The 41,269-nt window shown below is 71.4% G+C and carries 34 protein-coding genes; 21 read left to right on the forward strand and 13 right to left on the reverse strand.

Annotation, left to right across the window (positions count from 1 at the left end):
- On the reverse strand, nucleotides 1-628 hold a 628-nt coding region (locus Csp2054_RS15235; RefSeq protein ID WP_141399289.1), incomplete at its 3' end, for an MBL fold metallo-hydrolase.
- A 63-nt stretch (nucleotides 629-691) separates the two neighbouring features.
- Between Csp2054_RS15235 and Csp2054_RS15240 the strand changes: the two genes are divergently transcribed.
- The 4 genes from Csp2054_RS15240 to Csp2054_RS15255 all read left to right on the forward strand — a co-directional run bounded on the left by Csp2054_RS15240 (nucleotide 692) and on the right by Csp2054_RS15255 (nucleotide 3,579).
- Nucleotides 692-1,228 carry a hypothetical protein gene (locus Csp2054_RS15240; protein WP_096900311.1) on the forward strand — a complete coding sequence of 179 codons (537 nt, stop codon included), beginning with the start codon at nucleotides 692-694 and terminating at the stop codon, nucleotides 1,226-1,228.
- A gap of 2 nt (nucleotides 1,229-1,230) precedes the next feature.
- Complete coding sequence (locus Csp2054_RS15245) at nucleotides 1,231-2,262, forward strand: YihY/virulence factor BrkB family protein (protein ID WP_096900312.1); 1,032 nt, start codon at nucleotides 1,231-1,233, stop codon at nucleotides 2,260-2,262.
- 75 nt (nucleotides 2,263-2,337) lie between these two features.
- Nucleotides 2,338-2,823 carry a DedA family protein gene (locus Csp2054_RS15250; RefSeq protein ID WP_096900313.1) on the forward strand — a complete coding sequence of 162 codons (486 nt, stop codon included), beginning with the start codon at nucleotides 2,338-2,340 and terminating at the stop codon, nucleotides 2,821-2,823.
- A 57-nt stretch (nucleotides 2,824-2,880) separates the two neighbouring features.
- Nucleotides 2,881-3,579 carry an SDR family oxidoreductase gene (locus Csp2054_RS15255; protein ID WP_096900314.1) on the forward strand — a complete coding sequence of 233 codons (699 nt, stop codon included), beginning with the start codon at nucleotides 2,881-2,883 and terminating at the stop codon, nucleotides 3,577-3,579.
- Nucleotides 3,580-3,594: 15 nt separating this feature from the next.
- Here Csp2054_RS15255 and Csp2054_RS15260 read toward each other — a convergent pair whose 3' ends face one another.
- Nucleotides 3,595-5,172 carry an ABC-F family ATP-binding cassette domain-containing protein gene (locus Csp2054_RS15260; protein ID WP_096900315.1) on the reverse strand — a complete coding sequence of 526 codons (1,578 nt, stop codon included), beginning with the start codon at nucleotides 5,170-5,172 and terminating at the stop codon, nucleotides 3,595-3,597.
- A 306-nt stretch (nucleotides 5,173-5,478) separates the two neighbouring features.
- Here Csp2054_RS15260 and Csp2054_RS15265 point away from each other — a divergent pair, with 306 nt between their 5' ends.
- Entirely contained in the window at nucleotides 5,479-5,895 is a 417-nt protein-coding gene (locus Csp2054_RS15265) for a DUF3151 domain-containing protein (protein ID WP_096900316.1), read from the forward strand.
- A gap of 92 nt (nucleotides 5,896-5,987) precedes the next feature.
- Here Csp2054_RS15265 and Csp2054_RS15270 read toward each other — a convergent pair whose 3' ends face one another.
- From Csp2054_RS15270 to Csp2054_RS15285, 4 genes are read right to left on the reverse strand one after another with little or no spacing between them, the layout of a single operon-like run.
- The gene (locus tag Csp2054_RS15270) at nucleotides 5,988-9,032 is read right to left on the reverse strand and encodes a glycoside hydrolase family 2 TIM barrel-domain containing protein (RefSeq protein WP_255252772.1); all 3,045 of its coding nucleotides are present in this window, start codon (nucleotides 9,030-9,032) and stop codon (nucleotides 5,988-5,990) included.
- On the reverse strand, nucleotides 9,029-10,009 hold the full coding sequence (locus Csp2054_RS15275; protein ID WP_255252773.1) for a carbohydrate ABC transporter permease: 981 nt from the start codon (nucleotides 10,007-10,009) through the stop codon (nucleotides 9,029-9,031). The genes Csp2054_RS15270 and Csp2054_RS15275 overlap by 4 nt, the downstream gene beginning before the upstream one ends.
- Nucleotides 10,006-11,073, reverse strand: a complete 1,068-nt coding sequence (locus Csp2054_RS15280; protein ID WP_096900317.1) for a carbohydrate ABC transporter permease — start codon at nucleotides 11,071-11,073, stop codon at nucleotides 10,006-10,008. The genes Csp2054_RS15275 and Csp2054_RS15280 overlap by 4 nt, the downstream gene beginning before the upstream one ends.
- Entirely contained in the window at nucleotides 11,070-12,434 is a 1,365-nt protein-coding gene (locus Csp2054_RS15285) for an extracellular solute-binding protein (protein WP_096900339.1), read from the reverse strand. The genes Csp2054_RS15280 and Csp2054_RS15285 overlap by 4 nt, the downstream gene beginning before the upstream one ends.
- Before the next feature lie 231 nt (nucleotides 12,435-12,665).
- Here Csp2054_RS15285 and Csp2054_RS15290 point away from each other — a divergent pair, with 231 nt between their 5' ends.
- Nucleotides 12,666-13,823 (forward strand): hypothetical protein, encoded by a 1,158-nt coding sequence (locus Csp2054_RS15290; protein ID WP_096900318.1) that lies wholly within the window; start codon nucleotides 12,666-12,668, stop codon nucleotides 13,821-13,823.
- Between the two features lie 263 nt (nucleotides 13,824-14,086).
- Here Csp2054_RS15290 and Csp2054_RS15295 read toward each other — a convergent pair whose 3' ends face one another.
- Complete coding sequence (locus tag Csp2054_RS15295; protein ID WP_176491749.1) at nucleotides 14,087-15,232, reverse strand: MFS transporter; 1,146 nt, start codon at nucleotides 15,230-15,232, stop codon at nucleotides 14,087-14,089.
- A gap of 116 nt (nucleotides 15,233-15,348) precedes the next feature.
- Here Csp2054_RS15295 and Csp2054_RS15300 point away from each other — a divergent pair, with 116 nt between their 5' ends.
- Nucleotides 15,349-16,065: a GntR family transcriptional regulator gene (locus Csp2054_RS15300; RefSeq protein WP_255252774.1), complete on the forward strand. Its 717-nt coding sequence runs from the start codon at nucleotides 15,349-15,351 to the stop codon at nucleotides 16,063-16,065.
- Between the two features lie 59 nt (nucleotides 16,066-16,124).
- On the opposite strand, the gene Csp2054_RS18285 is transcribed toward Csp2054_RS15300, so the two are convergent.
- The gene (locus tag Csp2054_RS18285) at nucleotides 16,125-16,277 is read right to left on the reverse strand and encodes a hypothetical protein (RefSeq protein WP_176491746.1); all 153 of its coding nucleotides are present in this window, start codon (nucleotides 16,275-16,277) and stop codon (nucleotides 16,125-16,127) included.
- Between the two features lie 211 nt (nucleotides 16,278-16,488).
- On the opposite strand from Csp2054_RS18285, the gene Csp2054_RS15305 reads away from it, so the two are divergent.
- From Csp2054_RS15305 to Csp2054_RS15335, 7 genes are all read left to right on the forward strand, one after another.
- The gene (locus tag Csp2054_RS15305) at nucleotides 16,489-17,598 is read left to right on the forward strand and encodes a LacI family DNA-binding transcriptional regulator (protein WP_096900320.1); all 1,110 of its coding nucleotides are present in this window, start codon (nucleotides 16,489-16,491) and stop codon (nucleotides 17,596-17,598) included.
- Nucleotides 17,599-17,950: 352 nt separating this feature from the next.
- Nucleotides 17,951-19,666, forward strand: coding sequence for an ABC transporter substrate-binding protein (locus Csp2054_RS15310; RefSeq protein ID WP_255252775.1), 1,716 nt, complete (start codon nucleotides 17,951-17,953; stop codon nucleotides 19,664-19,666).
- Nucleotides 19,663-20,643: an ABC transporter permease gene (locus tag Csp2054_RS15315; RefSeq protein ID WP_096900321.1), complete on the forward strand. Its 981-nt coding sequence runs from the start codon at nucleotides 19,663-19,665 to the stop codon at nucleotides 20,641-20,643. Before Csp2054_RS15310 ends, Csp2054_RS15315 begins: the two co-directional genes overlap by 4 nt.
- A 58-nt stretch (nucleotides 20,644-20,701) precedes the next feature.
- A complete protein-coding gene (locus Csp2054_RS15320) occupies nucleotides 20,702-21,652 on the forward strand; it encodes an ABC transporter permease (protein WP_096900322.1) in 951 nt (316 codons plus the stop codon).
- Nucleotides 21,649-23,427, forward strand: a complete 1,779-nt coding sequence (locus Csp2054_RS15325) for an ABC transporter ATP-binding protein (protein ID WP_096900323.1) — start codon at nucleotides 21,649-21,651, stop codon at nucleotides 23,425-23,427. The genes Csp2054_RS15320 and Csp2054_RS15325 overlap by 4 nt, the downstream gene beginning before the upstream one ends.
- Complete coding sequence (locus tag Csp2054_RS15330) at nucleotides 23,424-24,296, forward strand: alpha/beta fold hydrolase (RefSeq protein WP_096900324.1); 873 nt, start codon at nucleotides 23,424-23,426, stop codon at nucleotides 24,294-24,296. Before Csp2054_RS15325 ends, Csp2054_RS15330 begins: the two co-directional genes overlap by 4 nt.
- An 8-nt stretch (nucleotides 24,297-24,304) precedes the next feature.
- On the forward strand, nucleotides 24,305-25,492 hold the full coding sequence (locus Csp2054_RS15335; RefSeq protein WP_096900342.1) for a glycoside hydrolase family 1 protein: 1,188 nt from the start codon (nucleotides 24,305-24,307) through the stop codon (nucleotides 25,490-25,492).
- Here the strand turns inward: Csp2054_RS15335 and Csp2054_RS15340 are convergent.
- The gene (locus Csp2054_RS15340) at nucleotides 25,482-26,462 is read right to left on the reverse strand and encodes an ankyrin repeat domain-containing protein (protein ID WP_096900325.1); all 981 of its coding nucleotides are present in this window, start codon (nucleotides 26,460-26,462) and stop codon (nucleotides 25,482-25,484) included. The genes Csp2054_RS15335 and Csp2054_RS15340 overlap by 11 nt on opposite strands.
- A gap of 101 nt (nucleotides 26,463-26,563) precedes the next feature.
- Here Csp2054_RS15340 and Csp2054_RS15345 point away from each other — a divergent pair, with 101 nt between their 5' ends.
- The 7 genes from Csp2054_RS15345 (at nucleotide 26,564) to Csp2054_RS15375 (ending at nucleotide 34,704) form a co-directional block, all read left to right on the forward strand.
- Nucleotides 26,564-27,175, forward strand: a complete 612-nt coding sequence (locus tag Csp2054_RS15345) for an acyltransferase (protein ID WP_096900326.1) — start codon at nucleotides 26,564-26,566, stop codon at nucleotides 27,173-27,175.
- The gene (locus tag Csp2054_RS15350; protein WP_096900327.1) at nucleotides 27,172-28,320 is read left to right on the forward strand and encodes a DegT/DnrJ/EryC1/StrS family aminotransferase; all 1,149 of its coding nucleotides are present in this window, start codon (nucleotides 27,172-27,174) and stop codon (nucleotides 28,318-28,320) included. Before Csp2054_RS15345 ends, Csp2054_RS15350 begins: the two co-directional genes overlap by 4 nt.
- Nucleotides 28,317-29,315, forward strand: coding sequence for a Gfo/Idh/MocA family protein (locus tag Csp2054_RS15355; RefSeq protein WP_096900328.1), 999 nt, complete (start codon nucleotides 28,317-28,319; stop codon nucleotides 29,313-29,315). The genes Csp2054_RS15350 and Csp2054_RS15355 overlap by 4 nt, the downstream gene beginning before the upstream one ends.
- A gap of 80 nt (nucleotides 29,316-29,395) precedes the next feature.
- Nucleotides 29,396-30,691: a nucleotide sugar dehydrogenase gene (locus tag Csp2054_RS15360; RefSeq protein WP_096900329.1), complete on the forward strand. Its 1,296-nt coding sequence runs from the start codon at nucleotides 29,396-29,398 to the stop codon at nucleotides 30,689-30,691.
- Nucleotides 30,692-30,746: 55 nt separating this feature from the next.
- Nucleotides 30,747-31,916, forward strand: coding sequence for a glycosyltransferase (locus Csp2054_RS15365; RefSeq protein WP_096900330.1), 1,170 nt, complete (start codon nucleotides 30,747-30,749; stop codon nucleotides 31,914-31,916).
- Nucleotides 31,917-31,931: 15 nt separating this feature from the next.
- Complete coding sequence (locus tag Csp2054_RS15370) at nucleotides 31,932-33,332, forward strand: lipopolysaccharide biosynthesis protein (protein ID WP_096900331.1); 1,401 nt, start codon at nucleotides 31,932-31,934, stop codon at nucleotides 33,330-33,332.
- A 37-nt stretch (nucleotides 33,333-33,369) separates the two neighbouring features.
- Nucleotides 33,370-34,704, forward strand: a complete 1,335-nt coding sequence (locus tag Csp2054_RS15375; RefSeq protein WP_176491747.1) for a right-handed parallel beta-helix repeat-containing protein — start codon at nucleotides 33,370-33,372, stop codon at nucleotides 34,702-34,704.
- Between the two features lie 95 nt (nucleotides 34,705-34,799).
- Here the strand turns inward: Csp2054_RS15375 and Csp2054_RS15380 are convergent, their stop codons facing one another.
- The 4 genes from Csp2054_RS15380 to Csp2054_RS15395 form a co-directional block, all read right to left on the reverse strand.
- Nucleotides 34,800-36,452, reverse strand: a complete 1,653-nt coding sequence (locus tag Csp2054_RS15380; RefSeq protein WP_096900333.1) for an O-antigen polymerase — start codon at nucleotides 36,450-36,452, stop codon at nucleotides 34,800-34,802.
- 4 nt (nucleotides 36,453-36,456) lie between these two features.
- Complete coding sequence (locus Csp2054_RS15385) at nucleotides 36,457-37,575, reverse strand: glycosyltransferase (protein ID WP_096900334.1); 1,119 nt, start codon at nucleotides 37,573-37,575, stop codon at nucleotides 36,457-36,459.
- 50 nt (nucleotides 37,576-37,625) lie between these two features.
- Complete coding sequence (locus tag Csp2054_RS15390) at nucleotides 37,626-38,885, reverse strand: glycosyltransferase family 4 protein (protein WP_176491748.1); 1,260 nt, start codon at nucleotides 38,883-38,885, stop codon at nucleotides 37,626-37,628.
- A 125-nt stretch (nucleotides 38,886-39,010) separates the two neighbouring features.
- A complete protein-coding gene (locus Csp2054_RS15395; protein ID WP_141399291.1) occupies nucleotides 39,011-40,945 on the reverse strand; it encodes a hypothetical protein in 1,935 nt (644 codons plus the stop codon).
- Nucleotides 40,946-41,269 lie beyond the last annotated feature (324 nt).

Genomic DNA, 41,269 nt, shown 5'->3' on the forward strand with positions numbered 1-41,269 from the left:
CGCCCGCCGTCGCCGCCGGAGCCACGACGCGTGGACCGATCCCGCCCGTGTACGGGTCGAACGTCACGAGCGCGTCCCCGACGACCACCGCGTCCCGGTCGGCGAAGTGCAGCGCCACGTGCCCGTCGGTGTGGCCCGGCGCCTCGATGATCCATGGCGACCCGGGGACCTCGGCGCGGGACTCGAGCGGCTTCGTGTCCCCGACGCCCGACACAGCGGCCGCGCCGGCGAGGAGCATCCGGCCGAGGGGGAGCAGCCCGCCCGGGTGCACGGCGACGAAGCCGAGCCGGTTCGTCTGCGGCCGGTACGAGTACGGGTGCGCGGCCAGCCGCCGGTCGCCCGGGTGCACGTACACGGGCGTGCCCCACTCGCGGTGCATCCGGGCCGCGGTGCCGACGTGGTCGAAGTGGCCGTGGGTGAGCAGCAGGGCCTCCACCGTCGCGGGCGTGTACCCGAGGTCCCGCACGGCGACCAGCAGGTGCGGCCACGCCGCCGGGAGGCCTGCGTCGACCACGAGCAGACGGTCGCCGGTCTCGACGAGGTAGGTGTTGGTGTGCGCGACCTCCAGACGGTGGATGCCGTCGGCGACGTCGCGGAACAGCTTCGCGGAAGCGGTGGGGAGGATCATGCCGGGCACCGTAGACGCCCCGAACTGTGGGCCGTCGCGGATCGGGCCTGGTAGGCACGGAGTATGCCCAACGACAGCCTCCCCGAGCTCGAACTCGCGACGACCCGCGCGCGCGAGGGCATCACGGACACGGTCGCCGAGATCAAGCGCCGCGCCGACGTGCCCGCGCGGACCCGCCTCGCGATCGCGAAGACGAAGCAGCGCTGGCACCGCGACCCCACCCCGCTCGTGGCGATGGGCATCACCGCGGCGGCGGGCGTCGCGGCGATCGTCCTCGGGACGCGGATCGGCCGCACCGACGCCGGGCACCTCGCGCAGCCGCCGGCCCGGACAGCGTTCACCGCCCTCCTCCCGTTCGGCGCGCGCGGCGGCGACGGCCCGGGCGCGGTCGAGCAGTCGCAGCCCGGACGCAAGGGCCGCAAGGCGCGGAAGAAGGCGGCCGAGGAGGCGCTCGAACACGACCCGATGCACCGCAACCGCGTCAAGCAGCGCGCCGGCATCGCGGCCGTGCAGCGACGCGCGACGAAGAACCGCAAGCAGGCCGCCGCCCGGGCGAAGGCAGCGGGGAAGGCGGCTGCCAAGGCCGCGGCGAAGGGCTGACGATGGCACGCGAACGGAACAAGCCGGCGGCGGACGACCCGCGGAAGCCGGACAGCCCGACCGACCTCACGAAGCCGTCGGTCGTCTACACGCTGAAGAAGACCCTCCGCGAGTTCTCCAGCGACCAGTGCACCGACCTGGCAGCGAGCCTGACCTACTACACCGTGCTGGCGCTCTTCCCCGGCATCTTGGCCGTGGTCTCGATCCTCGGCCTCGTGTCCGACCCGAAGCGGACCATCGAGACGGTGCTCGACGTCGTGACGAACATCGGCGGCGGCGACGTCGCGAAGCTCCTCCAGGGCCCGATCGAGGGTCTCGTGCGGTCACCCGCGGCACCGATCACGTTCGTCGTCGGTCTGCTCGGCGCCCTCTGGTCGGCCTCCGGCTACGTCGGCGCGTTCGGCCGTGCGATGAACCGCATCTACAACGTCCGGGAGGGCCGCCCGATCTGGAAGCTGCGCCCGACGATGCTCGGCGTGACGCTCTTCACCGTCGTCCTGCTCGTCCTCGGGCTCGTCGTCCTCGTGAGCGGCCCCCTCGCGAAGAGCATCGGCGACCTCATCGGCCTCGGCGACGCCGCCGCGACCGTCCTGCTCGTCGTGCAGTGGCCGATCCTGCTCGCCATCGCGATCATCGTCGTCGCGGTGCTGTACTACTGGGCGCCGAACGTCGAGCAGCCGAAGTTCCGCTGGGTGAGCGGCGGCTCGGTCGTCGCGATCCTCATCTGGGTCATCGCGAGCCTCGGCTTCGGGTTCTACGTCGGCAACTTCTCGAACTACAACGCCACGTACGGTTCGCTCGGCGGCGTGATCGTCTTCCTCCTCTGGATCTGGATCACGAACAACGCGCTGCTGTTCGGTGCGGAGTTCGACGCCGAGCTCGAACGCGGCCGCGAGCTGCAGGCCGGTATCCGCGCCGAGGAGGACATCCAGCTCCCGGAGCGTGACACCCGCCAGATCGAGAAGCAGGACGAGCAGCGCGCGAAGGACGTCCTCGAGGGCATCAAGATCCGGCAGGACGCGGAACGCCGCTGACCGGGCACCGTCCGTCCCGCCGCACCGCCCCGCGACGCCGAGGACATTCCCGGCGAGCACCGTTACCGTCACCGCGTGCCGACCTTCCTCGACGAGCTGCCGTTCTGGCCGCTCGTCACCGCGCTCCTCGTGATCGTGTTCTGCCGCGCGCAGGCCACGTACTGGGTCGCGCGCCTGGCGGTCACCGGCGCGTCGCGCTCGCCCCTCGGCCGGTGGGTCGACAGCGCCGCCGTCCGCCGCGGCTCCGCGCTCCTCGACCGCTGGGGACTGCCGGTCGTCGCCGTCAGCTTCCTCATGGTCGGACTCCAGACGGTGATGAACGCGGCCGCCGGCCTCGCACGCGTGCCGTGGTGGCGGTACACGGCCGCGATGCTCGTCGGCTGCGTGGCCTGGGCGTTCGTGTACGCCACCGTCGGGCTCGCCGTGTTCTGGGCGGTGCTCGCCGCGGTCGCCGGATCGCCGTGGGGACTCGTGGCGGTCCTCGTGCTCGTCGCCGGTGCCGCTGCGGCACTGTGGACGGTGCGTCGGCGACGGCGCGGAGCGCCGGTCTCCTCCCGCTGACGGACGGTCTGGAGGCACGGGGCACGTCCGTCGGTACGCATCCGTAGGCTGGTGCGCATGACCGACACCGCGCCTCCCGTCAGCCTGCCCACCGCGCTCGTGACGGGCGCGACCCGCGGGATCGGCCGGGCGATCGCGATCGACCTCGGCCGCACGCACCACGTGTTCGTCGGTGGCAGGAGCGCCGAGGCGGTCGAGGCCCTCGTCGCCGAGCTGCCGCACGCGTCGCCCTTCGTGGGCGACCTGGGCGCCGGCGACGCGCCCGCGCTGCCGGACCGGCTCGACGTCCTCGTGCACAACGCCGGGGTCGAGGAGGGCACCACCGTCGCCGACACCGAGCGCGCGGTGTGGGAGCGGGTCTTCGCCACCAACCTCTTCGCGGTCGCCGAGCTCACCCGACGGGCCCTCCCGGCGCTCCGCGCTGCCCGGGGCATCGTCGTGCCGATCAACAGCGGCTCCGGCTTCCACTCCGGCCCCGGCGGTGGGGTCTACGCGGCGTCGAAGTTCGCCCTCCGCGCCTTCGCCGACGCCCTGCGCGAGGAGGAGCGCGCGAACGGCGTCCGGGTGTCGAGCGTGCACCCGGGCCGGACGGACTCGGACATGCAGCGTGCCCTCACGGAGAAGCTCGGCGAGGAGTACGACACCGCGTACTACCTCGCCCCGGAGGACGTCGCCGCCGCGGTCCGCACCGTGGTCGACCTGCCGGAGCGCGGCACCGTGGAGTCGCTCGCGATCCGCCCGACGAAGCGGCGCTGAGCGGCACCGGGCTGCTCACGACAGCTCGATCCGGGTCGTGAGGTCGAGTCGGTCCAGGAACGTCTCGTCGTGGCTGACCACCACGAGCGCACCCCGGTAGGCCCGCAACGCATCCACGAGCTGGTCGACGCTCGTCAGGTCGAGGTCGTTCGTCGGTTCGTCGAGCACCAGCAGCTGCGGCGGTGGGTCGGCGAGCACGAGGGCCGCCAGCGCGACCCGGAACCGCTCTCCGCCCGACAGGTCCCCGGCGAGCCGGTCGACGGCGTCGCCGCGCACGAGGAACCGGGCCAGGCGGTTCTTGACCTCGGCGTCCGAGGCCGTCGGGGCGTGCCGGCGCACGTTGTCGAACACGGTCGCGGCGTCGTCGAGCGAGTCCTTCCGCTGCGGCAGGTAGCCGACCCGGTCCACGTGCCGTACGGCGCGGGTGTCCGGCAGCGGGTGCTCGCGGGAGCCCGGCACACCGACGAGCTGTTCGAGCAGGGTCGTCTTGCCGACCCCGTTGTCCCCGCTCACCGCGACCCGTTCCGGCCCCTGCACGATCGTGTCCCGGCCGCGGACGGTCACGGTGGCGATCATCCGCGACGCCGGCACCTCCGGATCGGGCAGGACCACCGTGATGGACTCGTCCACCCGGAGCCGGGCCTCGGCGTCGTGCTTCGCGGTCAGCGCGGCGGCTTCGTCCTCGGCGGAGGCGGTGCGGAGACGACCGGCGGTCTGCTCGCCGCGTTTCCGCATCTCGTTCGCGAAGATCTTCGGCATGCCCTCGGCGGCCTTCCTGCCCGATCGCGCTCGCCGGGCGATCTTGGTCTCGGCCTCGATGCGCTGCCGCTTCTCGGTGCGGTGCCGTTGCTCGGCGACCCGGACCTCGCGCAGAGCCGCGGCCTGCTGCGCGGCGAGGTGCTCCTCGAACGCGCTGAACGGGCCGCCGAACACCGTCACCGTGCCGTCGCGCAGTTCGACCGTCTCGTCCACGTGCTCGAGCAGCTCCCGGTCGTGACTGACCACGACGAGCGTCCCCGACCACCCGTCGATCATGTCGAGCAGGACGCCGCGCGCTCGCCGGTCGAGGTTGTTCGTCGGCTCGTCGAGGAACACGATCGGCGCGCGGCGCATCCGGATCCCGGCGACCGCGACGAGCACGGCCTGTCCGCCGGACAGCGTCGACACCGGTCGGTCGAGGTCGCTGCCATCGAGACCGAGCCCGATGCCGGACAGCGCGGCAGCGGCCCGCTCCTCGACGTCCCAGTCGTCGCCGATGACGTCGAAGTGCTCCGGCGAGGCGTCACCGCCGAGGACCGCACGGAGTGCCGCGACCGTCGGGCGGATGCCGAGCAGGTCGGAGACGGTGTCGTCGGGGTGCCCCGTCAGACGCTGCGGCAGCAGGTCGACGGGACCGGACGTCGTGATCCGACCCGAGGTGGGGTGGAGCTGCCCCGTGACCAGCCGGACGAGCGTGGACTTGCCGGCCCCGTTCCTCCCGACCAGACCGGTGCGGCCGCGGCCGAAGGCAGCGGTGAGGTGACTGAGCGCGACGCTGCCGTCGGGCCAGGTGTAGCTGAGGTCGTCCAGGACGACGGACGGACTGATGGGCATGCGGGTGCCTCCCCGGTTGTCGGTGCTGGGCGCACGACACCGGAGCCGCCACCGTGCGTCAGCACGAGGGGGCGGAGCGCCCGACGGCGGGCGCGATCACGGTGTCAGCGCGTGGGCTGAGCGGAACCGGTGATCGACAGCAATCCGTCTGCTTCCGTCGGGGGACCCCCGTGACCGTCACCCGTGTCGGCGGCCGGTCGTCCCGCACCGCGACCCCGTGGTGACGACGGGGTGAGCGCCCACGGTACGCCCGAGCGTGCGCGACACGCAAGGGCTCCGACGGCTCGGCGTGACAGGGTGGGGGGCATGCCGGAGAACCTGCTGCCGAACCCCACCACCCCCGAGACCCTGCTGCCCGAGGAGCCGGAGGTGACGTCGGCGCTCGCCGCGGACACCCCCGTCGCGAGCGTCGTCGTGTCGCACCCGGCGTCGAGCCTGGCGTGGGCGCTCCTCGCGGACGAGGCCTGGGACCGTGGCGCCACGCTCGAGTCGTACGCCTACGCCCGGGTCGGGTACCACCGCGGCCTCGACGCACTGCGGAAGGCGGGCTGGCGGGGCGCCGGGCCGGTCCCGTGGTCGCACGAGCCGAACCGGGGCGTGCTGCGGGCGCTGTTCGCCCTGCGTCGCGCGGCGGAGGCGATCGGCGAGGAGGGCGAGCCCGAGCGGCTGACGGCGTTCCTCGAGCAGAGCGACCCGGAGGCGCTGCGCGCCCTCGGGGCGTAGCGCGTTCCGGACAAGACGGAACCAGGTTCCGGACACAACACCACGGAAAAGCGCGGTGTCGTGTCCGGAACCTGGTTCCGACGCGCGCCGCGCTACCCCAGCACCACGCTCCACGACGCCGCGTGCGGCCACAGCTGGTGCTCCGGCAGCACGTCCAACCCGCACGCGCGGCTCCCCAGCCCGTGCTGCGCCGCGTCGAGGTACAGGTACGCGTGGTCCGGCTTGGGCAGCTCGTACGGGTGCCCGGCGCGCGTGACCTGCTGCGCGGTCCACGGCGTGAGGGTGAAGCCGGCGCGGTGTGCGCCGACGGTCGTCGCCGTGAGGTCACCCACGGCGAGCGACCGCAGCCCCGGCCGGTGCCCGGACTCCTGCGGCCGCGAGTACTCGACCGTCAGCGAACGCACCGGCGCGGTGAACCGCCCGACCCGAGCAGCGTGCGAGGAGTCCGGGTACGACTCCTCCGGGCCCGTGCCGAACCAGGTCGCCTGCTCGTCGAGGAACGACACCGGCAGGTCGAAGCGCACGCCGAGGCGCGGCCACGTGACGTCCCACGCGCCGAACGGCACGGCGTCCGTCTGCAGCTGCAGTCCGGCGTCCGTCAGGGTCCAGCGGTGCGTGACGTCGACGCCCCACCCGCTGTTCGCCGCCGCCACCCGGACCCGCTGCACGAGCCCGTGCTCCGTCCGGTCGACGGACACGAGCCGGTGCGTCAGACGATCGAGCCCGCGCTCGGTCCACCGCACTGCGGACGCCGGGGCATCCGGGTCCCCGACGCCGCCCGTGAGCACCGGGTCGACCGTCTCGTAGCCGCCTTGCGACGCCAACCGGTCGTTGTCGGTCGGGGCACGCCACAGCTCGAGGCGGGGGCCGGCGACCTCGTGTCCCTTGAAGCCGACCAGGTCGCCGCGCGCCGTGAAGGTCCCGTCACCGAGCCGGTCGCCGTCCCACCCCCGCCGGGAGGCCCGTGGTGCGTCCGCCGGTCGGCTCGCGACGAGCCGCTGGGTGCGTGCCACGACGTGGCCGGTGTCCGCCCACGCGGTCGGTCCGGCGAGCTCCGCGGTCACGTCGAACCACAGCTCGTCACCGGGTGCGGGGGTGCCGGCCGCAGCCTCGAGGACCTCGTCCGGCACCGGCACGGTCGCCGACGCGCGGGCCGCGATCACCCCCGGCGTCAGGCGTCCGGATGCCTCGACCACGCCGTTCCGCGAGAGCGTCCAGCAGAACCGCAAGCCCGCGGTCGAGGCCGAGTGGTACCGGTTCTCGACCAGGACCGTGGTGTCCGACGACGACATCCGAACCGGCGCCACGACGGCCGCGAACTCCGCCAGCCCCGGGGTCGGGATGTCGTCGGGCAGGACGAGCCCGTCCATAACGAAGTTGCCGTCGTGCACCACCTCGCCGAAGTCACCGCCGTACCCGTAGTAGGCCTGGCCGTCGGCCGTGTGGGTCAGCAGGCCGTGGTCGCGCCACTCCCACACGAACCCGCCGTGCAGCCGCGGGTACTTGTCGACGAGGGCCTCGTACTCGGCGATCTGCCCCGGACCGTTGCCCATCGCGTGCACGTACTCGCAGTGGATGAACGGCTTCGACCGCTGCCGCGCAGCTTCGGCAGGACCGCACTCGAGCAGGGGCGTGGGTGTGCCGCCGCCGATCGACTCGGTCTCCTGCAGCGTCGGGTACATGCGCGAGTACACGTCGGTGTACTCGCCCGTGTAGTCGCCCTCGTAGTGCACCGGACGCTCGTCGTCGCGGTCGTGCACCCACTGCGACATCGCCGCGAGGTTCCGGCCGGTGCCGGACTCGTTGCCGAGCGACCACATGATGATCGACGGGTGGTTCTTGTCCCGTTCGACGGTCCGCGCGATCCGGTCGAGGTAGGCGTCGCGCCAGGCCGGGTCGTCCGAGGGGTTGCCGACCCATCCGGTGAAGATGAACCCGTGCGTCTCGAGGTCGCACTCCAGGATCACCCAGAAGCCGAGCTCGTCCGCCAGGTCGAGCACGCGGGGGTGCGGCGGGTAGTGCGAGGTGCGGATCGCGTTGACGTTGTTCCGCTTCATGAGCGCCATGTCGGCGCGGGCGTGTTCCTCGTCGAAGACCCGTCCACGGACGGGGTGCGTCTCGTGCCGGTTCACGCCGTGGAACACCACGCGCTCGCCGTTGACCAGGAACCGGTCGCCCTCGATCCGCACCGAACGGAAGCCGATCCGGAGCGACACGGTCTCGCCGCCCGCACGGCCGCCGGCGGTGGTGCCGGTCGACAGCGTCGCGTCGTACAGGCGGGGCAGCTCGGCGCTCCACGGCTCGACGCCCTCGACGGTGATCGGCGCGACGTCGGACGCCGAGCCCCACGTCACGTCGACGCCGAGCGACGGCACCGAGAACCGCACCGGGAACGCTGCGTCGAGCGTCGGCATGGTGATCGTCCCCGTGCCGGTCGACGGGCGCCCGGACGCGGCGGTGCCTGCCGTCGCCGCGGACCCGAGTACGGGCTCCCATCCCGCGCGGACGAACACGTCGTCGATCGGAGCCGTCGGACGCGCGAGCAGCGTCACGTCGCGGAAGATGCCCGGCAGCCACCACTGGTCCTGGTCCTCCAGGTACGAGGCCGCCGACCACTGGTGCACGCGGACCAGCAGCTCGTTCGGCCCCGGACGCAGCAGCGAGGTCACGTCGAACTCCGTGACGAGCCGCGAGCCGGTGCTCCACCCCACGAGCGAACCGTTCAGCCACACCCGGAAGTGCGACTCCACGCCGTCGAAGCGCAGCACCACCCGGGCGGCCGCGTCGAAGGACGACGGCAGGGAGAAGACGCGCCGGTGGTCACCCGTGGGGTTCTCCTCCGGCGGGTGCGGCGGGTCGATCGGGAACGGGTACTGCAGGTTCGTGTAGCTCGGCGCCCCGTGGCCGTGCAGGACCCAGTGCGACAGCACCGGGAGCGTGCCCCACGTGTCGTCGGCCCCCGGGACGGGAACGTCGGCGACGGGGGACCACCGGAAGTCCCACTCGCCGTCCAACGACAGCGCGGGGGCGTCCGTGTGCAACCAGGCACGGGGTGCCAGGCGCGAGTCGGATCCGGGGGTGGTGGATGCCAGGTCGGCGAGTGCCGAGTCGGCGGATGGCTGTGCAGTGACGGTCAACCCTTGACCGATCCTTCCGTGAGGCCCCCGCGCCAGAAGCGCTGCAGGACGATGATCGCGATCACGAGCGGGATGACCGAGACGAGCACCCCACCCGTGGTGAGCTGGTAGAACTCTGGCAGACGATCGACCTGTGCCCGCCAGTTGTTCAGTCCCAGTGTGATCGGGTAGAGCTTCTGGTCTGCCAGCATGATCAGCGGCAGGAAGAAGTTGTTCCAGATCCCGACGACCTGGAACAGGAACACGGTGACGAGCGCGGGCGTCATCTGCCGCAGCACGATGGTGTGGAAGATGCGGAGTTCCCCGGCGCCGTCGATCCGTGCCTGCTCGAGGAGCGCGGTGTCGACCGACGCCGCCGCGTACACCCGGCAGAGGAACAGCCCGAACGGTGACACCAGGCTCGGGATGAGCACACTCCAGTACGTGTCGGTGAGCCCGAGCGTCGAGAACAGCAGGAACAGCGGCAGCGCCGTGGCCGTCCCGGGGACGAGCACGCCGCCGAGGATCGTCCCGAACACGAGCTGGCGGCCACGGAACTCGTACTTCGCCAGCGCGTACCCGCCGGCGGCGGCGAAGTAGGTCGCGAGGACGGCGCCGACGCCGGAGTACAGCACGCTGTTCGCGATCCAGCGGACGAAGATCCCGCCGTCGTACGAGAACACCTGCTGGATGTTGCTGAACAGGGCGAAGTCGCCGCCGAACCAGAACCCGTTCGTGGCGAACAGGGCGCCGGTCGTCTTGGTCGCCGCGATGACGACCCAGTACAGCGGCACGAGGAAGTAGACCGCGACGAGGACGAGGATGCCCGTCACGACGATCTGCGACCTCCCGGACCGGTCGAACTTCCGGCGCTGGTGCGCGGTGATCGACGTGGTGTCGACGGGGTGGTCGGCTTCGCGCATCGGGAGCGCGACCGCCGGGTCGTGCGCGAGGCGTGCGGCGGCGCCGCGCGGTGCTCGGGGTGCGGTGGCGCTCATCGGTCCGTTCCTTCCGTCGTCGCGACGCGACCCGCCTGGGCACCCGGTGCCCGGTCGGTGACCACCTGTCCGGCGGTGGCGCGCGTCTGGAGCGCACGCCGTGCCTCCAAGCCGTCGCGCTTCGCGCGCTTCCGCTGGTCGCGCTCGTTCTTCGGTGGCCGGTTCGTCAGCGCGAGGAACGCGAACGACAGGATGAACGCGGCCAGCGCGATGATGACCGCCTGTGCCGAGGCGACGCCGTACTCGTTGAAGGCGAACGCGTTCGTGTAGGCGGCGTAGTTCGGCGTGTACTCGGTGTCGATCGCGGGGGCGACCGTGGACAGGATCTGCGGCTCCGCGAAGAGCTGCAGCGTCCCGATGATCGAGAACACGGTCGTGAGCACGAGGGCGGGCGCGATGAGCGGGATCTGGATGCGCCACGCGACCTGGAAGGCGTTCGCACCGTCGACCCGGGCGGCCTCGTAGACCTCGCCGGGGATCGACTTCAGCTGCGCCACGATGATGAGCATGTTGTAGCCGGTGTAGGTCCACGTGACGATGTTCGCGATCGACCACAGGACGCTGTTCGCGCCGAGGAAGTCCGGTTGCAGCCCGATCGACTGCAGCAGCGCCACGATCGGGGAGAGCCCGGGCACGTAGAGGAACGACCACAGGATCGTCGCGATGACGCCGGGCACGCCGTACGGCATGAAGTACACGGCGCGGAAGAACGCGGGCCAGCGGGCGCTCGCCGACTCGAGCAGCAGCGCCAGGATCGTGCAGAGGACGATCATCACCGGCACCTGCACCACGCCGAAGAGCAGCATCCGGCCGATCGATGCGACGAAGCCCGAGTCCTGCAGGGCGGTCACGTAGTTGTCGAACCCGGCGAACCGGCCGACGACGCCGTCCTCGCCGAACAGGCCCTTGCGGTCGACGGTGGTGAAGCTCTGGAACAGGGCGCTGATGATCGGGATGATGAACGTCAGCAGGAACAGTGCGAGGAACGGGGCGAGGAGGATCCACGGTGCCCGCTTCTGCGCGCTCGTCGCCTTCGTGCTCGTGCGGAAGGTCGGCTGGCTCATCGTGCGGTCCTCACGCTCAGGCCCTTGTCGCGGAAGGACTGGACGATCTCCCGTTGGGCGAGTTCGACCGCGTCGGTGAGCTTCAGGCCACCGGTCAGCTTGCGACGGAACTGGTTCTGCAGGCTCGTGAACGCGGACTGCGTCACGGGGGACCACGACCAGTCGACGTTCTGCTCCTTCGAGGCGGGCACGAAGACCTCTTCGTTGTAGTCCTGCCCGGAGAACCACTCGCTGGGCTGCTGCCGCGCCGCCCCGATGTAGTCCTTCGCTGGCGACCAGCCGATGCCGCAGTACTTGATCATCGCGTCGATGCCCTCCTTCGACGTGGTCATCCACGTGATGAACTCGAGCGCCTCGGCCGGGTGCTTCGCGTTCGCGAGGACCGCCGCCGTCGAGCCGCCGATCGCGCTCGACCCGAAGCCCGTGTCGCCCCACGTCTGCATGGGGGCGACCTTCCACTTGCCCTTCCCGCCCTGCACCGACTGGATGAGCGCGTCCGCCCAGCTCGCGCTCGTGACGGCGGCGATCCGGCCGCTCGCGCACGCGGCGTACCAGCCGGGTGAGAACGCGCCGGCGCTCGTGTCGACGAGCCCGTCGTCGATGCAGCCGTCGAAGAACTCGGCGACCATCATCGTCTTGTCGTCGGTCATGTCGACGACCCACTCGTCGCCGTCGATCCGGAACCACTGCGCCCCGGCCTGCTGCGCGTACGCGGCGAACGGCGACGCGTCGGCAACAGGGAAGACCTCGAGGTAGTTCTGCTTGCCGGTCTTCCGGACCTGCTCGGCGAGGACCTTCCACTCGTCCCAGGTGGTCGGGGGTTCCCCGCCGGCCTGCTCGAGGATCGCCGTCTGGTAGTAGAAGCCCATCGGCCCGGTGTCCTGCGGGATCCCGTAGATGCCGTCCACGAACGACACCTGCGCCCAGGCGGCCTCGTCGTACTTCGACTGGAAGTCCTTCGCGCCGTACCGGGCGAGGTCGGTCAGCCCGTTCGCGAGCATGAACTCGGGGACCTGCCGCAGCTCGACCTGGCCGATGTCCGGGCCGCCGCCGGCCGCGAGCGCGGAGTACATCTTCTGGTAGCCGCCGCTGTTGCCGCCGGGGATCCAGTTCGCCGTGACCTGGATGCGCGGGTGCTTCGCGTTCCAGACGTCGCAGACCTTCTGCAGGTCCTTGAGCCACGCCCAGTAGGTCAGCTGGACGGTCTCCCCGTCCGACGCGGCGGGGATGAGCGCCGCCTTGTTCACGTTCGTCGAGCCCGGCACCGAGCAGCCGGCGAGGAGTCCCGCGGCCGCGGTCCCCAGGCCGAAGCCCAACAGCTGTCGTCTCGTGATCGGGGTCCGCGTGGGTTTCGACTGCATCGTCCGGCTCCGGTTCGTCATCGATCGGGGTCCCGCCCAGCCTGTCACAAAACCGAGCGTTGCTGTACTTTCGCGCAGGTCGCTGGACGTTCCCTCCGCACTGTGGACGCGTCCGGGTCGACAGGTGGATCGTGGGCGCACGCGGACGCCGAGGACCGTGACAGGGTCCGACGGAACCGGTGCCGCTGCCGGGGCGGACCCGCTCCGGCCCACCTGCGCGAAGGAGCTGCCATGACGTCGAGCAACGCGACGAGTGAACTGCACGAGATCCTGGGGGAGCGGCTGGAGGGCGGCGGCACGTGGGCCTGGGCCTACGCCGACGTGTCCGGCAACGTCGAGGACCCGAGGCGGCAGGCGGCGCTCCGACTGCGCGCCGTGGAGGAGTCGCTGCGCGAGCAGGGCGCCGGCGACGACGTGGTCGACCTCGTCGCGGCCGAGTTCGAGCAGGAGCCGGGCGTCCCCTCGCCGGTCGCCCGCTACGTGCTCGTCCACGACGGATCGGTGGTCCTCAGCGAGGTACTGCCCGGACACCTGCACGGACCGGAGTCGGTCGGCGTCGGCGCGGTCCCGGACCTCGTCCCGCTCGTGGCGCACCGCCCGGTGGACCTGCCGTTCCTCGTCGTGCACGCCGGCAAGGAGGGCGGGGCGTTCCGCACCTACCGCCTCGGCCACGCCCCGGTCGCACCCGCCGAGCAGCAGGTCCAGGGCCGCAACGACACGCTGCACTACGCCAAGGCCGGCACCGGCTGGAAGCAGCCGCACTGGCAGCAGCACACCGAGGAGATCTGGAAGCAGAACCAGTCCGAGCTCGCGAGCGCCCTCGACGCCACGGTCCGCGAGGTCCGCCCCGGCCTGGTCGTCGTCGCGGGCGACGTCACGGCGCGCGAGCTCCTCGTGAAGTCCCTTTCGAGCGAGACCCGCGGCCTGGTGTCGGTGTTCCCCGGGGACCCGCGCGCCGACACGGCCTCGAAGCAGGCGTTCGTGGAGCACGTCGAGGTGGCGCTCGCCCGCGTGGTCGCCACCCGTCGGCACGACCTCGAGGACCTGCTGCGCACCCACGTGGGCCGTGGCGACAACCAGGCCGTGACCGGGATCGGCTCGGTCGTCGAGGCACTGCAGCAGGCGCAGGGGTCCGTCGTCGCCCTCGACGCCGTCGCGATCGGCGACCGGACGCTCCTCGCCCTCGGCGCTGCGCCCTGGGTGGCGACCGCCCCGGAGCAGGCCGGCGGCGTCCCGGTGATCGGGCCGGTCCCCGCCGTGTGTGCACTCGTCCGGGCGGCGGTCCTCACGGACGCGGAGATCGTGCTCGTGAACGCCGCGTCGCTGCCCGGCGGCGCCGCGGCAGCGGCGCTCCTGCGCTGGCCGGTCGGACCGGCGGTCCCCGCCTGATCGGCGATCAATCGCCGGGCGGGAGGCCCGTGGCGACCCCGCCACGGGCCTCCCGTCCGTCCCGCCCCGCGCCCCCCGACCCGCGCCCCCCGCCCCGTGCCCCGTTCCCCGTCCTGCCTGGCCGAATCGCTCGTGGTCGACCGATCCGCTCGTCGGTGACGGAATCGCTCGTGGTGAGTCGTTCCTTCCGGCTGCCCACGAGCGATCCGGCAACCTATTGCAGGCGTGATGGGAAGGATCGCCGCTGCCCGGAGCCCCTCGACTCAGCCGAGCACGCGGTCCCGACGCGGCACCAACGGCAGCGCGACCAACGGCAGCAGCCCCACGATCGAGAACGACGCCGCGAACCCGAGCCCCGCCACCAGCGCCCCGACGCCCGGCCCCACGGCGCTCGCCGCCAGGAACTGCCCGGTGTTCTGCGCTCCGAGCGCCCGACCCGACCAGAACGGCCCCGCGGCCTCGGCCACCGACGTGTACGCGAGCCCGTTGTCGGCGACCGTCACACTCGTGGCGAGCACGAGGAACACCGCCGCCGCGGCCAGGTGCGTCACGTCGACCAGGGCCAGCACACCCATCACCACGGCGGCGCTCACCGCCACGGTGCGCAGCGGCCGGACCCGGGAGCCGGCGCGGTCGCTCCACGCCCCCACGACGATGCGTCCGATCGCACCGACGAACTGGGCGGCTCCGACGAGCAACCCGGCGGCACCCGTCGACCAGCCGAGTCCGACGAGCCACACCAGGCCGTAGGTCGACAGCGTGAACTGCGGCACCACGAGCAGCACCGAGACGGCGTGCACGCGCCACAGGAACCCGCTCGACCGGTACGGGTTGACCGTCGCCTCGGTGGGGGCCCCAGCGCGCGACGGCCGGGGCGGGTCGACGATGCCGACGGCACACAGCACGGCGAGCACCGCGCAGAGCACCACGGGCAGCACCAGGGCGGCCCGGATGCCCGACGCCTCCGCGAGCTGCGGCACGGTCACCGCGGCCAGGGTCACCCCGAGTGGCTGCGACATCTGCCGGATGCCCATCGCGAGCCCGCGGCGCTCCTTCGGGAACCAGCCGACCACGACGCGCCCGCTCGCCGCGTTGGTCGACGCGCTCGTCATGCCCGCGGCGAGGAACGCGAGTCCGAGCAGCACCGGGTCGCCCGCGGACAGCCACGCGCCGACCACGGCCAGGGTGGTGAGGACGAGTCCGCCCGCGATGACCACCCGCTCGCCGTACCGGTCGGTCACGGCGCCCCAGGCGATGAGGGTGAGCACCATCCCGAAGGTCGGCGCGGCAGCCAGGAGCCCGGCGACCGGCAGCGGTGTGCCGTGTCCGTGCAGGTACGGGATGAGCAGCGCCGGTGCGGACACGACGAGGGTGCCGGCGGCCTGGGCGCCGACCCCGAGCGCGAGCATCGTCCAGGCACGTCGGCCGACGGACGGGTGGGGTGCGGTCGTGGTGCTCACGGGGATCCGTCCTCGAGGGGTTGGTATACCAAAACGGTATACCATGCCTGCTAGGCTCTCGGACCGTGGCTGACACGACCGAGGTGGAGCAGGCAGGACCGGTCCCGCCGTCGCAGACCGCCCAGCTCTACGACAACCTGCGCGCGGCGATCCTCACGCTCGAGATCGCGCCCGGCGAGCGGATCTCGGAACGAGGCCTCGAAGCACGCTTCCATGCCTCGCGCACCCCTGTGCGCGCGGCACTGTCCCGTCTCGAGCGTGAGGGCCTCATCCTGCACGAGGGCCGCTCGTGGACCGTCACCCCGATCGACCTCGACGAGATCGCCGCGCTGGCGGAGCTCCGCGGCGTCCTCGAACCAGCCGCCGCCCGGCTCGCGGTGTCACGTGCTTCCGCCGCACAGCTCGACGAGGTCCGGGCGCACCTCGACGCCCTCCGTCCCGACGCCGACCAGCGGGCGAGCGTCCGCATGGGCTCGACGTTCCACCTCGACCTCGCGTCCCTCGGGGGCAACCCGTTCATCACGGACGCCGTCGCCGACGCCCTCACCCGACTCGAGCGCACGCGCTGGATCGAGGTCCGCACCCCCGCGGCCCGCGACGCCGCCTGGGCCGAGCACAGCGCGATCCTCGACGCTGTGCGGGCCGGCGACGCCGAGCAGGCTGCAGAGTTGCTCGCGGCGCACGTGGCGGGCACGAACGACCGGCTGCTCGCGTTCATCGCGCAGGAGCGTCGGCGCCTCCGCGGCGCGGGCATGGCGATCGTCGGGCCGACCGAGCGCTGAGGCCCGTCCAACCGCTGAAGCGCAGCGCTGAGCGGGCGGCAACGCCCGCGGACCCGCGATCAGACGGTGGGTTCCTCGCTGCCGTCGACCTCGCCGAAGATCCACGCGTCCTGGTTGTGCTGACTGTGGTCGAGCAGACCGCTCTTCACCTCGTCGAGTGCGATCGACTCGGTGATGACGTCTCGGCTCTGGCCGCGGGTGTTCTTCGACATCGTGATCTCCTGTGTGTGTGGGCAACGTGCAGTTCCCTGACTGCGGATGCGCTTCCTCACGGGACGTGCTGAGGTCGCTCAAGTGTGCGCGCAGTGTCCGGATCGCGCAAGACCCGCGTGCGGGAGACGGACCGGCCCGTCCCCGCGCGGTGCCTAGGATGGTCCGGCCGCGCGGCTCGCGACGGCAGGACGGTCGGACTGGAGGCACGGGGTGACGGACCAGCGCAGCGCACCGCCCACGGTCTACGACGTCGCATCCGCCGCGGGCGTCTCGATCGCGACCGTCTCACGCGTGCTCCGCACCCCCGACGCCGTGCGCGAGGGGACCCGCGACCGGGTCCAGGCCGCGATCCGAACGCTCGGGTACGTGCCGTCCGGCACCGCCCGGGCCCTGGCGGGTCGACGCACGGGCGTCGTCGGGCTCCTGCTGCCCGGGTTCGACGTCGTGCCCGACGAGCGGCCAGATCTCGTCACCGACGGCGGTGTCCGCATCGTCGACGACCGTCGTCACGTGACCCAGCCGTCCTCGTCGAACCTGTACTTCGACGAGGTGCTCCGCGGGGCCGAGGTCGAGGCCTGGCAGCGCGGGCTCGCCCTCATGGTGGCCGCCGGGCGGGGGTCCTCGCGCGACGTCATCGTGAACGACGTCGCCGGACGCGTGGACGGTCTCGCGGTGATGGCGCGGACGGTGCCGGACGAGCTGCTCGAGCACGTCGCCCGTCGGGTCCCGGTCGTGGTCCTCGCCGACGACGGACGGTCGCACGGCTTCGACTCGGTCAGCGTGGACAACGTCGCCGGGATGCGGACCCTGGCCGCGCACGTCATCGGGCGCCTCGGCATCCGCTCGCGCATCGCCTACCTCGCCGGCCCGGTCGACTCGCCCGACGACCTCGAGCGCGCCGACGGCTTCCGGCAGGCCCTCTCCGACCACGGCGTCCCCGCGTCGGACGTCACCACCGTGCACGGCGACTTCGGTCGGGTGCGGGCACGGGAGCTCGCGGCGGACCTCTTCACCGGGGCGGTGCCGCGGGCGGTCGTGTGCTCGAACGACCAGTCGGCACTCGGGGTCCTCGACGCGGCGGCGGCGCTCGGGATCCGCGTGCCGGAGGACGTCGTCGTGACGGGCTTCGACGGCATCGACGCCGGACGGTTCTCGACCCCCCGCCTGACGACGGTCCACCAGCCGATGGGGGAGCTCGGACGTGCTGCCGTGCGTGCCGTGGTCGACCGGCTGGCCGAGCCCGACGGGCCGCCGCGTGCGGTACGTCTGCCGGTGGAGGTGCTCCTCCGCGAGAGCTGCCCGCCGGCCCTGAGCGCCTGACGCTCGCACCCGTCTGAGCCCCGGGCGGTCGCATCGCGTCGCGCCCCCGACGACCGGGTCGCGCGGCCGTCGACGTCGCGCCCCGCCGACGTCGCGCCCCGCCGACGTCGCGTAGCCGTGACGTCCCGCCCCCGTCGACCTGGTCGCAGAACCGGTCGCCGTCGTCCCCTGCGGGCGACACCTGCGGCGACCAGGACGAGCGCAGACGGCACGTCGTGCGACCAACCCCCGCGTCGGGCGATCAACCCGCGGCGCGCGGCCAGCCTTCAACGGTCCGAGAGACGCTTGCGCGACGCGATGTAAGCGCATACATTGGTTCGCGTACCGATTCGACACGGAGGTCGACCGAGCAATGACGCTTCCCCCACAGCGCAGCGCGCGCAGGCGTGGCCGGCTCCTCGCCGCGCTCGCCGGCATCGCGGTCGTGGCACTCGCGGCCAGCGGCTGCAGCATCCAGGTCCGCTCCCAGCCGGACCCGAGCATCGGCAAGGACACGATGCTCATCAACGCCGACCACGGCAACCCGCTGTTCGACCGCAACTTCAACCCGTACATCGCCAACGCCCGCACCGCGAGCAAGTGGATGTACGAGCCGCTCATCGAGGTCAACCCGCTCGACGGCAAGGGCACCCCGTGGCTCGCCAACAGCTGGACGCAGCCCGACGCCCGCACGATCGACATGACCATCCGGAAGGGCGTCGAGTGGTCGAACGGCGACCCTTTCAGTGCGAAGGACGTCGTCTTCACGTTCGACCTGCTCAAGAAGTTCCCCGCGATGGACATCAAGGGGGCGTGGCAGCACATCGACCGCATCGAGCAGGACGGCGACCACGTCGTCTTCCACCTCAAGAGCGACGACGTGCCGAGCCTCAACATCATCGGCGCGACCTACATCCTCGGCGAGCAGCACTGGGGGAAGGTCAAGGACCCGACCACGTGGCGTGACCCGAACCCCGTCGGCACCGGCCCCTTCGTGCTCGGCAACTACAGCGACCAGCAGTACTCGATGGACAAGAACCCGCGGTACTGGCAGGCCGACAAGATCGCCATCAAGCACCTCATCCTGCCGGCCACGAACACGCAGCTCGACACGGTCACGCGCGGCTACGACTGGGCGTACTCGTTCATCTCGGACGTCAAGGGCACCTGGGGTGCTGCGTCGGGGACGAACACGTGGTGGTTCCCGGCCGGCGGCGTCATCGGTCTCGTGCCGAACCTCACGAAGGCCCCGTACAACGACGTCAACGTCCGCAAGGGCATCTCGTACGCGCTCGACCGCACGGACATCGCCGAGACCGCGACCGAGGGCAACCTGCCCGCGGCCGGTCAGACCGGCCTCATCCTGCCCAACCAGGAGCAGTACCTCGATCCGTCCATCCCGGACAAGGGGATGATCACGCAGGACACGAAGCGGTCCCTGCAGGAGTTCGCGAAGTCCGGCTACACCCAGCAGGGCGGCAAGCTCGTGAAGGACGGCAAGCAGCTGACCATCACGATCATGACCGCGAACGGCTACTCCGACTGGCTCCGTGCGGCCCAGCAGGTCCAGCGCGACCTCACCGCGATCGGCATCAAGGTGTCGCTCCAGGCGCCGCAACCCGCCGGGTACCAGGCCAACCTCAACAACGGCAAGTTCGACCTGGCCATGGGCGGCATGGGCAACGGCGACGTCTACCAGGCCTTCAACTCGCTGCTCTCGAGCGACTTCTACCAGCCCGTCGGCAAGTCGACGGTGAACAACTACGAGCGCTACAAGAACGCCGACACGCAGGCGCTGCTCGACGAGTACAAGGCGACGACGGACGAGTCCCGGCAGCGAACGATCCTGCACCAGCTGCAGAACATCGTCTACGACGACGTCCCGGTCATCGGCATGTACTACGGCGGTCTCTGGGGTCTGTTCAACACGAACAAGTTCGTCGGCTGGCCGAGCGCGGAGGACCCCTACATGGCACCGCAGAACTACGACTCGGCTCCGCTGCTGATCTTCTCGAAGCTCCGGCTTCGCGACAGCGCGGCGGGCAAGGAGATCCTGCGAGAGCAGCAGCAGGAGGAGGCAGGCAAGTGAAGTACATCCTCCAGAAACTCGTCCTGTTCGTCCTGACCCTCTGGGCCGCGGTCACGCTGAACTTCGTGCTCCCGCGCCTCATGCCCGGCAGCCCGACCGACGCAGCACTCGCGAAGCTCAGCCAGAACGGCCCCGTCACCGACGCCACGAAGAAGGCGATCGAGGCCCAGCTCGGCGTGCCGAGCGGCAACCTCTGGGACCAGTACGTCAGCTACCTGCACCAGGTCGTCACGCTCGACTTCGGCACGAGCTACACGTTCTACCCGCAGCCCGTCGGCGACCTCGTGGCCCAGGCCCTGCCGTACACGCTGGTGCTCGTCGGCCTCGTCACGATCATCGCGTTCGTGCTCGGCACCCTGATCGGTGTCGGCGCGGCGTGGAAGCGCGGCACCTGGCTCGACTCGCTCCCGACCCTGTCCGGCAGCTTCATGTCGACGTTCCCGTACTTCTGGACGGCGCTCCTGCTGCTGTTCTTCCTCGGCTACGTCCTGCACTGGTTCCCGACGACCGGGGCGTACTCGGCCACGACCACGCCGGGCTTCAGCGGGCAGTTCATCGGGGACGCCCTGCAGCACGCGATGCTCCCCGCGATCACGATCCTCGTGACGAGCCTCGGCGGCTGGATCATCGGCATGCGCAACGCGATGATCAACACCCTCGGCGACGACTACGTCACGTTCGCCGAGGCCAACGGGCTCCGCGGCCGCACGGTCGCCGTCCGGTACGCCGCGCGGAACGCGATCCTGCCGAACCTCACCGGCTTCGGCCTCGCGCTCGGCGGTGTCGTCGGCGGATCGGTGCTCGTGGAGCAGGTGTTCGGCTACCCGGGCATCGGCTACCTGCTGTTCAACGCCGTGATCGGGCAGGACTACCCGCTCATGCAGGCCCTCTTCCTGATGATCACCGTGTCGGTGCTCATCGCCAACTTCATCGTGGACGTCCTGTACGGCGTCCTGGACCCGAGGACGCGCCGATGACCACAACGTCGCGATGGGCGGCGTGCTCCGCCCACAACCACCACCCGAGGACGCGCCGATGACCACGACCAGAACACCTGACACCACGGTCGCAGTACGCACGCAGCAAGAACAACAAGCCCCGTCGAAGCTCAAAGCCGCCGCACGCCAGTTCGGCGTCGTCTGGAGCAACACCAAGGCCCGGATCGGCATCGTCATCCTGGGCGTGTTCGTCCTCGTGGCGATCGCCGCCCCGCTCCTCGCCCCCTACGGCGCCAGCCAGAACGGCTTCGCCCGCAGCGCCGACGCCACCTGGGCCCACTGGATGGGCACGACCGCCGCCGGCGAGGACGTCCTCTCCCAACTCATCCACGGCGCCCGGGTGTCCGTGCTCGTCGGTGCCGTCGCGGGCTTCCTCTCCACCCTCGTTGCCGTCGCGATCGGCCTGAGCTGGGGCTACATCCGCGGCTGGGTCGCCGAGGTCATCGGGTTCATCGTGAACCTCTTCCTCGTCATCCCCGGCCTCCCGCTCATGATCGTCATCGCCGCGTACCTGCAGAACGGCGGCATCGCGGTCATCATCGCCGTGATCGTCGTGACGGGCTGGGCCTGGGGTGCCCGCGTCCTCCGGAGCCAGACGCAGTCGCTCCGCAGTCGTGACTTCGTGACGGCCGCGCAGTTCTCCGGCGACGGCGGGACCCGCATCGTGTTCCGCGAGATCCTCCCGAACATGACGAGCCTCATCGTCGGCTCGTTCTTCGGGGCCGCGACGAGCGCGATCCTCGCCGAGGCCGGCCTCGAGTTCCTCGGGCTCGGCGACTCGTCGATCGTCAGCTGGGGCACGATCCTCTACTGGGCGCAGAACTCGAACGCCCTGCTCACCGGCCAGTGGATCCTGCTGTTCGCCCCCGGTCTCTGCATCGCCCTCCTGGCGATGAGCCTGACCCTCATCAACTTCGGCGTCGACGCCGTGTCCAACCCGCGGCTGCGCGAGGGCGCGCGCCGCAAGCGCAAGGAGGCAGCAGCATGAGCGGCCAGCCCACCACCGGACGGGAGGCGCGGGACGGCGCCGCCACGCGCCTCCCGTCCGATGCCACGAACGCCACGCAGGACGTCCTGCTGGACGTCCGCGACCTGTCGGTCGTCTACGAGTCGGCCGGCCAGGAGGCCGTCCAGGCCGTCGACCGCGTCTCGTTCCAGCTGCGGAAGGGGGAGTTCGTCGGCCTCGTGGGGGAGTCCGGCTCCGGCAAGTCCACCCTCGGCTACGCACTGACCCGTCTCCAGAAGCCCCCGGCCAGGACGAACGGCGGCAACATCTTCTTCGGCGGGGCGGACATCCGCGACCTCGACGACGAAGCGCTCCGCCAGCAGCGCCAGGGCGGCTTCGCGATGGTGCTGCAGTCGGGCATGAACGCCCTCAACCCGGTGCGGACGATCCGCAACCACTTCATCGACGTGTTCAAGGCCCACGGCCACGTGCCGCGCGATCGGTGGGACGCGCGGATGAAGGAGCTCGTCGAGAAGGTGAAGCTCCCCGCCGCCATGCTCGCCAGGTACCCCGGGGAGCTGTCCGGCGGCATGCGGCAGCGCGTGTCGATCGCCCTCGCGCTGTCGCTCGAACCGCGGCTCATGGTGTTCGACGAGCCGACCACGGCGCTCGACGTCCTCGTGCAGCACGCGGTGATGGACACGATCATCGAACTGCAGCAGTCCGAGGGCTTCACGGCGATCCTCATCAGCCACGACCTCGGCATCGTCCTCGAGGCCACCGAGCGCGTCCTCGTCATGCACGAGGGACGCATCGTCGAGGACGGCGGCTCGAAGGACATCCTGCGCGATCCGCAGGACGACTACACGAAGATGCTGCTGTCGCACTACGCCGACCCGCGCGCGGAGGTCGTGTCGCTGCCGGGGTTCCCGGACCGGTCGCTCCGCTCGTCCGAGGGCGCGACGCGTCAGGAGACGACGTCGTCGTTCAGCACCGTCGGCTCGCGGGAGCGCTCTGCCGCCCGCAACCCGGTCGTCGTCGACCACCTCGTCAAGACCTACCCGGCACCCCGCCGCGGGGAGCAGCCCGTCCAGGCCGTCCGTGACGTCTCGTTCACCCTCGAGCCCGGGCAGTCGCTCGCCCTCGTCGGCCAGTCCGGCTCGGGCAAGTCGACGATCGCGAAGATGCTCACCGGCGTCGAGAAGCCCACCACCGGCACGGTCCGGTTCGGCGACGTCGACGTGGCGAAGCTCGGCAGGCGTGGCCTGAAGGACCTGCGCTCCGAGGTGCAGATGGTGTTCCAGGACCCGTACGCGGCGCTCAACCCGCTGCACACCGTCGAGTACATCCTCTCCCGGCCGATCGCGAACTACACGGACCTCCGCGGCCGCGACGCCCGACGTCGGATGCTCGAACTCCTGGAGACCGTCGGGCTGACGCCCGTCGAGCAGTTCGCGCAGAAGCTCCCGCACCAGCTCTCCGGCGGGCAGCGGCAGCGCGTCGTCATCGCCCGGGCGCTCGCGAGCGACCCGCAGGTGATCATCGCCGACGAGCCCGTCTCGATGCTCGACGTCACGCTCCGCGCCGGGGTGCTCGCGCTCCTCGAGGACCTGCGCGAGCAGTGGGGCGTCTCGCTCCTCTACATCACGCACGACCTGCTGAGTGCACGCCTCATCACGGACGACATCATGGTGCTGCACGACGGCGCCGTGGTCGAACGGGGTCGCACGGCCGAGGTGCTGCAGGACCCGCAGGACCCGTACACGGTGGCACTGCTCGACGCGGTGCCGAACCCTCGAAGGGCACTGCTGGCATGACCACGCTCCACGAATTCCCGTCCGTCCCCGCCTTCGGACACCTCCCCACCCCGGACGGCGTCGACGTCGTCGGCGTCGACCTCCCCGTCGGCCGCCTCACCGCATACCGGGTCGTGCCCGCCGGGCCGTCGAAGGGCGTCGTCCTCGTCGTCCCCGGGTACACCGGGTCGAAGGAGGACTGGCGCACCTTCATGCCGCTCCTGCGCGAGGCCGGCTGGACCGCCGTGGCGATCAGCCGACGCGGCCAGGCCGACTCGGCACGCGCGTCCGGACCGGCGGGCTACACGCTGCAGGAAGAGGCCGCGGACGTCGTCCGGGTCGCACGGCTGCTCGACGACGGCGCGCCCGTGCACCTGATCGGCCACTCGCTCGGCGGCGTGATCGTCCGCGAGGCCGCCATCGCGTCGCCGGAGTCGTTCCGCGACGTCGTGCAGTTCTGCTCCGGCCCGTACGGCTGGCCCTACCGCAAGGTCGCCGAGCTCACGATCCTGCACGACACCGACGGGAACCTCCGCCAGCTGTTCGACGCGACGAACCCGCTCTGGGCCGGCCGTCCCGACGACGAACTCCCCGACGACGCCCGGCTCGTCCGCGACCGCTTCGCCGTGCACGACCCGGCCAGCATCGTTGCCGGCGGGCACATCCTCGAGGACCACACCGACTCGTCCGCCGCACTCCGCGCCACCGGCCTCCCGGTACTCGTGACGCACGGCGAGTGGGACAACGCCTGGCCGATCCCGTGGCAGCGGCAGATGGCGGAGGACACCGGCGCCGCCTACGAGGTCATCCCCGAGAGCTACCACGGCCCGCAGGTCGAGAACCCGGCGGCGACGCTCGCCGTCTTCGACACCTTCATGAGCACGCACTGAAAGGCGACATCATCACCACGCTGCAGTTCCCCGACGGCTTCCTCTGGGGTGCCGCCACCGCCGCCCACCAGATCGAGGGCAACAACGTCAACAGCAACTGGTGGGTGCACGAGCACGAGCCCGACACCACCATCCTCGAGCCCTCCGGCGACGCCGCGGACAGCTACCACCGCTACCGCGAGGACATCCGCATCGCCGCCGACCTCGGCCTGAACTCCTACCGGTTCAGCATCGAGTGGGCGCGCATCGAGCCGGAGCGCGGCTGGGTCTCCCGCGCCGAGATCGACCACTACCGCCGCATGGTCGACGCCTGCCACGAGGCCGGCATCGAACCGATCGTCACGCTGATGCACTTCACCGTCCCACGGTGGTTCGAGCGCGACGGCTTCTGGCGGGCACGGGACGCGGCCGACCTGTTCGCCCGTTACACGGAGGCCGCGCTGCCCATCGTGCAGGACGGCGTCCGCTACGTCTGCACCATCAACGAGCCGAACATCGCCGCGATGCTCGCCGGGGGAGAGGACGCGTCGAACCTCGTGGCGTACGGCCTGCCGAACCCGGACCTGCACGTGGCCGACCAGCTGCTCGCGTCGCACCGGCGCTCCCGCGAGGTGCTGTCGCAGGTCGACGGGCTGCAGTCCGGCTGGACGATCGCGACCCAGGCCTTCCGCGCGAACGGCGAGCCGGGCTCCGAGGAGATGCTCCGCGAGTACGGGTACCCGCGCGACGACTGGTACCTCGAGCAGGCTGCCGGGGACGACTTCCTCGGCGTCCAGGCGTACACCCGCACGTTCATCGGGCCGAACGGTCCGCTGCCCCTCGCGGACGACGTCGAGACGACCCTGACCGGCTGGGAGTTCTACCCCGAGGCCTCGGCGGACGGGCTCCGCAGCGCCTGGGAGCTGTCCGGCCACGTGCCGCTCATGATCACCGAGAACGGCATCGCCACCGCCGACGACACCCGCCGGGTCGCCTACACGCAGGGCGCCCTCGAGGGCATCCACCGCTGCATCGAGGACGGCATCGAGGTCCTCGGCTACCAGCACTGGTCGCTCCTCGACAACTACGAGTGGGCGTCGGGCTTCCGCCCGACCTTCGGCCTCGTCGCGTGGGACCCTGAGACCTTCGAGCGGACGCCGAAGGACTCGGCGCGCTGGTACGGGCGGGTCGCGCAGGCGAACGCGCTCACCGTCTGAGGCGCTCGCGTCCACCGGACGGGAGGCGCGGTGCCAGCTGGCACCGCGCCTCCAGTCCGTTCTGCTGATCAGTCGGCGGATTCGTCGGAGGTGGGGTCCTCCGCGGTGAAGTGGAGCCCCGCGGTCTGGTCGTCGAACGAGGCGAGCAGGACCTCCTCCGCCTTCCGCGAGCCGCGCTCGCGAGCGAGGTCGAGCGCACTGCGCCCCTCGGCGTCGGGACCGTCACGTCCGCACCCCGTTCGAGCAGGGCCTCCGTGGTGCCGCGCCGGTCGAACCAGGCCGCCGCGTGCAGCGGGGCGAAGCCCCAGCGCGGGTCGACCTCGTCGATCCCCACCGGATCGCTGCCGATGCCGTCGAGCGCGAGCGAGAGCCCGCCGACGTCCCCGTGCGCCGCGGCGCGCACCGCCGGGTTCGCCCACTCCACCCAGCCGTCCGGCACCGGGCCGTGCCAGCCGTGCTGCGGGCGCTGCTCGAGGCGGGCCCAGACGCCCTCACGGACCGAGGCCACCTCGATCGTGACGTCGCGGAAGTGGACCGCGAGCTCGCCGGTGGGGGAGAGCAGCAGCCGGAGCTCCCAGACGTCGGCGTCGACGTGCGCAAGCTCCCCGCGGGACACGTGCACGTCCCCGGCCAGCAGGTCGAGCGGCGTGGTGTCCTCGGGGTCGAGGACCGCCCGGGCGAAGCGCACCGTGACGCGCGCGTGGTTCCACCGCTTCCAGAGCCCGTCCGGGGTGTCGAGCACCTCGTCGGTGCGGACGACCACGGCGGCGTGGACCGTCCGACTGCCGTCGTCTGCAGGCAGGTCCGTCTCCCACTGCTCGACACGCGCCTCGTTCCAACGCACGCTCGCCAGGGCCGCCACCGCGGGCGGGGCGTCGGTCACCAGTCGGGCGAGGTGTTCGGCGTAGCCGTCGACGTCCTCCAGGGAGACGTACCCGACGGCGGGCCACCCGACTCGACTCCAGCGCACGGCTCGACCCTACGGCTTCGGGGAGCCCTTTGCATCGCACTTGATATTTCGCGTACTGATATGTAACCTGGGATCGCAGCCACCGGAGACAGGAGCAAGCGATGCCCACCAACCCGAACGCCTTCACCGCGCCGACCGCCGTCGTCGCCGCCTCCGCCGTCCTCGGCGACGGCGTCCGTGTCTGGTACGAGAGCCACGTCGAGTCCGACGCGCGGATCGGTGCCGACACCCTCGTCGGCCGCGGGGTGACCATCGGCGCCGGCGTGGTCATCGGTGCCCGCTGCAAGATCCAGAACGCCGCCCTCGTCTACGGGCCCGCGGTCGTCGGCTCGGGCGTCTTCATCGGCCCCGGCGCCGTCCTGACCAACGACAACGTCCCGCGCGCGGTCAACCCGGACGGCTCCGTCAAGGACGCCGTCGACTGGCACGCGACCCCGGTCGTCGTCGAGGACGGCGCCTCGATCGGTGCCGGCGCGATCTGCGTCGCACCGGTCCGCGTCGGTCGCTGGGCGATGGTCGCCGCCGGCGCCGTCGTGACCCGCGACGTCCCGGACCACGCCCTCGTCGCCGGGGTCCCCGCACGCCGGATCGGCTGGGTGGGACGGACCGGCGAGCGACTCGTCGCCACCCACGGCGACCTCCTGACCTGCCCGGCCACGGGCGACCACTTCCGGCTCTCCGCAGCCGGTGACTCGATCGAGGTGACCCGATGACCACCATCCACGCCACGCAGCCCGCACCCGCGCAGCAGCCCGGCGTCGCGCCCGCGGCCGACGAACTGATCCCCGCCGCCAAGCCGCTCATCGGCGAGGACGAGCGCCGCGCCGTCGACGTGGTCCTCGCGTCCGGCGGCCTGGCCCAGGGGCCCGAGGTGGCCGCCTTCGAGCGGGAGTTCGGCCAGGTGCTCGTCGACGACCGGCCGGTCGTCGCCGTGAACAGCGGCACCGCCGCCCTGCACCTCGCCCTCGTCGCGCTGGGTGTCGGCCCCGGCGACGAGGTCATCGTGCCCTCGTTCACGTTCGCCGCCACCGCCAACGCCGTCCGACTCGTCGGTGCGACGCCGGTCTTCGTCGACATCGACCCGGTCAGCTACTGCGTCGACCCCGCGGCGGTCCGCCGGGCGGTCACGCCGGCGACCAAGGCGCTCATGCCCGTGCACCTCTACGGACACCCCGCCGACATGACGGCGCTCTCGGCGATCGCCGCCGAGCACGGGCTGCTCGTGGTCGAGGACGCCGCGCAGGCGCACGGGGCCCGGTGGGCCGGCCAGCGCGTCGGCAGCACGTCCGACGCCTCGGCGTTCAGCCTCTACCCGACCAAGAACATGACCGCGGGCGAGGGCGGGATGGTCTCGACGACCTCCGACGACGTCGAGCGGACCCTCCGCCTGCTCCGCAACCAGGGCATGGAACAGCGCTACGCGAACGAGATCATCGGCTTCAACGCCCGGATGTCCGACATCCACGCCGCGATCGGTCGCGTCCAGCTCGGCAAGGTGCTGCGCTGGACCGCCCAGCGGCAGGCGAACGCGGCCTACCTCGCCCGGGAGCTCCGCGGCGTCGTGGTCCCCACCGTCCACCCCGACGCGGAGCACGTCTTCCACCAGTTCGTCGTCCGCGTCCCCGAGGACCGCGACGGCTTCGCCGAGGCCCTCCGTGCCGAGCACGGCGTCGGCTCCGGTGTCTACTACCCGACGCCCGTCCACCGGCTGCCGTCGTTCGGTCTCGACCTCGACCTGCCGGCGACCGAGCGGGCCGCCCGCGAAGTCCTCGCACTCCCCGTCTACCCGACGCTCACCCTCGCCCAGCTCGACCGCATCGTCGCCGGTGTCAACGCCCTCGCAGGAGCGGGCCGATGAGCCCCCGGACGCTCCGAGCCGGCGTCATCGGCCTCGGGATGATGGGGCGGCACCACGCCCGGGTCCTCCGATCGGTGGACGGCGTCGAGCTGGTCGGACTCGCCGACGCGCTCGGCGACCCGCACGGCATCGCGAACGGCACCCCGGTCGTCCGGTCGGTCGACGAGCTCATCGCGCTCGGCATCGACATCGCGGTCGTCGCGGTCCCCACCGCGCTCCACGAGGAGATCGGTCTCGTGCTCGCCGCAGCAGGCGTGCACGCGCTGATCGAGAAGCCCGTCGCGGTCGACGAACGCGCGGCCGCCCGCTTGGTGGAAGCCTTCGGGTCGGCCGGCCTGGTCGGCGCCGTGGGGCACATCGAGCGCTACAACCCCGCGCTGCGCGCACTCCGGACCCGCCTCGACGCGGGAGAGCTCGGCGACGTCTTCCAGATCGCCACCCGGCGGCAGGGCCCGTTCCCCGCCCGCATCGCCGACGTGGGTGTCGTGAAGGACCTCGCGACACACGACATCGACGCGACCGCGTGGATCGCCCGCTCGCCGTACGTGCACGTGGGAGCGCTCGCATGCACCAAGAGCGGTCGCCCGCACGAGGACCTCGTGACCGTCACGGGTCAGCTCGCGGACGGCACGGTCACCTCGCACCTCGTCAACTGGCTGACCCCGTTCAAGGAGCGGCTCATCATCGTGACCGGCGAGCGCGGTGCGTTCGTCGCGGACACGCTGCACGCCGACCTCACGTTCCACGAGAACGGCACGGTCGCGACGGCCTGGGACCAGGTGGCCGCGTTCCGTGGGGTCGCCGAGGGTGCGAGCACGCGCTTCGCGATCGAGAAGCGCGAGCCGCTCCTCGTCGAGCACGAGGCCTTCCGTGACGCCGTCCTCGGACGCGGTGACGACATCGTCACCCTCGCCGAGGGCGCACGGACCGTGGCGGTCGCCGAAGCGATCATCCGCTCGGCCCGCACCCGGACCGCGGTCGCCCTCGCAGCCTGAGCGCGGTCGTCGCGTCCGTCCGGACCACCCGAACACCACCACAACCCGTCCCGGCCTCGCCGGAGAGAGCAGCACACACCATGAACGTCGTCGTCGTCGGCCTCGGCAAGATCGGCCTCCCCCTCGCGGTGCAGTACGCCCGTTCGGGCGCCACCGTCACCGGACTCGACGTGGCCCCCGCCGTCGTCGAGTCGGTCAACGCCGCGATCGAACCGTTCCCCGGGGAGCACGGTCTCGCCGAGGGGCTGCGGGAGGTCGTCCCCGCGGGCCGGCTCCGCGCCACCACCGACCCCGCCGAGGCGATCCCGACCGCGGACGTCGTCGTGGTCGTCGTCCCGTTGTTCGTGGGCCAGGACGGCACCCCCGACTTCGGCTGGATGGACGCCGCCTCCCGATCGATCGGAGCGCACCTCCGCCCGGGCACCCTCGTCGCCTACGAGACCACCCTGCCGGTCGGCACCACGCGCACACGGTGGGCGCCGATGCTCGAGCAGGCCTCCGGCCTCGTCGAGGGGCGCGACTTCCACGTCGTCTTCTCGCCCGAGCGCGTCCTCACCGGGCGGGTGTTCGCGGACCTCCGCCGGTACCCGAAGCTGATCGGAGCACTGTCCGACGCAGGGTGCGACCGTGCGCGGGTCTTCTACGAGACCGTCCTCCAGTTCGACGCGCGGGACGACCTGCCACGACCGAACGGTGTGTGGGACCTCGGCACCGCCGAGGCAGCAGAGATGGCAAAGCTCGCCGAGACCACCTACCGCGACGTGAACATCGCGCTCGCCAACGAGTTCGCGGTCTTCGCCGGCCAGAACGGCATCGACGTCGCGAAGGTGATCGAGGCCTGCAACTCGCAGCCGTACAGCCACATCCACCAGCCGGGCATCGCCGTGGGAGGCCACTGCATCCCCGTCTACCCGCAGCTGTACCTCTGGAACGACCCGGACGCCACCGTGGTCCGAGCCGCGCGTCGGCGCAACGCCGCGATGCCGGACCACGCCGTCGACCTCCTCGAGCGCCTGCACGGGGACCTCGCCGGACAGCGTGTCGTGGTGCTCGGCGCCGCCTACCGCGGCGGTGTCAAGGAGACGGCGTTCTCGGGGGTGTTCGGCACCGTGGCCGCCCTGCAGGCCCGCGGCGCGTCCGTCACCGTGACGGATCCGATGTTCTTGGACAGCGAGCTCGAGCACCTCGGCTTCGCGGCGTACCAGCACGGCGACGCCGTGGACGCCGCCATCGTGCAAGCCGACCACGCTGAGTACCGCACGATGCGCGACACTGCGCTGCCCGGCGTCCGGACCGTGGTCGATGGTCGACGGGTGCTCGACACGTCCCGCTGGGACTGCATGGTGATCGCCATCGGTGCCCCCGCGGGTGACTGAAATACGAAGTACGGAGATATGTGGCGGGGGGCGCCCGCACTCGTAGCGTGCCGGCATGGACTCCAGGCCTCGCCCGTTCGACATCGTGCACGTGTCGAGCGCCCACCCGTGGACGGACAACCGCGTGCACCTCCGGTCGGCGGCGACGGCAGCGGCGACGGGGTACCGGACCGCTCTCGTCGCCGTCACGACGGACGGCGTGGTCGACCCCGACTGGGACCGACCCGATCCGACGACGGGCGTCTACGTCCGACGGCTCCGGCGTCGTCGGCGCGCTGCCCGGGTGGTGCTCTCGTCGGTCCAGGCGGTCCTGGCCGCCTGGTCGTCCCGAGCACGGATCGTGCACCTCCACGATCCAGAGCTGCTCTGGTCGGTGCTCTTCCTCCGCCTCGCAGGTCGCCGCGTCGTCTACGACGCGCACGAAGACCTCCCGGCCCAGGTCCTGGGCAAGGAGTACCTCGGCCGCGCCGGGCGACTCCTCGCAGTCCCCCTGGCACACGCGGCCGTCGCCCTGGCGCGCCGGGCGTCGTTCGTGGTCGCTGCGACGCCGACCATCGCGGAGCGCTTCGACCCTCGGACGACCCAGGTCGTCCGCAACCTTCCCCGCCTGCGACCCGAGGACGCCGCCGCCGCGCCGCCGTCCACCCGTCGGCGGCGCATCGCGTACCTCGGCGCCGTGAACCACGACCGTGGGCTGTCCGTGCTCACGGCGCTCGCGGACGCCCTCGACCAAGTGCCCGGTTGGTCACTCGTGGTCGCGGGTCCGATCGACCCGGCGGTCGACCGACGGGCCTTCGACGAGCACGTCGACGCCGGTCGCATCGAGTACAACGGCGTCGTGTCGCCGACTGCCGCCCGCGATGTGCTCCTCGATGCTCGCATCGGTGTCGTGCCGCTCCTGCCGACGAAGGCCTTCAGGACGTCGATCCCGACGAAGCTCCTCGAGTACCTCGCGGCAGGTCTCCCCGTCATCGCTTCCGACATCCCGGCCTGGCGAGCGCTCGTCGGAGCATTCGACTGCGTGACGTGGGTACCTCCTGGGGACGCGGACGCAGTACTCCGTGCGGTGCAGGCCTACGAGTCCGACCCGGCGCGGCTCGACGGGCACGGACGAGCCGCGGCAGCTGCTGCACGCGACCACCTGCACTGGGATCGCGAGGCCGGTCATCTGCTTCGTGTCTACCGGCGCGCAGGGCTCCCGGATCCGATCGGAGCAAAGCCATGACATGTGATATTCTGAATGGGGGTGTTCGAGATCACGGCACGCCTGACGAAGGGACACGAGATGCGGCGAGTCATGCGCTGGAAGGCCCCCGGCATCGCTGTGATCCTGATCGGTTCGCTGATCGGTCAGGGCTCGGTCATCGCGGTGTCGCCGATTCTGACCCGCTGGTACGCGCCGTCGGACTTCGGCGCCCTCGCCGTCATCACCGCCCTCTGCTCGATACTCGGTGCCTTCGCCGCGATGGGGACCGACCGTGCCGTGGTGGTCGCCCCGTCCAGCCGGGCGGTCCGGCACCTGGTCGTGTTCGGACTCGCCGTGTCGGCGGTGGTCGCCTCCTGGGTCGCGCTCGCCGCTTGGTCGCTCCGGAGTGTCCTTGCGCACAGCTTCGCTGCTCCGTCACTCGAAGTCGTGTGGTGGCTCTTCCCGGTCACGACCTTCGTCGTCAGTGCGTTCCGGATCGTCAGCGCGACGGTCGCCCGGAGGCAGCAGTACGGCGAGTTGGCGACCAGGAACGCCGTGCAGGGGCTCGCCCAGACCGCGTGGAACATCCTGGCGGCACCGCTCGGACCGGTCGGGTTGCTCGCAGGGCTGTCGATCGGTCGTTTCGCAGGGATCGTCGGTTCCTCGTTCCGCCCGCGGAGACTCCCCGACCGCAGTCCTTCGCCGTCGGCAGAGCACTTCACGGGGACGCTCCGCACGCATCGCCGGTTCCTGCTCGTGACACCGTGGTCCGCGCTCCTGAACGTCCTCGGCCAGCAGGCGCCGAGTGTGCTGATCGCGCTTGCGCTCGGCAGCACGTCGGCTGGGTACATCGCGCTGACCATGCGTGTGCTGGGGACACCGGTCGGCATGCTCGCAGACGCAGTCGCGCAGTGGTCGAGTGGGGTCTTCGGACGGGCGGTGCGCTCGGGGACACCGGTCGACCGGCTGTTCCGGCGGATCGTGCTGCGTCTCGCGGGCGCCGGCGCGGCCGGCACCCTGTTCGTCCTCGTCCTCGCGCCGACCGCGTTCTCGTGGGTCTTCGGGGACGAGTGGCAGGTGTCGGGAACGTTCGCGCAGATCCTCGTGCCGGCCTTCGCCGTGCAGGTGATCGCGTCGCCGGTGACACAGCTCCTGTCGTTGCTCGGCCGGCAGCTGACGCAGTTGTGTTGGGATGCAGCGCGTCTCGCCCTGACGTCCGGTGCGGTCCTCGTCACGAGCCTCGCGGGCGGATCAGCCGGTGCGACCGTCGCGGCGCTCTCGGTCGCGATGGTGGTCGCGTACTCGACTGTCCTGCTGCTCGTCGCCCGCGCAGCCCGGGGGCACCGAGTGGCGGTCGGGACGGCTCCGGCACCGACGCCGGGATCGCCGGTCGACGGCCTGGAGCCGCAGGAAGCCGCTTCCGGAACCCGCGGCCGAACGGTGACCGTGCGCTGACGTCGTCGCGGGCAGCTCGCTCCGGAGGTGCCCCGTGGTGACCCGTCGCGGAGCGATCCGGACGCTCGCCACCGTGACGGCCGCGTCGACGATCTCGGCGATCGTCCCGCGCGCCGTGGCCACGCCCCACGCCGTGGACGACAGTGGGGCTGCGTCCGTCCACGAGCTCATCGGCACCGCTCCGCCGTGGTCGTGCGTCACGATCACCCGGAACTGGAGCGTGGTCGATCCCGTGGTCCTCGCGGCGCCGATCACCCTGCGTTTCGCAGGTGGGTCCCTGTCGACCCCGTCGCACATCTCCCTCCTCCACGTGTTCTCGTCGGACGTCCGCATCGAACAGCCGGTCCTGCGGGGCGCCGACGGGTCCGTTTCGGGCCTCGGCCGAGGCATCCAGGCGACCGGGACGACTGCGGCCCCGCTCCGGAACGTCGTGGTCCACGGCGGCTCGATCAGCGGGCAGTCGCACGACGGGGTGCTGCTCGAACACGTGGAGCAGTTCGCGATCAGCGGTACGACGATCACCGACGTCGGCTACGCGGGCGTCCTCTTGGTCTCCTGCACCGACGGGCTCGTCAGCGGGAACCGCATCGACCAGGTGAACCAGCCAGCTCCCTACGTGAACTCGTACGGCATCGAAGCAGCTCGGTCGACGGCCGCGGGCACCGATCGGTTCCCGCGCAGTGCCCGGATCACGGTGAGTGACAACTGGGTCAGCCGGGTTCCGGCATGGGAGGGCATCGACACCCACGGCGGGGAACAGATCGCGATCCTCCGCAACCGGGTCGAGGACTGCCGCGTCGGCATCGCGCTCGTGCCGTCGAAGGACGAGGACGACGCCTCGAAGACGAAGTACGCGCCGCTCTCCTGCTCCGTGATCGGCAACACCGTCACCCGGTCATTCCGGGGCCCGGGGCCCGGGATCGTCGTCCGCGGTGCCGGAGAGACGATCGATTCCCCCGCCGAACGTGCGACCGGCGTCCTGTTGGGCAATGCGGTGTCGGGGTACGGCGACGCAGATCGGGACGCGCCGATCCTCGTCTACCTCACCCGCGACCTCGTCATCGCCGAGAACGACCTCGTGGGGTTCGGGCGGGCGATCTCGGCGTACCACTCCAACGCCGACCTGACCATCTTCCGCAACTCGGTGGTCGATGTGCAGCGACTCGGCACGGCGCGGACGGCAGGCATCCTCGTGGTCGCCACGGCGAACTCGGGCGCGGTGTTCGGCAACCAGGTGTCCGCGGGTGACGTCGGACTGCAATGCCGTTCGGCAACCAACTCATTCCTGAGCATCGGGAACTCGTGGGGCAGCCTCGTCACGGACCCGGTCGTGTCGGCCACGGACGCCGTGGTGCGGTTCCGCGACGGCTGACCGCTCCGACCGAACGTGGGAACGGTGGTGGTCGAGACCGGCGTGCCCGGCACCGCTTTCACGACGGAGGCCGGGGCGCCCGCCTTCCGTCGTGGTCAGCTGGTCGGCACAGCCGCATGGGCCGCAGCTCGTCGGGCCGCTCGGGGGGCTCGGGCTGCGGCCACTCGTGCAGAGGCGACCCGCGGGGCGGTCCCGGAGACTGGTGGCCGTGCGGCACCGGACCTGACGCGACGACCGCGAGCGCCGAGCTCTGCGGCACGGCGCGAGGGCAGCTGCCCAGCAAGCACGTCCCGCTGCTCGCCGCGTGTCCGGGTCGACGTGTCGCCGGTGCTCCGGCGCCTCCGCGCACCCGCGGCGCCGTCGACCGGCGCCCAACCGGTCCGCGGGCATATGAGCAGGATGACCGTGCCGATCACGAGGCCGTGCGAGAGCATCGCCGTGAAGATCGACGTGTTGGACAGTGCGATGCTCGGCATCACGAGCGCCATCGCGGCGACCCGCAGCGGCAGTCCCTTGATCGCGTGGTCGACGAACCGCAACCACACCCAGAGGACGAGTGCCGCCACGCCGATCCCGGCCCAACCGAAGTTCGCGAACCCGTCCGCGAACAAGTTGGCGTTGGCGTACCCGGTCGATCCTGGCACGAGGTAGTCCGCGATCCGCTTGGGCGGCGCAAGATCGTACGGGTAGTCGATCCACGTGCCGAGGAACGAGTAGGCGTACATCGCGACGGGGTTCTGGCTGAAGTAGTCGACGTACACCGACGAGAGCAGGCCCGGCGTGAGCATGAACCGCCGGGTGAAGACCGACGTCCAGGTGATCCCGCCTGATGCCTCGTCGGCGGCGGCGGAGGCCACCATGATGGCGAGCGGAGCGGCCAGGAACGGGATCGCGGACGCCCCGCCGGTGCGCCGGCGGAAGACCAGGGCCATCCCGAGCACGGCGATGAATGAGAACAGGACTGTCTTGAAGCCCGTGCTCGAGTAGAGCAGGAACTGCCCGACGAGCGCCAGCACGATCAGGGACGGACGGCGCCGGAAGATGCCCCGCGCGAGGATCAGCGGGTTCACGACGAACGCCTGACCCGTGAGCAGGTACCCGAGCGCGCCGCCCGTGCCGACGTCGGCGGTGTAGTCCGCGCGGACGTCGTAGATGTCGTCGAGTGCGAGGAACCGGACGTGCACGCCGACCGTCGCCGCCATGATCCCGTAGGTGGCCAGCGAGTAGACGGCACAGATGGTCCAGGTGAGCGTCCCTCGGCCCACGGAGAGCGCGCCGAAGCGGAGGACATCGGCGGTGGCGTCATCGCGCACTGGTGTCTGCTCGTCCCCACCGTCCCGAGGCACGCCGAACGAGACCAGTGCGAACGCTGTCCCGACGGCCGCCGACAGCATCAGGGCCGTGGGGTGGGAGAGGTACCCCGAGGACACACCCATCAGCATCGTCGGTGCGACGCACACCACGAAGAGGGTCCAGAGGACGACGTGCGACGGTTTGGTGATCCGGGCGGGGAGCGCCAGCGCCACAGCGGTCGTCAGCGCGATCGCGGTGGCGAGCACGAGGAACGGTGCAGCGACGTACGTGTACCCGAGGTAGGCGAACAGCGGAGCCACGAGGTGCTCGGAGATCCAGTTCATCGTCACGGCCAGGGCGGCGATGATCACTGCGACGACCAACACACGGCGGAGGGCCCGGAGCGAGGCGGCATCCGCGGGCCGGAGCGGGGTGGAGACGGGGGCGACGGTCACGGACTCAGCCCTCCTCGGACGCGCCGAGCAGTTCGTCGTACATCGCGACGAGCCGGTCGGCCTCACGTGCCCACGAGAAGCGTTCCGCCGCGCGCCGTGCCTCGGCGCCGTGTTCCGCGAGCAGTTCCGGGTCGTCGGCGTAGCGGCGGACCGCGGCGGCGATGGCTGCTGGGTCGTCGGCGGGCACGAACGTCACGCAGCTGACTCCTTCGAGCAGACGGCGCCAGAGCGGCACGTCGGTCGCGATGACCGCGAGGCCGGCGGCGAGGTACTCGAAGAGCTTGGTCGGGAAGATCTGGTCGGTCACCGGGGTCCGGCGGAACGGCACGACGCCGATCCGTGCGTCCAGCAGGAGGTCCCGCGCCTCCATCGGGCCGACCACGCCGTGGTGGCGGATCCGTCCGTGGGCCTCGGCGGCGCGGAGCGCGGTCGTGTCCGTCGCCGCGTCGATGGAACCGACCATCTCGATCCGCCAGTCCGACGGGAAGGCATCCTCGTCGGCTGCCGCGCTGATCACGTCGATCCCGCGGTCCTTGCTGAGGACCCCGACGTGCGCTACGACCGGAGCACGCTGCTCGAGCGGGCGCTGTTCGGTGTCCTCGGCTCGCTCGAGCGGGAAGTTGTGGATCGCGACCGTCCGCCCAGCGGGGAACCGACGCCCGGTCCACTCGGTCGCGGTGACCACGCGGTCGGCGGTGCCTGCGACGCGCAGCAGCAGGTGCGAGAGCGCGGCGAAGACCGCACGCTGCCGGTGCGACAGGTAGTCTTTGCCCCAGACCTGGTCGGGCAGGTCTTCGTGCGCATCGTAGACGACGGCGCGGCCCGCGAGGCGGAGCACCGGGATCGTCCAGATGAGCTCGGGGTCGTGGAGGTGCACGACCTTCGCGCCGGAGGCGAGCGCCAGGCGGAGCACCTGCACGGTCGACACGACCATGCGGCGCACCCGGCGGCGGCGCGGGATGCAGATGACTTCGACACCGGTGGTCGGCGCCTGCAGGTCGCTCTCCACAGCGATGAGCATCACGCGCCGTCCGCCGGAGACCCCTGCGGCGGCCTCACGCAGGTGGACGCGGTTGTCCACCCACGGGTGCGCGGAGGAGACGTGGACGATGTCGTACGGCATGGTTGGTGTTCCGTTCGGGTCGATGCGGTCGGTCAGCGGAGGCCGTCGGCTCACCGGCGGACGGCCGCGGCGAGTGCGGATGCGTAGGTGCGTGCGAGACGTCCGTAGTCGTGCTCACGGATGACGTGCGCGCGACCGCGTGCACCCATGGCGGCGCGCTCCTCGTCGGACATGGAGGCGAGGGTGAGCATCCCCTCGGCCAGCGCCGCGGCGTCGTCCGCCGGGACGTGCACGCCGCACTCAGCGGCCTCGACCGACTCGAGGGGGACGGGCGCGCCGACCAGCAGCGGGCGCTCCAGCAGCATGTACTCGTACTGCTTGTTCATCGAGACGCCGTGTCGGTACAGCGGGAGGTCGTGCATGTTGACCACGAGGCAGTCGGCCTGGCGGCCGATCGCTCGTGCCTCGCCCTGGGAGACCCGGCCGTCCCACGTGATCGAGGCAGCGGACGGGAGGCTCGACGCGCGTTCGCGGAGCGCCGTCACGTCAGCGCCGTCCCCCACCATGCGGAGCGCGAGGGGCCGGAGCCCCCGTGCCCTGGCGGTCGTCGCGGCCTGGTCGAACGCGTCGATGACGACCTCCAACGCGTTGGCAGGACCCATCGAGCCGATGTAGGCGATGGTGAACGGCGCGTCCGCCAGGGATGCGCCCGCGTCACGGGGTCGTTCCCCGGGCAGCTGGTCGACGGTGACGCCGTTGGGTACCCAGGTGAAGCCGCCGTGGTAGCCGCGGTCGGCGTAGTACCGGCCGACCCCGCCGAGGGGCGAGATGATGTGGTCCGCTCGTCGCACGATGTCCTGCTCGAGTCGGCGGAGCGCACGGATCACGGGGTGTCGCTCGGTCATGCCGGCAAGGCCGAGTGCGGACTCCGGCCACAGGTCGCGCGGTTCGAACACGAACGGGACGCCGTGGCGTCGTGCCAGGCGGGCGGCCGCCCAGGCGGCGAGGGGGTGGAACGAACCGCCGACGATGACGTCCGGACGGGGCAGTCCGGCCAGCGAGCGGGGGACGAGCAGGAGGAACGTGAAGACGACGATGTCCAGGACCCGACGAACAGCTCGGCTGAGCCCGGCACCCCGGTAGTCGACTCCGCGGAGCCACAGGAAGTCGTAGCCCTCGCCGGTCCAGCGGCGTCGGATTCGCAGCCCCCGCAGGTGCGACCGTCCGGTGGGGTGATCGGTTCCGGCAGCGATCACGATGCTCCGCCAGCCGAGTGCCGTGAGGTGCTCCGCGAGTGACTGGTGGCGTGTGGCGCGACCGTCCCGTTCGTGGTGGTGCGCGTAGTGGTTGATGATCCAGACCGTGCTCACGCTGCGACCTCCGCTTTCGTCATGTGATGTTCCCAGCGTAATACATCGCATACGAAAGGGCAAAGACGAGACCGCGCACCGGCGCCCCGGCTGCAGTGGTGGCCGGGGCGTCGGTGCCGTCGTGTTCAGGCGGTGGCCGCCGGGATCGTGAACAGCTCGCTCGTGACGGTCTGGCCGTTGAGGGTTTGGCGGACCTTGAACCGGAAGCCCGTCGCTCCGGTCGAGACGACGCGGGTGAACTGCCACCGGCCATCCGGGCCCACCCGGAACGTGCTCCCGATGCCCGGGTCGAGGACCGTGTCCGAGATGTTCAACACGGAGAACATCGCGCCCGGGGTGGCCGTGCCGGAGAACGTGTTCTCCCGGCCGGGGATCACCTGGGTCGTCTGCACCGTGACCGGTGTGAGCTGCCCGGAAGGGATCGAGAACAGCGGAGACGTCGTGGTCGTCCCGCGGGCATCAGTGGTCTCGAGCCGGAAGTCGAACTTGGTCGCTCCGGTCGACACCACACGCTGGAAGGTCCAGTTGCCCTGTGCGTCGATCGTGAAGGTGCCCGGGACGATCTGCGTCCCTGACACGTTCAGCACCCGGTACGACGAGCCGGCCGGCCCGGTCCCGACGAACGTGTTGGTCACGCCGGGGGTGACCGTCGTCGGCTGCGTGACGGTGACGGGGACCGCCCCCACGATGGTGAAGGGCCCGTCGGTGCGGGTGTCGCTGCCGAGGGTCTGGCGGACGCGGAACGAGTACTCGGTGGTGCTGGCGGCCGGGGTGGCCTGGAACGAGAACGATCCGTCGGCGGCGACCTGGACGCCGCTGGCGATGACGGCGTCGTCGGCGGCGAGGATGTCGATGGTGGCGCCGGCAGTGGCGGTGCCGGTGAAGGTGGTGCGCTGGCCGGGCGTGTACTCGTCGGTGGTGATCGTCGCGGCGGTCAGGGCGGACTGGCCGGGGTTGACGGTGACGGTGTCCGTGGTGGTGCGGGCGCCCTTGGAGAGCTGCTTGGCCTCGAGGACGTGCTCGCCGCGGGCGAGGTTCGCCGAGCCGGTCCAGGTGCCGTTCGCGGCGACCGTGGTCGAGAGGACCGGGGTGGTGCCGCCGTTGTTGATGACCTGCACCTGGGAGCCGGGCTCGCCGGCGCCGCTGATGGTGGTTGCGCCGGCCGGGACGGTGGCCTGGTCGGTCGGGGTGGTGATCGACACGCGGGTGCCGTAGTCGAGGTCGACCTGGATGTTGCCGGTGGCGGTGCCGTCGATGATCTGGTTGACGTGGACGGTGTAGAGGCTGCCGCGGATGTCGGGTGCGGGGAAGTTGATCGTCCAGTTGCCGTCGGCGTCGGAGGTGGTCGACGCGACGAGCTTGCCCCCGTTGTCCTTGACCTCGATCGGCGTGCTCGGCTCTGCGGTCCCGGAGTACACCGCCGTCCGAGCGGGGTCGGCGGGGAAGGAGCCCGACGCGGTGAACGGGTGATCGCGCGTCGGGGTGAGGAGGCTCGTCGGGAGGGAGGAGAACCGCGTGTTGTCCCGGTCGACGTCGAAACGCCCGCCGGTGTCACTGATGTTCGCGGACGGGCGACCGGTCAGGAAGCCGGGCGTCGAGAACGGGACCCACCTGAGGTTGCCGGATTCGATCCTCCAGACCGAACCCGTCGCGGTGGCCTGCGGCGCGACGTTGCAGACGCTGCCGGACCGGACGATCGTGGCGTGGGACGTGTCCACACCGAAGACCCCGAGGCACTTCGACAGATCCGAGGTGAGGTTGATCGTCAGCTTGTCGTCGTTCCCGTCCCACCGGTACACCGTCCAGAACGGTGCGTTCGCCCTGGCCAGTGCTGCCGAGCTGTAGGTCACCCGCCTGCCGGTGGCGTCCATCGCTCCCCACTCCGTGACGCCGAGGGACGGACTCCACTGGTTGATCAACTGGAACGTGGCACCCGGGACAGCGTTGACTCGTGCCTGCGGGGTCGCGGAGGCCTGTGTGGCACCCGCTGCCAGGCCGGCGACGGCCAGGGTGGCAGCCGCGAGGCCTGTGGCGGTCCGTTTGAGCTGGTGGGGAAGCAAGGTTCGGTCCTCTCGCGTTCTTCGCGGAAACCAGCAGCCGATCTCCGATGGGCGGGGCGTGCTGCATCTGCCCGGTTCCGCTGATGACTGGGCGGTTCTGCCCTGTCGGAAAGTACCAGATGTGATGTTCCGCACCGGTTTCGTTCGGTCCATACGCCGTTGCCAGATATCGCAGAGTCGGGTGCAGCCGTCAGCCCGTGCGCAGCGTCCGGACGTTGACCGACTCGCCCGCAATGGCTGAGGGCCTCGCGGTGTGCGCGAGGCCCTCGGTGGTGGTGGTCGTGGGTGTGTCAGTCGGCGGCAGTGATGGTGTTGTCCTTGCCC

It is taken from the genome of Curtobacterium sp. 'Ferrero' (genome assembly GCF_002412165.1).
Taxonomy (GTDB): Bacteria; Actinomycetota; Actinomycetes; order Actinomycetales; family Microbacteriaceae; genus Curtobacterium.

Coding starts and splice junctions, on each gene's coding strand:
- Csp2054_RS15240 (WP_096900311.1), top strand. CDS start 692: ATGCCCAACGACAGCCTCCCCGAGCTCGAACTCGCGACGACCCGCGCG.
- Csp2054_RS15245 (WP_096900312.1), top strand. CDS start 1,231: ATGGCACGCGAACGGAACAAGCCGGCGGCGGACGACCCGCGGAAGCCG.
- Csp2054_RS15255 (WP_096900314.1), top strand. CDS start 2,881: ATGACCGACACCGCGCCTCCCGTCAGCCTGCCCACCGCGCTCGTGACG.
- Csp2054_RS15260 (WP_096900315.1), bottom strand. CDS start 5,172: ATGCCCATCAGTCCGTCCGTCGTCCTGGACGACCTCAGCTACACCTGG.
- Csp2054_RS15265 (WP_096900316.1), top strand. CDS start 5,479: ATGCCGGAGAACCTGCTGCCGAACCCCACCACCCCCGAGACCCTGCTG.
- Csp2054_RS15275 (WP_255252773.1), bottom strand. CDS start 10,009: ATGAGCGCCACCGCACCCCGAGCACCGCGCGGCGCCGCCGCACGCCTC.
- Csp2054_RS15280 (WP_096900317.1), bottom strand. CDS start 11,073: ATGAGCCAGCCGACCTTCCGCACGAGCACGAAGGCGACGAGCGCGCAG.
- Csp2054_RS15285 (WP_096900339.1), bottom strand. CDS start 12,434: ATGCAGTCGAAACCCACGCGGACCCCGATCACGAGACGACAGCTGTTG.
- Csp2054_RS15290 (WP_096900318.1), top strand. CDS start 12,666: ATGACGTCGAGCAACGCGACGAGTGAACTGCACGAGATCCTGGGGGAG.
- Csp2054_RS15295 (WP_176491749.1), bottom strand. CDS start 15,232: ATGCTCGCGCTCGGGGTCGGCGCCCAGGCCGCCGGCACCCTCGTCGTG.
- Csp2054_RS18285 (WP_176491746.1), bottom strand. CDS start 16,277: ATGTCGAAGAACACCCGCGGCCAGAGCCGAGACGTCATCACCGAGTCG.
- Csp2054_RS15310 (WP_255252775.1), top strand. CDS start 17,951: ATGACGCTTCCCCCACAGCGCAGCGCGCGCAGGCGTGGCCGGCTCCTC.
- Csp2054_RS15320 (WP_096900322.1), top strand. CDS start 20,702: ATGACCACGACCAGAACACCTGACACCACGGTCGCAGTACGCACGCAG.
- Csp2054_RS15325 (WP_096900323.1), top strand. CDS start 21,649: ATGAGCGGCCAGCCCACCACCGGACGGGAGGCGCGGGACGGCGCCGCC.
- Csp2054_RS15330 (WP_096900324.1), top strand. CDS start 23,424: ATGACCACGCTCCACGAATTCCCGTCCGTCCCCGCCTTCGGACACCTC.
- Csp2054_RS15345 (WP_096900326.1), top strand. CDS start 26,564: ATGCCCACCAACCCGAACGCCTTCACCGCGCCGACCGCCGTCGTCGCC.
- Csp2054_RS15350 (WP_096900327.1), top strand. CDS start 27,172: ATGACCACCATCCACGCCACGCAGCCCGCACCCGCGCAGCAGCCCGGC.
- Csp2054_RS15355 (WP_096900328.1), top strand. CDS start 28,317: ATGAGCCCCCGGACGCTCCGAGCCGGCGTCATCGGCCTCGGGATGATG.
- Csp2054_RS15360 (WP_096900329.1), top strand. CDS start 29,396: ATGAACGTCGTCGTCGTCGGCCTCGGCAAGATCGGCCTCCCCCTCGCG.
- Csp2054_RS15365 (WP_096900330.1), top strand. CDS start 30,747: ATGGACTCCAGGCCTCGCCCGTTCGACATCGTGCACGTGTCGAGCGCC.
- Csp2054_RS15370 (WP_096900331.1), top strand. CDS start 31,932: ATGGGGGTGTTCGAGATCACGGCACGCCTGACGAAGGGACACGAGATG.
- Csp2054_RS15385 (WP_096900334.1), bottom strand. CDS start 37,575: ATGCCGTACGACATCGTCCACGTCTCCTCCGCGCACCCGTGGGTGGAC.